The following is a 57,671-nucleotide window of genomic DNA, read 5'->3' as shown; positions in this document are numbered from 1 at the left end:
AGAAGGCTCTGGACCGTTTGGCCAAAGCACCGCCCCCCGCAGAGGCGGATGACCTGGCTGGCTATGGCGAGCTGATCAGTGCCGAGATTGCGGGCAATATCTGGAAGTGCCTTGTGCAACCCGGCGATAACGTCATCAAAGGCGATCCGTTAGTGATTGTTGAAGCCATGAAGATGGAATTTGAAGTCATGGCGACACACTCTGGCACAATAAGCGCTATGCACGTCACCACGGGCCGAGCGGTAACGCCAGGGGAGCCGCTGCTGAGTATTGAAGTTTAAGGCATTCACATTGCTGCTGGCGTGCCGCCGCATCATGCGGCGGCCTCTCTCAATAAGGCCTATTGCCATGGCGTTGCGTAAATCATCCATCGCTGACCGTGTCTACGATGCGTTGAAAGACGATATTTTCGAGTTTCGCCTTCTTCCCGGCGATAAATTTAGCGAAGGCGATATCGGTGACCGGCTGGAGGCAAGCCGAACCCCGGTGCGCCAAGCGCTTTTTCAGCTCCAGCGAGAGGGGTATGTCGATGTGTTCTTTCGCAGCGGCTGGCAGGTGAAGCCGCTGGACTTCCAGAAGATCGCTGAACTCTACGACCTACGCATTACTCTGGAACAGGCGGCCGTTCACAAGCTTTGTGCCCTGCCTGAAAAGCCGCTGGTGCTGCGAACTTTACGCGATATCTGGAATCCCGCCAGCCACGCTGATCGGGCGGTGGGCAGTACGGTTCGTGCACTGGATGAAAGTTTCCATGGCGATTTAGTGGTGGCCGCTGGCAATCAGGAGATGAGCCGTATTCATCGTGAAATTACCGAGCGCCTGCGCGTCATTCGACGCCTGGACTTCACCCGCGATGATCGGGTTGATGCCACCTATCGCGAACACGCCGCCATTCTGGTGGCTCTTGACGAAAACGATGCCCAGCTCGCCGCCAAACGCCTAGGGTCGCATATCCGAAGCAGCCATGGCGCCGTTCAGGAAATCACCATGGAGCGCCTTCGTGAAGCTGCCGAAGAGCAGCGCTAGCGCTTAAAAAAGCGCCCTGGGTTAACCCAGGGCGCTTATCAGCCACGCGTCCAATGTTGAGACAATACCGTCTACTCGGCAATAGCGCGCTTGCGACGCTTCTTCAACAGCGGTAAGCCAAGTGACAGTAATGCAATTACCAGCAGCGAGAGTGAAATTGGTTTATCAATAAACGTCATCCAGTCACCCCCCGAGATCTGTAGCGCACGGCGCATGGACTCTTCCATGATATTGCCCAGAATCAACGCCAGGATCAGCGGCGCCGCCGGGAAGCCAAACAGACGCATGCCCAAGCCCAACAGGCCAAAGCCCAACAGCAGCAACAGATCAAACACGCTAAAGCTCATGCCATACACGCCGATCATGCAGAAGATCAGAATCAGTGAGAGCAGCAGCGGCTTGGGAAGATCGAGGATTTTGGCAATCAGCGGGATCAGCGGCAGGTTCAAGACCAGCAGGAAGATGTTGCCGATATACATACTGGCTACCACACCCCAGAACACATCCGGGCGTTGCTCAAGCATCATCGGGCCTGGTGTAACACCCATCACCAGTAGCGCGCCCAGCAGTACCGCCGTGGTGCCCGAGCCCGGTACACCCAAGGTTAAAAGCGGTACAAACGAGCCGGTACACGCCGCATTGTTGGCCGCTTCCGGCGCCGCAACGCCTTTGATATTACCCTTACCGAAAGTGTCACCGTCTTTGGCAAGACGCTTTTCCATGCTGTAGCCCAAAAATGAGCCAATCGTCGCTCCTGCGCCCGGCAGTACACCAGTAAAGAACCCAAGCACAGAGCTACGGCTGACAGGGCCTGCGATCTCTTTCACTTCACTTCTAGTGAGTTTTAACGAACCAATGGCATTACGCGGGGCTTCTTTACCGCCACCGCCGCGCAGCAGCATGTAGAACACTTCGGCTAACGCAAAGATACCCAATGCCACGACCAGGAAGTCGATGCCATCCAGCAGCTGAATAGAGCCAAAGGTAAAGCGCTCGGTACCGGTTTGCAGGTCGATGCCCACAATCGAGATGATCACCCCGACCACAGCGGCAATGAGGCCTTTGACCAGCGACTTATCCGACAATGAGACCACGGCGGTTAAGCCCAGCACCATTAATGCAAAGTACTCAGCAGGGCCAAAGCTTACCGCTACCTTGGAGAGCAAGGGCGCGACCAGCATCAAGAAGATAACCGAGACAGTTCCGCCCACAAACGAGGAGTAGGCGGCGATGGCCAGCGCTTTACCCGCCATGCCTTTTTTGGCCATTGGGTAGCCATCAAAAGATGTGGCGACCGTACCTGCAACGCCTGGGGCATTGAGCAGGATAGAGGAGGTGGAGCCACCAAAAATAGCGCCATAATACACCCCTGCCATTAGGATCAAGCCGGATGAAGGCTCCATGGCAAAGGTGATAGGAATCATTAAAGCCAGCGCGCTGATCGGCCCAAGGCCGGGCAGCATGCCGATAATCGTACCGGCAAACACACCGGCAAATACGTAAGCGATATTGATAGGCTCAAGCGCGATGCCGAAGCCATACATTAAATTATTTAAGGCATCCATGGGATCTACTCTCTTAAAAACTAGCTTAAAAACCAGCTTAAAAACCAGCCCAGAAACGGCGCAGGAGGCATTAGCAAGTCGGCGTTAGAAAGGGATAACACCGGTCGGCAAGTAAACGTCCATCACCTGTGTCATCGTCAGATACAGCGCCAGCACCACCCCTAGCGATGTCACCAGATTGACCACATGACGACGATAGCCGTAGTAAGCCGTTAACCCCGTGCACAAAAGCGTTGAGGCCAGTACAAACCCCAATGGCACCAGAAGTAGCGCATACGCGGCAATGGCCAGTGACGTAACAATCACACGTCCCCATGGCGTCATCAGCAGCGGGCCTTGTTGCGCGTCGTGATCAATCTCATCGGCACCGGCAAGCGGTGAGGGTTTCTCGAAAAACAGAAACACAGAGAGAATCAGCAGCGAAAAGCCGAGTACTTTAGGGAACAGGTCAGAGTCGACCGGTCGCGGCAAGGGAAAGGTGGGGATTTGCCATGCCATGGCGATATACGCAGCCGCCACTAATGCCAACACCAGCGCTAACCACTGATTGGTATTTAATTTCGTCATTGGAGTTTCTCCGAGGAGCACGTACCTAATCGTCACGAACAGGCATTCCCGGCGGCACAAAGAGGCCACCGGGATAACACGCTATAGCACTATAGGTTATTTATTGACGCAGTAGACCCAGATCGCTTAACACGCCGCTGAACTGCTCTTGCTGCTCATCAAGGAAGACACCGAACTCTTCACTGTTCTGGTAGGCATCGATCCAACCCAACTGATCGCGGGCTTCTTGCCAGCCATCGGTTTCGAGCATTTCGGCAAACAGGTCCTGATAGTAGGTCACTGCTTCTTCCGGCATATCCGGGGTGCCCATTATGCCGCGCCAAATATCGAAGGTGTAATCCACACCCTGCTCTTGATAGGTCGGCACATCGGCCAGACCGCCACCCAGGCGCTCAGGTGAAGAGACACCTAGCGCACGGATCTGGCTGCCTTCACCCAGTTGCCCCACCGACTCACCCGCACCGGTAATTACCGCTTCGATATGACCGCCCATCAGGTTAGTCATGGCATCGCCGCCGCCGGAGAACGGAATGTAATTGACACTTGAAGCCTCAAGGCCCGCTGCGGATGCCAGACCCGCAATAGAGATATGGTCCATGGAGCCAGGCGCACTGCCGCCGCCTACACTTAAGCCAGGATTTTCCTTGAGTGCATCAAACAGGTCGTTGATCGTCTCGTACTCAGAGTCTGCCGACACCAGTACAATGGAGTAGTCAGTAATCAGGCGAGCAACCGGCGTGAAATCAGTGTGGTCATAGCGTGAGGCACCGGCCAGAGGCACCAGAATGATCGGCGGGCTGGTGGCAAACAGCTTGTGCGGATTGCCGCTATCACGAGCGATTTGCGCCCAAGCCACGGCACCGCCGCCGCCTGGTACGTTGATAGCAGCATAGTTCTCGTCAGCAAGCCCTTCTTGCTGAATAACGCGCGATACAGTGCGTACCAGCGTATCCCAGCCGCCACCCGGATTGGCGGGTGCCACGAACTCAACCGATTTGCTCGGTGTCCACTCTTGTGCCTGAACGGAGGTCGTCATGCCTGCCAGGGCAGCCATCGGTAGAGCGATCACGGCTAAGCGCTTCAAGGAAAGTACGGTCATTTGGCGTTCTCCACATATAAATGTTGTTGTGTGGTCCACTGTTATTATGTCGTGGTTACGCCGCGAACGTTAGAAGCGCTGGGCCTTTACGACAAGCTTGTGAACATAAAAAACAAAATGTTCTTTGTGGGCATTTTGTTCATTTTGTTCACAGGCACGTGAACCAGCCAACCTAAAGCGACTTAAGCCAGCTATGGGCTGCCTCAAGCAGCTGATAGCGCCGCTCTGGCCGACCCACATCACCGTAGCCAAGTTCGGCACTGACTCTTTGTTCAGCCACCAGAAACTCCAGGTAGCGTCGAGCGGTTGAGCGGCTAGCCCCCATAATGCGGGCAACCTGCATGGCAGTCAGCGGCGTCGCCTCAGCGGCCATGGCCTCCCCCACTCGGCGCAGCGTTAGCCGGTCGATGCCTTTGGGCAGCGCACTGGGCGTCGGGCGCGGCGCCTCGCCTGGCTGCAGTCTTTTAAACACGTGATCCAGCTCGTCCTGGTTCATCTCGTTACGCCCTGAAAGCACTTCGCGCTCACGACGAAAACGAGCCAGCATCTGCTCCATGCGGGCAGCTTCAATCGGTTTGATCAGATAATCAAATACGCCTCCACGCAGCGCCTCGCTGATGGTTTCTACCTCGCGGGCGGCGGTGACCATCACAATATCCACATGGGTGTAGTCACGCCTGATCGCCCATAGAAGCTCCAACCCTTCTACATCAGGCAGATAGGCGTCCAGCAATACCAGGTGGATAGCGGCAGCCTGTTCCGCCATTAACGCCTTGGCTTCGCTGCCGTTACGAGCAACGCCTGCGATATAAAAGCCTTCGTCCTGTTCAATAAACGCTTTATGAATATCGGCAATGCGAAAATCATCTTCGACAATCAGAATGCCGTATTGAGCTGCAGACATGCTCACTCCTCTTACGGTCGTCATTATTATGGTGAGTAGTGCGTATCAGGTTCAGCGCATAGCGAGCGGTCCAGCACCGCAATAAAGCAGGCTCCGCCCAGTTCGCTCTCCTCAAGCGTGATGGCTCCGCCATGCTGGCGACACAACCTTGCCACCAGCGCCAAGCCGATACCGCAGTGCTTGCCCGTTTTGGTGGAAAAGCCCTCCTCGAATATCGATTCAGCATGTTCGGGGAGCACGCCTGGGCCATTATCCTCTACTTCGAGCAGCAATTGTTCCCCCAGGTCGGTGAAAAACAGCCGCACGCTGGGCATGCTGCTATTGGGGCCATTAAGCGCGGCATGGCAAGCATTATCCAGTAGATTACCGACCACGCTCATCATGACTTCTTGCCCAGTGGGCGTTAGTGGGCAGGAGAGCGAGCTCTGCTCGTCGATCTCAAGCGTTACGCCCAGCTCGCGCGCCCGGGTAAGCTTACCCAGCAACGTACCACTGAGCACCGTGTCGGCAACATGGCGCATCAAAAAACTCATTTGAGCTTGAGCCCGCTCGGTTTCCTGATGAATCAGCGCCAGCGCTTCATCGATGCGTTCAAGCTGGAGGAGCCCTGAAATGGTATAGAGCTTATTGGAGAACTCATGCGCCTGGGCACGCAGCATATCCACATCGCGGCTTGCCTGGGTAAGCGCTTGGGAAAGATCAACAATTTCGCGGCGGCTACGGAACGTGGCCACGGCGCCTTCGATTTCACCATCATGCAGAATGGGCACCCGATTGACGATGGCCGGGTGATCGCCCAGCCACATCTGCTGGTCAAACTCCTGCTCACCGTGCTTCAGCACTTCCAGTAAACGAGTGTTAGGCACCACGTCCTGAATCGGCAGCCCCAGTATGACGTGCTCATCGGGCAGGTTAAGAAAGCGTTTGGCCTGCTGGTTGACCAGCGTGATGTGGCCATCCCGGTTGACGGCCAGAATCCCCTCGTGAATGGATTGCAGGATCGCTTCTTTTTCCATCGCTAAGCGGGCGATTTCATAAGGTTCCAGACCCAGAATGACCTTTTTAAGGTGCTGGGAAAGCCAGTATGCCCCGGCAAACCCCAGCACAATCATCAGCCCGACCAGTACCCAACCAAAGCTTGTATAACGGGCAACATCCATTTCGACCCGATCCATCATAAAGCCGACGGAAACGAGTCCGATAATATTGCCCTCTTCATCCCAAACGGGCGTTTTTCCGCGCATGGCGGTGCCTAACGTACCGGTCGCCTCGGACACGTAGGACTGCCCATAAATCAGCGCCTGGTCGTTATCGCCGCCCACCATCGCCTCGCCAAGGCGCTCAGGCACGGGGTGTGAATAGCGGATCGACTGCGCATTGCCCACGACCACATAGCGCGCTCCGGTTTCTATACGCACCCGCTCTGCCAGCGGCTGAATAATCATCGCCGGGTCAGGCGTGTCAAAGGCGCTAACGAGCTGTGGCATGCCTGCCACTGTTTTCGCCACCGCCAACGCCCTCTCGCCCATTTGATGACTGATGATATCGGCCTTACGATGATTGAGATATGCCCCCTGAGCCAGTAGCATGCCGGCCAGCAGTAACCCCACCAGCAACATCACTTGCAAACGAAAACTGCGTTTATACCAACGCCGCTTAGTACGCGTACGGCGCCAGCGCTGTAATTCAGCTAAGGTACGGGGGCGGGAATTAGTCATGGTGGAACTCAAAGTGCGCGACAGCGTCATTATGACATGCGCGGTAAGGGGGCGTTAATCGCCATCTTTTCTGTCATTAAGGGAAGCGTTGGGTGTTCAGTATATTTAACCACGTTATTTCGGCGAGCTATTGCCTGTTTGTCAGCGCTACTTTTTTCAGCCTTGTGCTTATCAGTCCTGCGGTCGCTAATCCTTTTTATGCACCTCCGCCGCCTACCGACGACGCGCCGATTTTTAGCGGCGACGCTGAACTTGGCTTTACGCACCTTTCTGGCAACACCAATAGCCAGACACTGATTGGCAAAACCCGCCTGACTTGGCTAACCGGCAATTTTATTCACTCGCTGCGCGGCGAGGTGCGGAACGTGAGTAAGGATGGCGAAACCAGCGCCGAGCAATATTTGCTCGCTGCCCGCGAGCGCTACGATTTTAAAGGCCCGCACTATGTATTTGGATTTGCCCGCTGGGAGAAAGATCGCTTTGCGGGCTACGACCAGCAACTTTCCGTGATTGGCGGGTATGGGCGCCAGCTGTTAGAAGGCTCGCGCCATTCACTCTCGCTTGAGGCAGGCCCAGGTTACCGTAATGACCGCCTGCGCGACGATGATAACGAACAGCTCGCGGTTGCCTATACCGCTCTGGTCTATCATTGGGGATTTTCGGACTACGCCGATATTGATCAAGAAATGTCGGTGGAATATACCGATAAAAACACGACAGGAAGGTCGCTAACGGCGCTCACCGCACGGCTCAACGCTCGTATGTCGTTACGCTTGTCGCATGAGGTTAAGCACAACTCTCAACCGCCGGATGATGCCAGCGAACGTACCGATAACACCACCAGTGCCTCGTTGCTGTACCACTGGTAGCAAAAGCGACGATAGGTGTGACTGGCCCGCCAATAGAAGCACCGTCGCTGTTTTTGCAGTGCTTCAATGGGGGCATTGGCCTGTTTTCCAGCCCTCATTTTAAGCCTCCCCTTTAATCGCGTTCGACTTTGGTCTAGTGGCACGATATACTAGCGCCAGTTTCCTGTCCTCGCGCCATTCAATGAATGGCGCTTTTTTTTTGCTGCGCTTTCCGCATTTGCGCTGTTTCCTCATGTTCCACCCAAGGTGTTCTTATTGATGAACCAACCAACCTCCGGTGCTGAAAGCCCTAAGCACCCATCGCTTGGCGATCCCATCGTACTCACGCTAAGCATCGGATTTATCGTGCTTTTTCTATCACTTTCCTTTTACGACCTGGACCTTGTCGCCGACTCGATCAGCCAGGGTTTTGCCTGGAGCGCGCTGACCTTCGGCACCTACTTCCAGTTTCTGATGCTGTTGACGTTCTTTATCGCCATCGGACTTGTGCTGACCCCAGCCGGCAACGCCAAGATCGGCAACCTGGATAAACCAGAGCTGAGTACCTTCAAGTGGCTTTCGATTATCCTGTGTACGCTACTGGGCGGTGGGGGCGTCTTTTTCGCCGCCGGTGAGCCGATCTATCACTTCGTGAACGTGCCGCCTACCTTCGACACCGACCCGGGCGTGGCCGCCGCCGTGCCCGGGGCACTGGCGCAGTCGTTCACCCACTGGGGCTTCGTCGGCTGGGCGATACTGGGGTCGCTCACCGCGATCGTACTGGCCCACGCCCACTACGTGAAAGGCCAGCCACTGCAACCGCGCACCCTGCTCTACCCGTTATTCGGCGAGCGCGTGATGCGTGGTCCGTTGGGTGGCGTGGTGGATACCTGCTGCGTACTGGCGGTAGTAGCGGGCACCGTCGGGCCGGTCGGTTTTCTGGCTACCCAGGTCAGCCATGGCCTCGAGGTGCTGTTTGGGCTGCCCAACACCTTCGTTACCCGGCTTTTGGTTCTGGCGACCCTGGGCATGGTGTACGTGCTTTCCGCGGTCAGCGGTGTGCACAAGGGCATGCAGCTCTTGAGCCGCTTCAATGTCATGCTGGCGCTGGGCATCGGCGCGGTCATCTTTTTGTTCGGGCCGACACTGTTTCTGTTCAACAGCTACTTTGCCGGCATGGGCACGTATCTGGACGACTTCTTCAAGATGGTCACCACCACCGCGGAAACCGCACCGGCGGATTGGATGCAGTGGTGGATCGTGTTCTTCTACGCTTGGTTCATCGCCTTTGCGCCCTTGATGGCGATCTTCGTGGCGCGTATCTCCCGCGGGCGCACCATTCGCGAGATGATTCTGGCCGTGGCGGTCATCGCCCCCATCGCCACCACGGTCTGGTTCACGCTGCTGGGCGGCTCGGGCATTTACTACCAGCTGACCGGCGTGATCGACCTGACCGATGCGCTGACGAACTTTCAGTTCGACATCGCCACGCTCGCCTTGGCCCAGGCATTGCCCGGCGGCACTTGGATGGCGCTGGCGATCCTGCTGCTGACGACCATCTTCGTGGCCACCACCGGCGACTCCATGAGTTACTCCATTGCCATGGTCGGTGCTGGCCACGACGAGCCCAGCCCCTTTCTACGCGCCTTCTGGGGCGTGATCATGACAATCATGGCTGCGGTGCTGCTGGCCATGCGTGAAGGACAGATCGCTGCGCTGCAGCAGTTCATCGTGATTACCGCCGTGCCGGTATCGCTGATTCTGCTGCCCTCTCTCTGGGATGGCCCCAAGGCAGCGTTTGCCATGGCGCGTGAGCAGGGAATTATTGACAGCTAGCGACTCTGGTAAATCTTTCTCATCTGAATGTGATGTGCATGGCCTTATTGTATGAGGCCATGCATTCCCACATTGAATACAAACAATGCTAATTTTAACTAGCATTTTACAGCGTTAAGCTACGCCGCTCCCCTAGTTATAAGTAACTTATGAAATTTAATTTCATGTAAATGGTGCTTTTGTAATTAGCTGACAAGCAATTCTCACTCTGACTATGAGAAAATGGAATGCATACGCAACTTAATTTCTTTTGTCTGCTGCCCCGTGTGTGTGAACAATAGCCAGTCTATTTTCCGCTCTCTTTTCCGCTTAGTCACTCTTCACTCATAAAGCGAAGACTTGATCGAGCTATGGGCGCATCTGAATTATTAAAAATAATTTTATTAGCAGGAGTTAATATGAAACCTTACCTGTCCAAGGTCTGCTGTGGCTTAAGTGCTGGTCTTTTACTAGCGGGATGTAGTAGTGACAGTAAGCCTAATATCGCTATTGGGCCTCCTGCCAGTACAACGCAAAGCGTTTCCCAACTGCTGTTTGATGCCTACGGTATAGGCAAGGACAAATACAGCACGTATCAAGAGGGCTTTGGCGCTGCACTTGATGGCGTACAAGATGGCAACATTGATATTTCGATCGGCATTCTTGGTTTGCCTTCAGGTAGTATTGAAAACCTGCAGGCTTCAAGCGGTGACGCTCGACTATTGGGTCTAAGTGACGAGGCGATCGACTACATAGAAGCCAATAGTGCCTATAAGCGTTTCACGATTCCCGCAGGTAGCTACGACTTTCAGGACCAGGATGTAGAAACCATCACGGCCTACGCTGTCTTGGTCGGCAATACCCAGACGATTGATGAAGAACTCGGCTATGAGCTGGCGCGTTTGATGCATCAACACGCTGAAGAGAATACACACGCTCAGTCAGCCTTCATGACCCTGGAAAATGCCTTGAACGGCTCTGAAGGCCTGCCGATTCACCCTGGTGCCAAGCGCTACTATGAGGAGCAAGGGCTGACGGTCGATAACCCCGTGGCAGAGCTTGGTGATATCGAACCGAAAAGTGAATTCGTTCTGGGCACCGGTAGCCAAGGCGGTACTTACTACCCACTGGGTGGCGAAATGGCGACTATCTGGAATCGTTACCTGGATGGCCAGAATTTTACCAACATCGAAACCGGTGCCTCCATCGAGAACCTGGTCAGCATCCGCGATAACAATATGGACCTGGGGATGACGGTTCACGCCCCAGCGCAAGACGCCGTTGCAGGCCGTGGTGAGTTCGACGGTGGTGCTATCGATAACGTCGCATTCATCGGGCATATCTACCCGGAAGTCATCCAGATTGTCACTCGTGACCGCTCCGAGATCGAAAGTCTGGGCGACCTGGCCAATTAATTTGTGATCCCTTCCCGCCGCTGGGTAAACCAGCGGCGTCATCCGCATGAGGCTTAAACGTGGATAAAAAAAAACTCCTGACGAAGCATCGCTATTAGAGAAATATGATCGCGAGTCGCAGATACGCTCGCCGCTCCAATTAGGCAAATGGGCGTGGCTCATTACCCTGATGGGCGTATCCCTCACCTGCTTCCATCTATACACCGCGTATTTCGGCACGCTTCCCTCGCAGCAGCAAGGCGCGGTTCACCTCGGCATGGCCCTTGGGATGATATTCATCCTATTTCCTGCCACACGTGGCACTGGCCCTCGCCATGGTGTTCCCTGGTACGACATCGTACTGGCCTTCGCGGCAACCTTTGCAGCCTATTATAAAATCATTTTTTATGAAGAGGTGCTGCGCGCCCGGATTACCGGCTACTCTACGTTTGATCTCACCATAGCCGTGCTCGGCGTACTGTTTGTTCTGGAGGCAACCCGCCGTACCGTTGGCATGCCCATTGTCATCATGGCTACGTTAGCGATTCTATACGCGCTGTTTGGCAACTTGATTCCGAGTCCTTTACTCTCGCATCCGGGTTTTGCCCTTGAGCAGATCTCGCCATATTTATGGTTTAGAGAAAGCGGGGTATTTGGCACACCGCTGCAAATATCGGCGCGCTTTATCTTCCTGTTTCTATTCTTCGGCGTGGTATTGATGCATACCGGCGTGGGCCGCTTCTTTAACGATCTGGCGTTTGCTGCCACCGGCCGTTTTACCGGCGGAGCAGGGAAAGCAGCCGTCATGGCAAGCTCACTACAAGGCATGATTTCCGGAAGCTCAATCGGTAATACCGTTGCCTCGGGCTCGTTCACTATCCCGATGATGAAGAATGCTCGCTTCAAGCCTGAAGTCGCAGGCGCCATTGAAGCCTCAGCCTCAACCGGCGGGCAAATCATGCCGCCGCTGATGGGGGCGGCTGCCTTCATCATGGTGGAGTATGTGGGGGTCTCTTACCGGGAGATCATGTTTGCCGCGTTGATTCCGGCCATTCTCTATTTCACCGGTATTTTTATTGGCGTCCACTTTGAAGCCAAGCGTCACCGCATTCTGGGACTTCCCAAGGATCAGTTGCCCAGCAAGCGCAAGCTGATGCTGGAAAAGGGCTACATGCTGCTGCCGCTGCTGGTTATCGTGACCACGATCAGCATCGGGTTTACGGCTCAGCGGGCGGCCTTGCTGGGTATCGCCTGTGCCTTTGCGGTGAGCCTGGTGCGTAAAGAGACGCGACCTACCTTGAAAGGCGTTCTCAATATCTTTGAACAGGGGGCTCGCGTGGCCTTGCCGGTCATTGCCGCCGTCGCGTGTGCAGGCATCATTGCAGGCGTCGTGGGCATGACCGGCATGGGGGCGAAATTTGCAGCCGGTATCATCAGTCTAGCAGACGGCGTGTTGATACTTGCCCTGCTGTTCACCATGGTCGCCTGCATTGTGCTGGGCATGGGCCTACCCACCACGGCCAACTATGTGGTGACGGCCACCATCGCGGCACCAGCGCTGATCAACGAGTTTGGCCTGCCCCCCATGGCAGTACACCTGTTCGTGTTTTATTTCGGCATCATCGCGGATATCACCCCGCCAGTGTGCTTGGCGGCCTTTGCCGGCGCAGGCATCGCTCAGGCTAATCCGATGAAGACCGGCTTTACCGCCGTTAAATTGGCCATAGGGGCCTTTATCATCCCCTACGCATTTATCTATAATCCTATGCTGGTATTGGTCGACCCGACACCGCTTGGGTTGATCAGTGCGTTGGCCTTCTCACTACTCGGCATCATGGGCGTCAGCAGCGCATTACTGGGTTACTTTATTCGCGACTCCCGCGTATGGGAGCGTCTAGTGCTCTTGGCCGCCGGGCTTGCCATGGTCGTCCCTGAACTAATGACCAGCGGCTTAGGACTGATTGCCATGGCAGCCATTGGCTGGTGGCAGTCACGTCGAAAGGATGCTTTCCAGGATGCTCAGCCACTCGCTTCATGAGTTATGATCACCTCAACATTACCCCGGTGCTTGGCTGCCGGGGTGATTCACAGGTTATCAGGAGCATCCCCCTTGGCCTCACGCAACCTTCCTTCAACCGCCGCCATGCAGTGTTTCGAGGCGGCGGCGCGCCATATGAGCTTTACCCGGGCGGCCGATGAGTTAAGCCTGACCCAGAGTGCGGTCAGCAAGCAGGTCGCCCACCTTGAATCTACGCTGCAGCATAAGCTGTTTCGCCGCGTAAGACGCACGCTTGTGCTGACACCAGAGGGCGCCATCTTCTTAAGCGACGTACGCAAGGTACTCGCCCAGATAGAGATGTCGACTCACGCCATCATGACTTATAGCGGCAATAGCGAAGTGCTTAAAGTGGCCACTTTGCCAAGCTTTGGCAGCCGTTGGCTAGCGGACAAGCTACCCCCCTTTTTAGCTGCAAACCCGGGCATTAGCCTGGAATTTCACGACAGGGTTGAAGACTTTGCCCTTGAACAACAAGATATCGATATTGCTCTGTTTTATGGTCACGGTAGTTGGCCTAATCTTGCTTGCCATAAACTGGTAGATGAGGAGATGGTCGCGGTTGCCGCTCCATCGCTTCTGGCTCAACACCCTATCCATACTGCGAGTGACTTGGCCCAGCTGCAACTACTTCACCTTTCTACCCGCCCGGATGCCTGGCACCACTGGTTTGCAGGACAACAGATCACCACTGATCGCAGCTACCACGGCACTCGTTTTGAAACCTTCCCCATGCTGGTACGCACCGCCATGGCAGGTGGGGGCGTTGCTTTAGTGCCACACTTTACCGTGGATGAAGAGTTGGCCGCCGAGCGCCTTGTACTCGCCTGGCCGCATCGGTTATACAGCGAGAGCGCGTATTATCTTGTTTACCCTGAGCACCTGGGTGAACTGGGTAAAGTACGCCGCTTCGTCGAGCACATTACGGCCAGTGCCGCTATTAATCCAAACGCTGGCAAATCCACTCGATAAAAACGCGTACTTTATAAAGTTCCGTCATATGTTCTGGATATGCCATGTAGTAAGCATCCTTGCTTTTTAACGAGAATTGCCAAGGAATAATCAGTTTGCCTTCGTCAAGCTCTTCTTGAGCTAGAAATTTCGGTACCAGCGCCACACCGCAGCCCGCACGCGCTGCGCGTAATGCCATATAAAACGTATCAAATCGCGGGCCGTGATAACTGTGTTCCGTATAGAGCGACTGCGCGTCGAACCATTCGTGCCACGCCTCGGGGCGAGTGGACACCTGTAATAACACCAAACCAGTTAGTGCCAAGGGGGTATCCACTCCCTTTTGCTTAATCGTCGAAGGTGCACAAACAGGAACCAGCTCCTCGTCCAATAGTTTAATGCACTCCGCCCTCGGCCATACCCCGTGGCCAAAAAAGAAAGCCACTTCAATACGCTCTTTTTGCATATCGAATGGCTCTGAGCGATTGGAAATATTGAGATTGATAGAGGGGTGCTGATGGCGAAACCCATTCAACCGTGGGATTAGCCAACGTGCTCCAAAGGTTGGCAAAGTTGCCACATTGAGCACGTCTGATTCCACCCCGTACGACTGCATATAGCGTGTCGACATCTCTACCTGAGCCAAAATTTTACGCGCCTCACCTAGGTACACAGCACCTTCCGGCGTCAGGTGAAGGCGCTTTCTCACTCGCCGAAACAGAGGGTGTAGCAAAGTAGTTTCAAGTTGCGCGACCTGCTTACTTACCGCGCTTTGCGTCAGGCTTAATTCATCTGCCGCACGAGTAAAGCTAAGGTGCCGTGCAGCTGCCTCAAAACAGTGCAAAGCCGTTAAAGACGGCAAATGATTACGGCGCATGCCAACCCCACTTAATGAAAAAAAAGAATGATATTTTTCTTAATCATCGTTTGAACGCTTGCTCAAAGCCTAGCAATACTGGCATCACATCCATGCGATTCAAAACATAATACGAGGTATAAGAATGATTCATTCTCTAATGGAAAAAATGGGCGTGGCAACTCATCAATATCAAGGCGGAGATCTTGTGGTGACCACGCCAGTCGATGGCAGTGAAATTGGACGCCTAAAAGTGGCCTCACAAAGCGAAGTGGATACAGCGATCGCCAACGCCGAAGAAGCCTTTCTTGCCTGGAGAAGTGTTCCTGCTCCCCGCCGCGGCGAGCTAGTTCGTTTATTCGGCGATCAACTACGCCAGCATAAAGAAGCACTGGGTGAACTAGTAACATGGGAGTGCGGCAAGATTTTGCAGGAAGGGCTTGGCGAAGTGCAGGAAATGATCGATATCTGCGACCTTGCCGTTGGTCAGTCACGACAACTGTTCGGTCTGACCATCGCTTCCGAGCGACCAGGCCACCATATGCGTGAAAGCTGGCATCCCCTAGGTCCGATTGGACTGATTACGGCCTTCAATTTTCCGGTAGCTCCTTGGGCATGGAATGCTGCACTCGCCCTGGTTTGTGGCAACAGTTTGCTTTGGAAGCCATCAGAAAAAACTCCCTTAACCGCACTAGCCTGTCAGGCACTACTGGATCGCGCTATTGAGCAGTTTGGTGACGATGCTCCCAAGCACCTAAGCCAAGTGATTATTGGCGAGCGAGAAGCTGGTGAGCAGTTGGTGGATGACCCTCGTATTGCTCTTATCAGTGCCACTGGCAGCACGCGCATGGGCCGTGAAGTAGGTCCCAAGGTGGCAGCACGTTTTGGCCGTAGCATTCTTGAGCTGGGCGGTAATAACGCCATGGTGCTCGCTCCAAGCGCGGACCTGGATATGGCAACCCGTGCAATTCTTTTTTCAGCAGTAGGCACTGCTGGCCAGCGGTGCACTACCCTGCGCCGTCTGGTTGTGCACGAATCCATTAAAGACGAAGTGCTAGCCCGTCTGAAGAAATCCTATAGCGCCATTTCCATTGGCAACCCGCTTAAAGGCAACCTAGTTGGGCCACTGATCGACCACCAAGCCTTTGATGCAATGCAGAGCGTGCTGACCAAAGCGCGAGAGCATGGCGCTGAAGTGTTTGGCGGTGACCGTGTGGAGATTGCCGGTAGCGATAACGGCTACTACGTTGCTCCGGCGATCGTTGAGATGGCCGAGCAAAATTCGCTGGTGAGACATGAAACTTTTGCCCCCATTCTGTATGTACTTACTTACAAAGAGTTAGACGAAGCAATTGCCACTAATAACGATGTTCCCCAGGGTTTGTCATCGTGCATTTTCACTACCGACGTACGCGAAGCTGAAACGTTCGTATCCGCGGTAGGCAGTGACTGCGGTATTGCCAACGTTAATATTGGCCCGAGCGGCGCTGAAATCGGTGGCGCCTTTGGCGGCGAGAAAGAAACCGGTGGCGGCCGCGAATCAGGGTCTGACGTTTGGAAAAGCTATATGCGTCGCCAGACAAACACCGTCAACTACTCTCGAGAACTGCCTTTAGCTCAAGGAATTAAATTCGACTAAACCTCTCGCTATTGAGGGCCCTCACGATAAAATAAAAAGAAGGTGATTTATGCGTGACGATGTCCAAATCGGCCCGACGCCGGGTTTAGTGATGGCAATATTACCGCTCCTTGCCACCACTGCTATTTTGATTTTGCAGTTTTTTGTTTTCTCAGACTTCACCCCCCACATCCCATTGGCTTTCGGCATTATGATTTGCGCGCTTTGTGGGCGCATTCGCGGCGTACCCTGGCAAAGAATGGAAAACTCGATGCTTGAGGTAGTCAAACTAGGTATACCTGCGATTTTTATTCTCATGGCAGTTGGCATGGTTATCGGCACTTGGATTCTTTCTGGCACGGTACCAACGCTGATGTACTATGGCTTCCAACTTGTCTCCCCATCGTATTTTCTCGTTGCTACCTGCTTGGTAAGTGCTTTGGTATCACTTGCTACAGGCACCTCCTGGGGAACTATCGGCACCCTTGGGCTCGCCCTAATGGGGATCGGAGAGGGCCTCGGCATTCCCATGTATTTGACCGGTGGGGCATTGGTATCCGGCGCGTTCTTTGGCGATAAAATGTCGCCTTTGTCAGAAACCACCAATTTAACGCCAGCTGTGTGTGAGACAGATTTATGGACGCACATACGCAGCATGATGGCGACTACCGTGCCGGCCATGTTGATAGCACTTATTTTGTATATCTGGCTGGGTGCCAGCTATGGCGGACAGTTCGAGCACAGCACCGATATAGCCACATTTCGTCAAGCTTTGGACGACACTTTTACCCTTTCCTGGGTAACCCTGATTCCACCGTGTGTCGTTATCGCCCTGGCACTTGCCAAGTTTCCACCCTTCCCCACTATTTTCACCGGGGCAGCGCTAGGCGGGCTGGTTGCGATTGGCGTTCAGGGAGAAACCCTGCACGCAGTATTTGATGCCATGCAAAATGGCTTTAGCAGTAACACTGGCAATACCGCGATTGATGCTCTGTTAAGCAGTGGTGGCGTACTCTCAATGACGTGGGTCGTTACTTTAACGTTCTTTGCCTTAGGTTTTGCTGGCATGCTGGAGGCCTATGGCACCGTAGATGCAATTATTAAACAGTTGATGCGCTTGATTAAAGGGCGCTTTAGCCTGATCGCAACAAGTTCGGGCACCACCCTTGCGGTCAGCACCATCATCGGGGATGTCTATACCACGCTAGTACTGCCAGGCCGCTTACTGAAAGGGCAATATCAAGCGATGGGTTATAAAACATCAACGCTTTCACGCGCGATCGAGGATAACGGCACACTTTCATCTCCCTTGATTCCCTGGAATATGGGCGGCGGTTTTGTGGCATCCACCATCGGTGTCCCCACCTTGGCATATGCGCCTTTCGCTTTTGCTTGCTGGTTATCTCCCTTGTTCGGCCTACTTTGGGGGTTAACCGGCCGTTTTATTCCCCACGAGGATGCCGCCGCCCCCTCCAAAACGACGCTCTCCTCTCAACCAACAGCGTAACAAACAAGGTCGGCCCTTGAGCCGGCCTGCGCTTTTTTCAGGAGATATTATAAAATGCAAACCGCCCTCTCCGAGCGCTGCCTTTGGCTGCAAACAAGCACAGAAGAGCCTTTCCAATACCCGTCACTCGGCCACCATGAAGAAGCGACTGTCTGCGTGGTGGGCGGAGGTATAACAGGCCTTTCCACAGCGCTTCATTTGGCAGAAAAAGGTATCAAAACGACGCTATTAGAGGCAGGGGATATCCCCAGCGGTGGGTCAGGGCGCAATGTTGGCTTAGTCAATGCAGGGCTTTGGATTCCACCCGACGATATCGTAGCCGCTCTGGGTGCAGAGAAAGGCGAGCGTGCGAATACCGTGCTGGGCGGTGCTCCCGCCAAAGTGTTCGAGACTATTGAACGTTACGGCATTCAGTGTGACCCGACACGAGAAGGCACACTTCATCTTGGCCATAATGCCAAAGGAGGCCAAGAGCTTGAACGTCGCCGGGATCAGCTACAAAACCGTGGCGCCCCCGTTACCTTATTAACCGGTGACGCCTGCGAGCAGATCACCGGGACAGCAAAAATTAAAGCGGCGCTGCTGGATAAGCGGGCAGGCACGCTAAACCCCTGCGCTTATACACGTGGGCTTGCCCGTGCCGCTCATAATCTGGGGGCTACGCTTTACTGCCAAAGCGGTGTTACGGGCATTGAGCGACAAGGAGACCGTTGGCGCGTATTGACTCACAACGGTAGCGTAACGGCCGATAAAGTCGTCATAGCCACAAATGCTTACACAGAAGATGCCTGGAACCAGGTTCGCAAACATTTTTTTATTGGTCACTACTACCAGCTTGCTTCAGAACCGCTAAGCGGTGATGCTGCCGATGCAATTCTTCCCGAGCGCCAAGGCGCCTGGGATACCCGTACCGTGCTAAGTAGCATACGCCGTGATAAGGAGGGCCGGCTGCTGCTTGGCAGTCTGGGTAAGGGCGAAGGTAAGCCACTTAGTTATCTTAGTTGCTGGGCGGATACCATTCAGAATCATTACTTCCCAGCGCTTGGCAAAGTACGTTGGGACTACACATGGACGGGTAAGATCGCGTTTACGCCTGACCATACGCTGCGCCTGTTTGAGCCAGCCCCCGGCATTCTAGCAGCGACAGGCTATAACGGGCGTGGTGTGACTACGGGTACCGTTGTGGGTGAAGGCTTTGCCCACTACATAGCCAGTGGCGACGATAGCCTGCTGCCCCTGCCAATTTCACAGCCCAAGCAAATCAAAGCGCGCCCGCTATGGCGCTGTGCTTATGAAAGTGGCTTTGCGCTATATCATGCGGGCCAGTGCTTAAGAGTACTGATCTAATCCAAGCTACATTAGCCGTATGCGCCCTTAAGGGCGCATACTGTTAGCATGGCGCCTCATACGGATGCAGTGGAGCTCATTTGGGCCAACACATGCTGTTTAGAAGCCTGTTCCCGTTCGGCATAAAGCGCCAGTTCATCGGTCACTTGAGCACCTAGCGCCTCTTCAAAAGCATCCCGATTGGCGTTACCCGCATAGGCTGCGTTCTCGCCTCCGCCTAAGTTTGACTGGAAGATACCTGCCGCACTAACCGGCAAGAAATCTTCATAGGTAATCGGTTGCGCTTCCACCAGCCCTTGAGCGATCAAGGCGTCGATATCAGCATTGACACCGCCTGAAGCGGCTTTACCGGCCTCTGTCAGGTGGTAGTGAAAGTAAGCCAGGTCTTCTCGGCGCATTGCTTCATCGCTATCAGGCATGGCGGCAAATACCTTGTCCATAACCGCCTGGTGGGCGTTATTATCAAGCCCCGCGGCTTGTTTACGCCCTTCATTAAGCAGCTGATCGTAAAGCGCGCGCCCTTTCGGCGTGAGCGCCATGCCGCGCTGCTCGATTTCGCCAAAGCGGGCAGTATGCGTACCTTGGGCATCGCCTGCAAAGCGAATCGATTCTTCTAATGCCTTAAAGCTTGTCTGGCGGAGTAAAATGGGCGCTTCACGGCGCGGCGGGCCTTCGATGACTGCCTTCGGGTTCATGCCAACGCTTGGCATACGGCGCTGAACTTCGTCGATATCCAACGTGCGCGGCGTTAAATGGTTGATATGCGGCCCGCGAAAACACACCACATCGGCAATCAGACGGTGTTCATCGCTCAACGCCTGGTAGGTGTCCAGGTCGACCGTGGCATCCTGGTGCCAGCGGAAGGTTTCCAAGGCCTCCTTGACGAACTGATCCGCCTCTTCAGAGGTTAATCCGCCCTGGGTTTCAAAACGCTCAATAAGCTCACGAGCGGCGGGCGTGAAAATATCCCGCTTGGCCAGAATTTCTTCGGCACGCTGGCGCAGCGTCTCGCTCTCGATGAGTTCCAGACGCAGCAGCGAGGTAAAAACGCGAAACGGGTTGCAGGCCAGCGCGTCATCCTCAACCGGACGAAACGCTGTGGAGTGAACCGGCACCCCAGCTTCAGAAAGGTCGTAATAGCCCACCGGGTACATTCCCATCACGGCAAACAAGCGGCGCAGCATGGATAGCTCTTTGGCTGAGCCCACGCGAATCGCCCCGTGGCGTTCTACGCTCAGGCGCGCAAGCTCGCCCTGGGCTTCCAGGCGGCGGCGTAGCGCTGGCTGCTGGCTAAGCGTCTCCTGATTCACCTGCTCAACCAACTTTAGCAACGTGCCGTATTGGGGGACTTCCGTTTGGTACATCGCCGACATGGCGCTGGAGAAACGGTCTCGAATAGCATTGGTGGCTAAAAACACGGACTGGGTCATTTCACAGCTCTCTATGCATGTTGTTACGGTGAAAAGGAATACTCGATTTCAGCTGCACTAATAGTGCTTGAAGGGGGTGTTGTAAGCTTATATGCGAAAAACGCTTCACCTGGCTGCGGCACGAATACCCCGTGGCCAGTAGCCTGTCGGCGTTTTCCTCTGCCTCGACCTGGGGTTGCCAGGATTGGGCATAAATCGTTTTGGACGTTTCGGCATTGCGCGTTTCATGGCCGTAGGTGCCGGACATTCCACAGCAGCCGGTATTGACCAGCTCCAATGGCAGGCCAAATGCGGCAAATACCTGCTGCCACGCCTTCGGGCTTCCGGGGGCGTTGGTTTTTTCGGTGCAGTGCGAAAGCAGCTTAAAGCCGGGGGCATTGGGCGTTAGCTGTCGGGGTGCCAGGGTGGGCAGCCGAATAGCCAGCCACTCCTGCAGCATCAATACCTCGGGCACGGCGTCGGGTCCCAGCGCTTTTACGTACTCCTGGCGGTAGGTCAGGGTCATCGCCGGGTCGATCCCCACCATGGGCACCTCAAACTCGCTTAAGGCGCGCAAGCGTTTCGCCTGCTTTTCGGCCGTACGCTCAAACGCACCCAAAAAGCCCTGGACGTGTAGTGGCTTGCCGTTGGCGCTATAGGGCATCACCAACACGCGCAGGTTGAGCCGTGAGAGCAGTTCGACCACGTCCATGACCAGTTTGGCTTCAAAATGGGTGGTGAACGCATCCTGAACCACAATCACGCTATTGGCGCGCTGCTGGTCGGTGAGCAGAGCAAGCGAGGTAGGCGTGGCTTCCGCCACGCCCCAGGCACGCAGCTGCTTTTTCACGCTGGCGCGGGAGAGCAATGGCGTGTCGCTCATGCCCACGCTACGGCGCATCAGCGTTTCCACCCAGCGCTGGCCCATCACGGCGTTATACAGCGGTGCTGCCCGGGCAAGCGTGGGCAGCATGAATTCTGTGCTGCCTATTACGTAGTCGCGCAGGGGGCGTAAATAGCGTCCGTGATACACCTCCAAGAACTGCGAACGGAACTGCGGCACGTTGACCTTGATGGGGCACTGCCCCGCGCAGGACTTGCACGCCAGGCAGCCGGCCATGGCGTCGTAGACCTGATGAGAGTAGTCGTGATGCTGCTGGCGGCTGAACGTATTCGCCAGGCGTTTCGGGAAGTGTTTAATAAAGCCCCATCGGCCTTCTGCTTTTTTCTTGCGCGACTCCTCGACCACGTCGATGCCCACCTGGGACTGCAGGCGCAGCCATTCACGCATCAGGCTGGCGCGCCCCTTGGGCGAGTGAATACGGTTGCGGGTCGCCTTCCACGACGGGCACATGGGGTCGTCCACGTCGTAGTTGTAGCAGGCGCCGTTACCGTTGCAGTACACCGCCGCGTCATAGGCCTGCCAGGCGCGCTCATCAATGGTGCGGTCCAGCTGGCCGCGCATCGGCACGGCGTCGATGCTTAGCAGGTTTGGGTCGCTGTCTTTGGCGATCAGCGCGCCGTTCTCTGCCGGTGAAGCGATCTTGCCAGGGTTAAGCTGGTTAAACGGGTCAAACGCGGCCTTGACCCGCTGCAGGCTGGGGTAGAGCTCGCCAAAAAATTTGGGTGCATACTCGGAGCGTACCCCTTTGCCGTGCTCACCCCACAACAATCCGCCGTATTTTTGGGTCAGGGCGGCGACTTCATCGGAGATGTCCCGAATCAGTGCTTCCTGGGCCGGGTCTTTCATGTCCAGCGCGGGGCGCACATGCAGCACGCCCGCATCAACATGCCCAAACATGCCGTAAGCGAGCCCACGCGCGTCCAGCGCGGCGCGGAACTCGCTAATAAAATCGGCCAGATGTTCTGGTGGTACGGCGGTATCTTCAACAAACGGCAGTGGGCGCTTCTCACCCTGCACATTGCCCAAAAGGCCCACCGAGCGTTTGCGCATGCCGTAAACCGCGCTGATCTGCTCACGGCCTTCGGCCAGGGTATAGCCTAATCGTGTGACCGTGGCATCCTGGTCCAAGTGACGCGTAAAGGCCTCTACCTGCTCGGCCAGTGCTGCAGGGTCGTCGTCGCTAAACTCGACCAGGTTGATACCCCGAATCGGTGTGTCGCTCTCGGGGAAGAACTCGGCCACGCTGTCCCACACAAAATCGGCCATGGCGAGCGTGAGCACCGTATCGTCGATGGTTTCGATCGACACAGGCCTGGCGCTGGCCATCAGTGTCTTGGCATCGCGCAGTGCATCCATAAAGCGGGTATAGCGCACGTTAACCAGGGTGGCGTGTTGGGGAATGGGCAGTACGTTCAACACGGCTTCGTTCAGAAACCCCAGCGAGCCTTCCGAGCCACACAGCAAGCTGTTGAGATCAAGCGCATGCTGGTCGTTGCGCAGGTGGGCCAGGTCGTAACCGGTCAGGCAGCGGTTAAGCGGCGGAAAGGTGGCCTTAATCAGTTCGCGCTGCTGATCAATAATACTGGCCGCTGTGCGGTGCACCTGTCCGACAATACCGTCCTGCTGGCAGGCCTGCTGTTCCTCATCGGCACTGAGTGCTCGGCTATGCAGATGCTGGCCACCCAGCAGTACCGTGTCGAGTTCCAGCACGTGGTCACGGGTTTTTCCGTAAGCACAGCTACCCTGACCGCTGGCATCGGTCGAGATCATGCCGCCGATGGTCGCTCGATTGGAGGTCGAAAGCTCCGGGGCAAAAAACAGCCCGTAGGGCTTTAAGGCGGCATTCAACTGATCCTTCACGACTCCCACTTGAACGCGTACCCGACGGTTCTCGACATCAATGTCCAGCACCTGATTCATGTGCCTGGAGATATCCACCACGATGCCATCGGTAAGCGACTGACCGTTGGTACCGGTGCCGCCGCCTCGCGGCGTTAACACCACCTCGCGGTAAGGCGCTTCAGCGGCCAGTTTGGCCAGGCATTCCAGGTCTTCTGCATGGCGGGGAAACACCGCCGCCTGGGGCAGGCGCTGATAGATCGAGTTGTCGGTTGCCAGCACCGTGCGGTGGGCATAGTCAGGGGCAATCTCACCATCGAAGCCGCGTGTTTTAAGGGCTTTCAGAAAGCACTGGTATACCGCGCTAACACCTTCACCGGCTTCCATGGCGATCATGCGCTTAGCGTCTCCAACGCCTGTTCAATCAGGCTTAGACCTTCTTTTAATATTTCTGGCTCGATGGTGAGCGGGGGTAATAAACGTAGAATATTGCGTTTGCGTCCGCTGGGCATCAGCAGAACGCCAGCGTTACGTCCGGCGGTCAATAGTGCCGTCAGATGCTCAGCGCCTGTGGCATTTTGAGTATCGTTAAAAACAATACCCCGCATCGAACCAACGCCCGTCATGGCTCCCAGCATAGGAAAGCGGCCGCTTGACTGCCACGCCTGGTAAGCTTCAACTATCAGTGCTTCCTGCTGCTCTCCCCAGCAGGCAAGCGCCTCTTCCTGCATGATGTCCATGACGGCCAGTGCGGCTGCACATGCCACTGCATTGCCTGAGTATGTGCCACCCAGCGCACCTTTGGGTAACGCATCCATTAGCTCTGCCCGCCCCGCTAACGCCGCTAGCGGCAACCCAGAGGCGATGCTTTTGCCCATCAACAGAAGATCTGGCTCAACGCCCAAGTGTGAAAAGCCGAAACGCTTACCACTGCGCCCGAATCCTGATTGAATTTCGTCAAATATCAGTATGATGTTGTGTTGATTACAGATTTCACGCATTGCCGTGGCGAACTGAGGGCACAATAGGCGAAAACCACCTTCTCCCTGGATGGGCTCAACGATCATGCAAGCCACTTCATCGGCGGGTATTTCAACTTCAAATAGCCGCTCCAGCGCGGCAAGCGCCTGCTCATCGGTCACACCGCTATCACGGCTCGGGAAAGGTAGGTGATAGACAGGCCCCGGTAAGGCGCCAAGGCCTGACTTGTACGGTTTAACCTTGCCATTCAAGTTCAAGGCGGCCAGCGTTCGGCCATGAAAAGCATCGTCGAAGGCAATAACTGCTTGTCGACCGGTGACACCTCGAGCAACTTTGAGAGCGTTTTCGGTTGCTTCTGCACCGCTATTGGTGAGCATGCAGGAGAGCGGATAGGAGACCGGTACAAACTGGTTTAATGCGTCTACTACCGATAGATAACCCCGATGTGGCACTGCATTAAATGCAGAATGCATTAACGTTTCTACCTGGCTTTGAACGGCTTCCACTACTGCCGGATGGCTATGACCAAGGTTAAGCACGCCGATGCCGCCGATAAAATCGATATAGCGCTGGCCTGATTCATCCCAAACCTCCGCATTACGCCCGCGGGCTATACAAATAGGGTGTAAAACGCCTAACGCAGCACTTACATGAGGAAGATCCATTGCCATTGCTTTTCTGCCATTCAGGGTGAATGACGCTATCAAAGCAAATTACCAGACAAGACCACAAACGAAAAAAAACGCTTAACGCATGCCAAATTGGAATGCATAAGCAGAGAAGCACGCACTCTAAACCGTCATATCGAAAGGCAGGTCAAAAAAAGGAATGGATAACAGTTATGAAATAGCAGAGCAACGCTACAGGATCTCCAGCAAACGCAGGATCATCTGCGGCTGCTGGTTGGCTTGGGCAAGAATCGCCATGCCCGCCTGCTGGAGAATTTGTGCGCGGATCAAGTTGGAAACTTCCCGGGCGTAATCCGCATCCTGAATGCGCGACTGGGCCGCTGATAGGTTAACGATATTGTTGTTGAGCCCGTCGATGACGCTTTCAAAGCGGTTTTGCATCGCACCAAAGTAGCTACGCTGGCGATCCACCCGCTTAATGGCGTCGTCCATCACCTCCATCGGGCTGGACGTACCATCCGAAAGCACGCTGAAGTCACTAAGCCCCAAGGCATTACGGCCCATGCCTTCCATGCGAATGCTGATGGTATTGCCTGAGTTGGCCCCCACCTGGATAGTGAGATCGCGCTTCTTAAACAGATCAATGCCGTTGAAGCTACTCTGCCCGGCGACACGGTCAATTTCGTCCAGGAGTCCGTCGATCTCGCCCTGAATGGAAACGAGATCATCATTGCTATTAGTACCGTTAGCGGCCTGCACGCTCAGCTCACGAATGCGCTGCAAATTATCATTGATCTGATTCAGCGCGCCTTCGGCCGTTTGCACCAGCGAAATTCCGTCATTGGTATTACGAATGGCCTGATTCATGCCGCGGATTTGCGCGTTCATACGATTGGCAATCGCTTGCCCGGCCGGATCATCCTTGGCGCTATTAATACGCAAGCCCGACGATAGCCGCTGCATAGAGGTCTGAATCGCTTGCTGACTACTGCGCAAATTGCTCTGCACCCGTAGCGAGGTCACATTGGTATTTAGGCTGAACAATTCAGGCCCTCATTAAGTGCAAGGCGCAATACGCAGGTCTGACTTGCCAATTAACAACGTCAGTGACGTATTTATCGGCCTGAACGGGTAAAGCATTAATTATTTTTACCGCTCATGCTTTATCGTTAATGAGCGCCCACTAGCAGCCAACACTTCATCGATAGGGAGCCTGACGTAATCATACTCCAGGTACCCCTGGTCCATTAACTCGCCATTCCACGCCACAATATCCAGATCCATGGTGCGTGGGCCTGATTTATTCAGACCTCGTACGCGACCCAAGCGGTTCTCGACCGCTTTTAAATACAGCCGAAACGCTTCATAGGTAAGCGGCGTGCGCACCAATAGCGCGGCATTGAGAAAATCGGCCTGCGGTAAAAAGCCAACAGGGGAGGTACGGATTGGCTGAGAGTGCGTGACCAGGTCGCATTCGCTGTTTAAAAGAGACAATGCTCGCGTGACATTCATCTCAGGATCAATATTCGAGCCTATCGAGATGAGGCATTCATGAAGCCGTGTATCTTGCCCTGCTCGTAACGCCGTTGTTGACATAACGATCACTCAACTAGAGAGAAGCCGAAATATTATTAAGCACTGTAATGATCATACCTCAGACTAGCGCTATGCTCTAAGTGTGCAAGCAATCAGACAACTAATAACAAACGCAAGATAAACGAAGCACACCATATAATGATTAAAGACAGGGATAACCATGACGACTAAAGCAGCATTAGTGACCGGGGGTGCTACCCGTTTGGGACGGCATTTTTCAGAAGCATTAGCAGAAGCGGGATACGATATTGCACTCCACGTTAATAGCTCACGAGATGAAGCTGAAGAGGTAGCATGCACTATCCGCAACAAAGGGCGCGAGTGCGAAATACTGCCCTGTGATTTTTTGCACGATCCGCTGGATACACTGATTGAAGCCGCCATACGGCGCTTTCCGCATTTAGATGTGCTGGTTAATAGCGCCTCCACTTACCAAGCCGCACCCATTGCTCAAACGGACATGGCACTCCTGGAGACGCAGTTTCGCGTCAACCTATTTACCCCGCTGTTGTTAATTCAACATTTTGCTAACGCGGTGTCTAACGGCTGTGTGGTGAATATCATTGACAATAAAGTGGCCTATCATCAATACCCTTATGCGGCGTATTTGTTGTCTAAAAAGGGGCTGAAAGAGATGACCCAAATGGCCGCACTCGAATTCGCACCGCGTATCCGGGTCAATGGTATTTCTCCCGGCGTAGTACTGCCCACTTCCCAGCGTAGCCACGACTATATTGCATGGCGTCTGGAAGGCATCCCCCTTAACCGGCAGGGAACGCCCGCCCACTTAACAAAGGCGCTGTACTACCTGCTGGAAAACGATTTTGTTACCGGCCAAGTGTTATGTGTCGATGGAGGTGAGTCGATCTACCTGGAAGGCAGGCATTCGGAGAACTATCTAGAGTAACAACCAAATTAACAGCCGTTCCAAGAACATTTCTAACAACGTAGAACGCAGTGGGGCCGCCCAAAGGCGGCCCCAAAACGCAAAGTAGGTGTGCTAACGCCTAAGCATTAGACATCGTCACCCGTGGGTAGATTTTGCTCAGTCGTCTCACTAGACTTATCTTTCCGGCGAGGTGAAAAACGGTCATCTACCTCACTTTCACCTGCCTTTGGCTGCCCAGCAGGGCTACCATCGATAGTGAAGTCCTGCTGCATAATGCGCAGGTTGGCAGGCGGCGCTGAACCGGACTTGTCCTGACCGAAGTACATCGTGGTATGCGGGAACGGTATCTCAATGCCCGCCTGATCAAAGCGCAGCTTGACCAGACGATTATACGCCCGACCAACACCCCACTGATCGCCCGGCGTGGTTTTGATAACCACACGAATATTGACGGCGCTGTCGCCCAGGCTTATAACACCGGCGACCGTCAGATCAGCAAGGATCTTATAGCCATACTCTTCGCTGGCTTTCAGATCATTAAAGGCAAGCTGGAGCTGCTCAATCGCATCATCAATGCTCTCACGATAAGCAATGCCGTACTCACCGACATGGTTACCGTAGTCGCGCATGTAGTTAGAAACGGTGTCAACGCTTGAGAAGGGAATGATGTGATAGGTGCCCGAAAGATCCCGAATGCCTACCGAACGAATGCTTAATCGTTCTGCAGTCCCGGTGATGCCACCCAGCGTTACCACATCGCCTGTATTCATGGCATTCTCGATCTGAATGAAGACCCCGGTAATAACATCCTGTACCAGCCTCTGCGCACCGAAACCAATAGCTAAACCCAGTACCCCGGCACCGGCAATCAGCGGGCCGATGTTAATGCCGATTTCGGACAGTAGGATCATCCCGGTAATCGTGAGCATGGCGATAGCCAGCGCGTTGCGGAACAGGCTCAATAGCGTTTTAGCTCGAGGAGAGGGCTCACCACCGCCGGTTTCCGGATTGAGCTTATGCTCAATCAGGCTCGCAAGTCCTAACCACACGCCCAGCGCAACAATCAGAATCAAGACAATGCTGACCAGTCGCCCTACCAGCATCGTTCCGCGTTCAGAAGCGTACCAATTGGCTAGATTGAACGCACCCCAGGCATCCAGCACCACCATGATAACGACGACCAGGATGATGGTGCGTAGCACACGCAGCGCGTTGGGAACGTAGCTGTTAAGACGCGGCTCAAGCAGCGGCAACTTACGACGCAAATCGTCCGACAGGCGAATGCGATGCCCAATCGTTTGGGTCAGGAAGGTCGATACCAGAAGCCCTATAACCACCGCAGCCAATGTTTTCAGTGTTGCAAAAAGCACGAAAGGCAGTGCATCGCCAGGGCGCGTCAGTATCAAAACGAAGACCATTAAGAAGTAGATCAGCGCAAAAAAGTGCCAGGTACGTGCAAAGAGCTGAAGCGATACACGGCTTGCCACCATCGACGTATTGGCCGCCGCATCATTCAAGTGCCCTCGGATGCGAATACGGTTCTTGAGCACCACACTGACCGCATAAACAAAGGCCACAATCATAATTAATGTGCCAACCGCTTGGCCTACGCTGGCAGCCAGGTAGAAATTGATCAGCGGCACGGCAACCATTAGTCCGTAACCGACCATGCCGATAAGACGTGCTATCCAACGGTTCCAGTAGGAGGCTTCACCGGTTGAAATTGGCAACAATCGCAGGCCTTCGTAGTGTGAGGAAAACAGCATCCGCATCACTGCTTTCATCAACTCAATGACCAGAAAGGCATTGAGAAACAGCGAAGCCCTCGTGGAAAGCTCGCCCGTTTCACCAATCGCGAACGTGGCCACCAGGTTACCGCCCACGTACGCAAGCCCTACCAATATAAAGTCAATAAGTGCCGCAATAATGACGCAGCAAATCAAGCGCAGCACTGGCGTCATTCCGGCGCCATTGAGCGACCATTTGCTCACCCGCGTAAAGGCAGACCTGGCCATCCGACGTAGTGCGAAGAAAATCACGAAGGTCGCAACGATCACGAGGCCCAGATTAATCGCGGCCTGGACGAAAGCTGACGAATCAAAAGCACTCGCGCCTTGCCCGGTAAACAGGTTACCCATGATGGAAAAAGCTTGCTCAATCTGCAGGCCAATATTACTGACAACATCGCTTGTCAGCTCCGCCAACTGGCGCGGCAATGAGACATCCTCTGGAGCCAAATCGCTTCCTTGAGCGGCGGCTTCAGGGGATAACTCAGCCTCTAAACCGGCGGGCAACGCGGATGCCTGTTGACGTAATACATCAATTAGCTCTTGGCGCGACTGCTCATTTTCGAGGAGATCAGCAAGTGCTTCGTAAGAAGCGGGCACTTCCGCTGGAGGCGATGCACGATCACTTTCGACCGTCGTCGTTTGGGCTAATACCGGCGTGGCAAAAAACACAAGCAGTGTCATTAGCCAAATACCTAGCCAGGGAAATATACGTATTGACGTCACGCCTGTACCTCCGTTAGAGAAATGCTTTCTTAAATTTAATTGCTAGCCTGCTTTATGCAACTACAAATGCACGCACCAAGCAGGCTGATAACGTATAAAGCGTACAGCGTAACATGGGAACATAATAAGGTCTGGCCGTTAACTTGACGCAACTAACCCGTGATCGCGTGACGCTCAATTCTGACAAAGCGGTAACAGCCACTGATTTGCAAGGCCCAGCACCACGCCATAGCGTACGCCCTTGGCAACCACAATCCACAAAAAAGCACGCCACCAGGGAAGCCGAAACAATCCGGCCAGTACCGTCAGTGGGTCGCCCACCACCGGCAGCCAGGAAAGCAGTAGGCTGGCCTCGCCAAGCTTGTGATACCAGCGCTCGGCCTGGGCAAGGCGTTTGGGCGATGCAGGGAACCACCGGCGATCCTGAAACTGACGTGCATAGCGGCCCATCGCCACATTGACCAGACTGCCCAGCGTATTACCCGCCGTTGCTACCGCCCAGAGTAAAATAGCCGGCTCCCCCAAACACCAAAGTCTGGCAAGCCAAACTTCAGAGCCGCCAGGCAGCAGGGTCGCACTAACAAACGCAACAAGGAAAAGACTCAGCATGCAACGGGTGGCCGAACGTTACTGCGGCACCTGGCCCCCAAGTTGAGCGGTAATTTCATCGGCGACCTGGCGCACCAGCTTACCCAGCGCCAGCAGGCGTGCTTCAGGGATACGCGCCATGGGGCCTGAAACAGAAATAGCCGCCAGCGGCGTGGCGTGCTCGTCGAAGATACAGGCCGCGACGCAATGCAGGCCAATGGCGTGCTCCTCGCGGTCACAGGCAAAGCCTTGATCACACACTTGGTGCATTTCGGCGGTCAGTGCGTCTGGACTGCACAGCGTATTGTCGGTAACGCGGGTGAGTTCACGGTTATCCAAAAAGCGAGCGCGTTCGTCAGTGGGCATCCATGCCAACAGCGCTTTACCCACGCCAGAGGCATGCAGCGGGGCGCGTGAGCCCAAGCGGGTAATCATGCGCATCATTTGAGGCGATTCGTGCTGGGCCAGAAATACCGCCGTATCCCCATCGCGGATCCCTAAATTGGCAGTCTCGCCGGTTTCAGCGGTTAAGCGGCGTAGAAAGGGGCGGCTTGATGCCACCACATCGCGAGCTTCTAAAAAGCTGTTACCGATACGGAAGGTTTTGACGTCAATACGCCATAAGCCCTGCTCGTTCTCCTGGCTAACAAACCCCTGGCTTTGCAGAGCCTGGAGCAAGCGGTGGGTGGTAGAAGGTGCTAACTCGGCTTTTTCAGCCACGTCTGACAGCGCAAGCCCTAGTGGGCTTGCCGCTAAAAACTCCAGTAACGTTAAGCCGCGTACCAGCGACTGGCTATGCCCGCCACTCGCTTTAGCGGCATTTGCCGGACGCCCGACCGTCCTACGCTTGGCTTCACTCACCCTGCTCTCTCCTAAAGGCGTAAAGAGTAACAGGATAACGTGCCGCAAAGGCCGCTGTCGCGTTTACGGAAACGAATTCCACTAATGGAGGAAGCTAGCGAATGGCAGAACATCGCTATAGATAGAAAACGGCCACAGGCGTGGCCGCCGACATTACGCCACTCCTTGGCGCCGCTATCAGGCCTTCTCGCGATGGTTATAACCCAGCGGATGGGGCTGGCCACGCTCTTTGGCAAGATCAATTTGGCGCTGACGCTCACGGGCGGCGGCGCGAGTTTTCTCGGGCAGCGAGTTGATGCAGTGTGGGCAGCTAATCCCAGGCTCGTAGGCTGATGACTGCATGTCGTCTTCGGAAATCGGCATACGACAGGCGTGGCACTGTTCGAACAGGCCTTCACTCAGGTCGTGACGCACGGTAACGCGGTTATCGAACACAAAGCACTCGCCACGCCATAACGACTGCTCTTCCGGGACTTTCTCCAGATAGTTCAAAACGCCGCCCTTGAGGTGGTAGACCTCGTCAAACCCCTCTTTGAGCATAAAGCTGGAGGCTTTTTCACAGCGAATACCGCCGGTGCAGAACATGGCGACTTTTTTATGCTTCTCTGGGTCGTAATGCTCACGCACGTAGTCGGGAAACTCACGGAACGTGGTGGTTTTTGGGTCAACCGCGCCTTCGAAGCTGCCAATCGCCACTTCGTAATCATTGCGAGTGTCGATCACCAGCACTTCGGGGTCTGAAATCACCTCGTTCCAGTTTTCAGGCTCAACATAGGTACCAACGGTGTTGTTAGGATCAATGCCTGGTACGCCCAGCGTCACGATCTCTTTTTTGAGCTTAACCTTGGTGCGATAGAACGGGGTTTCGTCGCAGTAAGACTCTTTATGGTCGATATCGGTCAAGCGCGGGTCAGCGGTCAGCCAGCCAAGCAGTGCATCAATACCTTCGCGAGTCCCCGCGACGGTGCCATTGATGCCCTCTTTAGCGAGCAGCAGCGTGCCTTTAACATCATGATCGACCATGGCTTGGCGCAGCGGCTCACGCAGCGCTTCAAAGTCATTTAACGTAACGAATTTATACAATGCTGCCACGACAATACGCGGCATATCGCCAGCTTCAGAAACAGGTGCAGACATAACAAGCTCCAGTAGTCACCCTCGTAAAGGGCGGACCGGGTTAATAAACGCGCATAGTCTAGCGCAAACGGCGCAGCGCTTGAATCCTGCCAGATTGACGCAGGTCACTCGCGGTTTAAAAATTCGTCGATTTAATCGACGTTATCGTGCAGAAACCTTCACCCCACGCCGTGCGGTTTCAGGCGTATATTGAGCGCATTCCTTCAACAGCTACTCCTTCAACACAACTGGGAGCACACCATGAAAATTCGTCGTGCGGATGAGCGGGGCTATGCAGACCACGGCTGGCTGCGTTCGTACCATACGTTCTCGTTTGCCAATTACCATGACCCCAAGCATATGGGCTTTCGCGCCCTACGGGTGATCAACGAAGACCGCGTCGCCGGTGGTCATGGCTTTGGTGCCCACCCGCACCGGGACATGGAGATTATTTCCTACGTGCTGGAAGGCGAAATGGAGCACAAGGACAACATGGGCAATGGCGAGGTCATGCGCCCGGGCGATGTACAGCGCATGTCAGCGGGCACCGGCGTTGTGCACAGCGAGTTTAATCACTCCAAAGAGAACGGACTGCACTTCCTGCAGATCTGGATTGAGCCCAAAGCGCTTGGCATTAAGCCCAGCTACGAGCAGAAAGCATTTCCAGCCGCAGGCCGCCAAAACCAGTGGCGCCTGGTAGCATCACAGCAGGGCCGTGAAGGCTCAGTGAGCCTGAACCAGGACGTTAATCTTTATGCAGGCTCATTTGATGCAGGCGACAGCGTCAAGACACCGGCTACGCGCTATGCCTGGCTGCACGTGGTAAAGGGCGCGGTCGAGGTCAATGGTGAACAGCTCAGTACCGGCGATGCCGCTGCGTTTGAGCCTGGCGACGCGATCAGCGTGACCGGCCAGGATACAAGCGAAGTACTGCTGTTTGATCTTGCTTAGCCCTTTTACTCAGTGCTACCCGCCTTAACAACCCAAACGGCCCCCTTTCGGGAGCCGTTTTTTTACGCCATCAGCCCAGTGTTTTGCGTTGTCACCAAGCCTCGCAGCTGCCAATCAATCCTAGCTATTGTGCGCTGAGTAAAGTGCACGGATTTTCAGCGTGTGCTCTACCTGCCTCAATGCTTCCAGCGCTTGCGGACCGTAAGCTTTGTCGACATCAATGACCACATAGCCGACCTTATCGTTGGTCTGCAGGTACTGGCCCGAGATGTTAATGCCGTTTTCGGACAGCACGCGGTTAATTTCCGACAGTACGCCCGGCACGTTGTCATGAATATGCAGCAAGCGGTGCTTATCGGGGTGGGCAGGCAGCGCCACTTCGGGGAAGTTGACCGAGGTGATCGTGGTGCCGTTATCCGAGTAGGTCGTCAGCTTTTCGGCCACTTCAATACCGATATTTTCCTGGGCTTCGAGCGTAGAGCCACCCACATGCGGGGTCAGGATCACATTTTCCAAACCACGTAACGGGCTTTCAAACTCTTCATCGTTGCCCTTGGGCTCCACCGGGAACACATCCACCGCAGCGCCATTGAGATGGCCTGCTTTGATGGCATCCGCCAAGGGTTCAATTTCCACGACACTGCCGCGTGAGGCATTGATGAAGATGGCACCTGGTTTCATCGCAGCAATCTCTTTCGCGCCAATCATCCAGCGGGTAGAGGGCAAGTCCGGTACGTGCAAGCTCACCACATCCGAGCGGTTTAACAGCTCTTCAAGGCTGGTGACCTGGCTTGCATTACCCATGCCGAGTTTGGTGATGATATCGTAGTAGATAACGTTAAAGCCCAGCGACTCGGCCAGCACAGAAAGCTGCGCGCCGATGCTGCCGTAGCCAACAATACCCAGCGTTTTACCGCGTGCTTCGTGCGAGTTTTTGGCTGATTTCAGCCAGCCGCCCTGATGAGCACGGGCATTTTTTTCAGGGATGCCACGCAACAGCATGATCGCTTCTGCCAATACCAGCTCAGCGACCGAACGGGTGTTGGAGTAAGGCGCGTTGAACACGGCAATACCACGCTTTAGCGCCGCATTCAGGTCCACCTGGTTGGTTCCGATACAGAAGCAGCCAACGCCGACCAGCTTCTCTGCCGCTGCAAATACGCGCTCATTAAGCTGGGTACGCGAGCGAATACCGATGAAATGTACATCACGGATCTTTTCGATCAACGATGCTTCATCTAGCGATGTCGGCAGATGCTCGATATTTTCATATCCGGCATTTTGAAAATTGTCCACCGCACTTTGGTGGACGCCCTCGAGTAGCAGGATCTTGATCTTGCTCTTTTCCAGGGACGTTTTAGCCATGGCTGAATCAACCTCTATGGTCGGCGGCGTGCGCCGTGTATCGGTTCACGAAAAGGCCGTATAGTAGCATACCGCACGCCCATCAGGCCGATACGAACTGATGAAATGTGTGCGTTATCAAGATGAAAACAGTGCAAGTCATACGCACAAAGCGGCCTGGGGCAGACGCCACCCCCTGCCCTCGGTGTATACTGTGCGTTTGTCATGGCAGGCAACGCGCAGCCTTTTTGATGGGGCGCCAGAAAACAGTAGGCATTGACCAATGAGCGATACCACACCTTCACCGCAGGATTTTGCGGCCACGGTTGACCAGCTGGAAACCATCGTAGAACGCCTGGAGTCAGGCGAGCTGTCATTGGAAGATGCGCTGGGCGCCTTTGAGCAGGGCGTACGGTTGACGCGCGATGCCCAGCAACGCTTGGACAGCGCCGAGCTAAAAGTCCGCGCGCTGAGCGAAGATAGCGAAGGCCGTTTAAACGTCACGCCGTTTGCTGATAGTGAATCGCCCAAGGATGCCACTGACGAGGGTAAGGAGACGCCCCCATGGTAGCGACCAATGCCCCCTCATTGACCGCCTTACGTCAAGCCAGCAATGCCCGGGTAGATGCCACGCTAAACGCGCTTTTTAACGATCACGCCGTGGTCCCGCGGCTTGATAACGCCATGCGCCACGGTCTTTTAGTCGGCGGTAAGCGCTTGCGCCCGCTGCTTGTCTATCTTGCTGGGCAGGCGCTGGGAGCACGCGAAGAAGACCTCGACGCCCCGGCCGCCGCCATTGAACTCATCCACGCCTACTCATTGATTCATGACGACTTGCCCGCCATGGATGACGATGATCTGCGCCGTGGCCAGCCGACCGTGCATATCGCCTATGATGAAGCGACCGCGATTCTGGCAGGCGACGCGCTACAAACCCTGGCCTTTGACGTGCTGGCACGCACCGCTCACCCGCGGCTTGGCAGCCTGATCACGACGCTTACCACGGCGTCTGGCCGTGAGGGCATGGTGGCAGGCCAAGCACTGGACTTGGCGGCTATCGGCGGCCACCCTGACGTGGACGCCCTGGCGCACATGCACGCTCATAAAACCGGTGCGCTGATTGTGGCGGCGGTGCGTATGGGCGGACTGGTTGCCGTTGACGAGAGCGACCCGCGTATAAACGCCCTGACTCGCTACGCGCGCGCCATTGGTCTAGCCTTCCAGATTCATGATGATGTCCTTGATGTGACGGGTGACACCATGACACTCGGCAAAACATCCGGCGCTGACGCTGCACGCGCCAAGCCGACGTATCCCAGCCTGTTGGGGCTGGAAGGCGCGCAACAAAAAGCGCGCACCCTGATTGACGAGGCCATTGCCGCTCTCGCCCCATTAGGCGAGCAAGCCGCCCCCTTGGCCGAATTAGCCCACTATATGATCGAGCGCGACCACTAGATGCCCATGAAGCTGTTCGACGAGATTCCCCGCGAGCGTCCGGCAACGCCGCTGCTCGACTCTTTTGATCATCCCGCTGCGCTGCGGGCCATGAATACCCAGCAGCTTGCCCAACTGGCTGACGAGCTGCGTGCCTACCTGCTTTATAGCGTGGGCGTTTCCGGCGGCCACTTTGGCGCAGGCTTGGGGGTAGTAGAGCTGAGCGTGGCCCTGCACCACGCCTTTCATACGCCCAAGGATCGCCTGGTGTGGGACGTAGGCCATCAGGCCTATCCACACAAGATTCTCACCGGCCGCCGTGAAGCGATGCTCAGCATTCGCCAGCACGGCGGCCTGGCGGCATTTCCGCGCCGCGCTGAATCCGAATACGACACCTTTGGCGTGGGCCACTCGAGCACCTCGATTTCCGCAGCGCTCGGCATGGCGCTGGCTGCCCAGGCCAAAGGCGATAATCGCCGCGTCTGTGCGATTATTGGTGATGGCGCGCTCACGGCGGGCATGGCTTTTGAAGCGCTGGCCCATGCCGGCCACGTCAACGCTAATATGCTGGTCGTGCTCAACGACAATGAGATGTCGATCTCGGAAAACGTCGGTGGCCTGGCGACGTACCTCGCCCGGATGATGTCGAGCAAACCCTATCTAAAAATGCGCGAAGAGGGCAAAAAAGTACTTTCTCATCTGCCAGGCGCATTGGAAATTGCCAAGCGCACCGAAGAGCACATGAAAGGCATGGTCAGCCCCGCCACGCTGTTCGAGGAAATGGGTTTTCACTACATCGGCCCGATTGACGGGCACGACCTTGAGGCACTGACCGAGACGCTGCGTAACCTGCGCGAGCTGGACGGCCCGCAGTTTCTGCATATCAAAACCTGCAAAGGCAAAGGCTTTTTACCCGCCGAGGCGGACCAGATTGGCTACCACGCCATCACCAAACTTGAGAAAGCCAGCGTGGCGCCCGCCCCACCCTTCAAAGCGCCATCCGCCCCCAAGAGAAAGTACTGCAACGTATTCGGCGACTGGCTGTGCGATATGGCCGCAAGCGATTCACGCCTGATAGGGATTACTCCCGCCATGCGCGAAGGCTCCGACCTGATTCGTTTCTCCAAAGAGTACCCAGCGCGCTACTTTGATGTAGCCATTGCCGAACAGCACGCCGTGACGCTCGCGGCGGGCATGGCCTGCGAAGGCATGAAGCCGGTGGTGGCCATCTACTCAACATTTTTGCAGCGCGGCTATGACCAGCTCATTCATGACGTAGCGGTGCAGGAGCTGGACGTCACCTTTGCCATCGACCGGGCAGGGCTTGTGGGTGAAGACGGCCCCACTCACCACGGCAGCATGGATTTGTCCTTTTTACGCTGCGTACCCGGCATGGTCATCCTGGCACCTGCCGATGAAGCCGAGTGTCGCGCCATGTTGAGTGCGGCCTATCATCATCCCGGCCCTGCGGCAGTGCGTTACCCGCGCGGCACTGGCCCCGGCGTGGAAATCCCTGAGCACCTGGAATCGCTTCCGATTGGCAAGGCGGAGGTACGCCGTCAGTCACAAAGCGATGGCGTGCGCATTGCGCTACTCGCGTTTGGTAGCCTGAACACCGCAGCCGCTGAAGTTGCCGAAAAGCTCAACACCACGCATATCAACATGCGCTCTATCAAGCCGCTGGACCGCGACACGGTCCTCCACGCGGCCGACGAGCATGAGCTTCTCATAACGCTTGAAGAGAACGTCGTTGCGGGTGGCGCGGGAAGCGCTGTTAACGAACTACTCAACGCTGAAGGTGTGCAGGTAGAAGTGCTCAATCTCGGCTTGCCCGACGCATTTGTAGAGCACGGCACGCCGGATGAATTGCTGCGGGACTGTGGTCTGGACGCGGAGGGCATCGAAGCCGCCATTCGCCAGCGACTGCCTTCACTTTCAAGTTAAAAGCAACATCGTGACTGATCGACAAGCCCCTCAATAGCGAGATAAGCGCCGCCCTATTACGGGCGGCCATCGCAAAGCAAGTGCCAGACAATGGGCGCCAGGTCACCGGGAAAGAGATGCTGGTTTAAAAGCCGAGTTCATCCAGCAAATCATCTACCTGGTCTTGCCCTGACACGGCATCCATCTTGCCTTCACTTACCTGCGGGCCATTGCGCAGTTTGGCATGCTCATCGCGATTATCATCAATGTTCACCCCATCGGTGACGTTAGGAACATTGTCGACCAACACTTGAACAAGCTGCTCTTCAATTAGCTGGATGACCTCCATCATCTTCTTGATCACCTGACCGGTGAGATCCTGGAAGTCCTGGGCCATCATGATTTCAAGCAGCTCTTTTTGCGTGGACCCGGTGGCGGTCGGGAGCGAATCACTCAAATAGAGCTGCGTGTCCTTGATAAGCGATGGGTCGCTTTCTACAACGGCTAGTGCCGCCGCTGCCTGCCAGCGCGTATTAAGCGCGGCGCCCTCCTCCTCAAGCTTGTCTTGCACGGGTTGCGCACGTTCAACGGCATTCAGTGCCCGCTCAGCCGCCTGTTCCGTCATTGAGGCCACATAGTTGAGCCGGTCATTGGCATCGGGTATGGCCTGCGCTGCCTGGCTGATCTGCTGATCCAGGCCCAGCTCCTTCATGCTATCCCGCAGCAGGCGGGTCAAGTGGCCTATACGATGCACCATCTCATCATTACTGTCTTTTTTACCCAGCACCGACGGCATGGTCGTGTCGTGGGCGTTGTTAACAGTGCTCATGACAATCCTCTTGTGGAAAAAACTTGTTGAATGTCGCTGTTGATGATCTGGTCACCATCAATATACGTATCCGCTATGGTTTTCAGACAGACAAGCGTTAAAGCCCGTTAACTATCTTCGGCGTACCCTCCTAAAACTTGAGCGTTTGCTTTATTTGAAAGCCCTTGTCTGGCGCTTTTAGACCTATTCAACGGATGGGATCACTCACGCAGCGCTAGCACGCGCCACCCAGCTTGGGAAAGAAGTAGTGCGAGGTGATCCCATGGCTGCCGTTATGCAGCATCTCAAGCGGCTTTTACCCCGTTCTCGAAGATCTCAAACCAGGAGTTATATATCAGGGTCGCCCTATGTGCAGCCGGGGCAATCGAACCCATCGGGCTGATTGAGTTTAAACAGTGAACGGGCACGGGCGTTGGCCGCCTGCCGGGTTGTGATACTCAAAAACCCTGAGATCGTGTACCGTAGAGTTTTTTGGGGCACCCTGGTGGAACGAGGGCATTGCGCTTCTCCAAACAAAAGGGCAGAAAGCCTGGCAACAAAAGTTAGCACGCTTTCTTTTACCGCCTTACGCAGCGAAAAACGCCGTTTGGTCAAGCGACAATAGCTTAAAATGCCGCCCTCAGCTGCAAACCTACGACTTCTGACGCTTAGAGAGAGCCATGTTACTACTGATTATATTTTTTGCCCTGGTGGGTTATGCCATCGGCGGCGCCACTGGCCTATTAATTGGCGGTGTACTGGGCTGGTGGCTAGCACGACGCCTCGCCAAGCGGTTAAGAGAGGCGCGCATGCGCCTTCAGGAAGGCTTTTTAGAGTCGATTTTTTCCGTTATGGGCTGCCTTTGCCAGGCCGATGGCAAAGTGACCGAAGGCGAGCTTAGCGTTGCCGAAAAGCTGTTTGACCAGATGCATTTGCAGGGGGCGCAGCGGGCCAAGGCACGCGCTGCCTTTGAGCGAGGCCGTGCGGATAACTTTGATCTGGACGCTGAGCTTGCCAATGTCGGGCGTCTAACCCGCCATCAACCGGTTATGCGCCAAGTGTTTTTACAGGTTCAGCTATCGGCTATCGCCGCTGACGGTGTCTTGCATCCTGAAGAGCATGAAATGATCGTGCGGGTAGCGCGTGGCATTGGCTGTAGTGAAGCAGAGGTACAGCAGATTGAAGCCATGCTGCATGGTGCAGCCGCCAACTCCCAAGGAGCCAGTGAAGAGGCACTTAAGGACGCCTACCGCGTGCTGGGTGTGAGTGAAGAGGCAAGCGATGCCGAGATCAAGAAAGCCTACCGTCGCTTAATGAGCCAAAACCATCCGGATAAGCTGGCCGGTAAAGGCTTGCCTGAAAGCATGCGTGAAGTGGCTCAGGCGCGCACCAGTGAAATCGGCAATGCCTACGAACGCATTCGCAAGGCGCGCGATAACCAAGCGTAAGCTGCTTATAAGATGAAGGTCAGTCCAAGAGCACGCGGCCCCGCAAAGGCCGCGTCCATCATCCTGCCAATATCGACATCCTGACACCAGCCCGCTAAATTGAAAGCGTCTTCTTTTCGCCAGCCTCGGCTGGCACCTTGTCAGGAGCGCGCCATGATCACGCTATACACCTACCCCCGCTCACGCTCGCTACGTGCCGCCTGGACGCTTGAAGAGCTGGGCCTTGAATACCAGTGCCAGCATGTTGCGTTGGAGAAAGGGGGAGGCCAAACCTCGGCGTATCTGGCACGTCATCCGGATGGCAAAGTACCGGTGCTGGAGGATGGCGAACTTACCCTGTTTGAATCGTCGGCCATTTGCCGCTACCTGGCCGAGCACTACGGTAACGGCAAACTACTGCCGACTAACGCCGCCGAGCGTGCCCAGGTCGACCAGTGGTTAAGCTTTATTGTGACCGAAGTCGAACAGCCGCTCTGGACCCAAGCCAAGCACACCTTTGCGCTACCTGAAGACAAACGCGTACCGGCCGTGATTCCTACCGCAGAGTGGGAGTTTCAGCGCGCATTGGGCGCTCTTGAACGCCGCTTTCAGGGCCAGGAAACGCTGCTTGGAGGCGATTTCACCTTGGCCGACCTGTTTCTCACCCATACGCTTTCCTGGGCCATTGGCATGCAGCATCGCCTGCCCGAGCCATTCTTGATCTACCACAAACGCCATACGCAGCGCCCGGGCCTGGCAAAAGCCGGTGAGCGCGAACAAGCTGCCGCTCAGTAAGCCAGCACCGCGTTTTACACCGTATGAGGCAGTACCGCTGCTACTACTGCAAAGTAGTGGCAGATGCTTCCTCCCACCACAAAGAGGTGCCAAATAGCGTGATTGTAGGGAATCGCACGCACGGCATAGAAGATGACGCCCACCGTATACGTGATGCCGCCCGCGGCCAGCAAGGCGATGCCGGTTACCGAGAGCTTCGCCGCCATTTCTTCTGATGCCAGCAGGATCATCCACCCCATCAGCAAATAAATAACCACGCGGAAAATCGACAGCCGCTGCGGCCACAGCAGCTTGCAGGTAATGCCTATCAGCGCCAGCGACCACACGGCGGCAAACAGTGCCCAGCCCGTTGGGCCGCGCATATTCACCAGTAAGAAAGGCGTATAGGTGCCTGCAATCAGCAAGTAAATCGCGCAGTGATCCAACAGCTGAAAGCGCTGCTTCCACAGCCGATGCGGGATGCCGTGATAAAGCGTAGAGGCGGTATATAGCAATACCAGCGTCATGCCGTACAAGCCAAGGCTTGTCAGTTTCCATGGGTCTACCTGAGCGGCAATACTCGCCATGACCAGCAGCACCACTGCCCCAACGACGCTTAACAATGCGCCCACCCCGTGGCTAATACTGTGTAAGCGCTCTTCTAACGCACTGAACTCTTCAGACTTGACGCTGGCTGTGTGGCTCATATCCCCTCCACCGAGTGTTAACGGTCATGAGTAGCAGCGAACGACGCGGCTAACCTGGATAATAGAGTTCTGGATAATAGAGCCATCACCATAGCGCTGAAACATGACAAAACCCAAACACGGAAGGTACAGCGCTTGGGTTTTGTTTGGATGTTGATGAGCACCGTGAATAGGCAGTTAAATAAGTAGGTTAAATGGGAGGATAGGGCAGCGCGTTTTCTATTCCACGGGGCGCTTCAAATCCTGCGGTGGCTGCAATCCGGCGTGATACCCGCCTGTAGGCGTGCCGCTTGGTTAAAGCTTGAGCCCAGCAGATATCCACGGCGGTCATCATACCGGGGATAAAGTGATCGTAAAGATGAAGGTCGGAGCCGCAGATGGCGCAGCTGCTTACATTGATAATCGCGTCGCGGGGGTGTTCTATTTCGGGATCAGGAACTGTGTCATAGCGCACGTCGTTTTTGCCGTGCCAGCAAAGTGCTTTCATGATTGCTCCTCCTTACTCTTTTGCAGATAATTAGCATCCTGCTATGTATCAGTGTCGGCCTTTATCAACATAGCTCAGACGCTAGGCAAAAAAGTTTAAGAAAAAGCAATTTTTCGAGGTTTTAGCGGCAATAAAGCGTTATTTCAGCCCTTTCTTTCAATATCGACATCGCTTGCCTGGGTAAAATCACCCAGCGCCATCATATGACCAAGCTTGCCTGCCTTGGTGGCAAGGTACTGTTCATTGTGTGGATTTAAACCAGTGGTGATGGGCAGCCGTTCGACCACATTAACGCCATCCCGGGTCAGCGCATCGACTTTACGCGGATTGTTGGTCATCAGCTTAAGCGCGGTGACGCCCAGGTGGTTGAGCATCGGTACGCACAGGTCATAGCGGCGCATATCGGCGCCAAACCCGAGCTGTTCGTTGGCTTCTACCGTATCCGCGCCTTGGTCTTGCAGGTGATAGGCGCGAATCTTGTTGAGCAGCCCGATGCCGCGGCCTTCCTGGCGCAGGTAAAGCAGTACGCCGCGACCCTCTTCGGCGATACGCTTAAGCGCTTCCTGCAGTTGATAGCCACAGTCGCAACGCATGGAGAATAGCGCATCGCCGGTCAGGCACTCGGAGTGAACGCGCCCCAGTACCGGCGCATCCCCCGTGAGGTCGCCCAGCGTCAGGGCGATATGATCCTTACCGGTCGCGTTGTCTTCGAAACCGTGCATGGTGAACGTGGCCCAGGGAGTAGGCAGTTGGGAAGCAGCAATGAAGCGAATGGTCACAGGTTACCTCGCAGATTAACCAAACCAGTTAACCACAACAGTATGAGCAAAGTGGGCGGGTAGTTTATCAGGAAGCGAGCCATGCCTCACGGCTGTTACTCGCTAAAATTAAAGCAGAGAAGAGCAAGCGTGGCTCACCCTGTTCAGGCATATACATTTACCGCGCGTGGATTAAGATAGTACTACTCCACAGACAAGCCGTTTACCCGCAGCGTGATAACCGCTGAGACACCAGAATTTTCACCATCTGACGGAACATTATGCTGCTACTTATACTTATCACAGCGCCTTTTATCGCCAGCATAATGGCCGCATTAATGCCCGCCAATGCCCGCAACCGGGAGGCGTGGCTGGCGGGCGGCGTAACGCTTTTAGGGCTGCTGATTACCGGTTTTCTTTATACCCAGGTAGGCGCCGGGGAGGTTGTACGGAGTGAATTTGGCTGGCTACCCAGTGTCGGCCTAAACGTCGTATTGCGTATGGATGGCCTGGCCTGGTTATTTGCCATGCTGATCCAGGGTATCGGTTTGCTGGTGATTATCTATGCCCGCTACTACATGTCGCCTGCTGATCCCGTACCTCGCTTTTTTTCGTTTCTGCTCGCGTTTATGGGTTCAATGCTGGGGGTGGTGCTATCGGGCAACCTCATACAGCTGGTGCTGTTCTGGGAGTTAACCAGCATTACCTCGTTTTTGTTGATTGGCTATTGGCACCATCGCGCCGACGCCCGCCGCGGCGCACGCATGGCGTTCACCGTGACAGCAACCGGGGGGCTTTGTCTGCTGGTCGGGGTCTTGATGCTTGGCCATATGGTAGGCAGCTACTCGCTTGATGTCGTGTTGGCCTCGGGTGATCTCATCCGTAACCACGCGCTTTATCGGCCCATGCTGCTATTGGTCGCGTTAGGGGCGCTGACCAAAAGCGCGCAGTTCCCTTTTCACTTTTGGTTGCCGCATGCCATGGCAGCGCCAACACCGGTATCGGCGTTTTTGCACTCCGCCACCATGGTCAAGGCGGGCCTTTTTTTACTCATGCGGCTTTGGCCATCGCTGTCAGGAACGCCTGAGTGGAGCTGGATTATCATGGGGGCTGGCGTGTGCACCATGTTGATTGGTGCCTTCACCGCTATTTTCCAACACGATTTAAAAGGCCTGCTGGCCTACTCAACCATCAGCCACCTGGGGTTGATTACCGTACTGCTGGGCATTGGCACCCCCTTGGCGCTGGTGGCCGCGATTTTCCATACCGTTAACCATGCCACGTTTAAAGCCTCGCTTTTCATGGCCGCAGGCATTATTGACCATGAGACGGGCACCCGAGATATGCGCCACCTGCGCGGCCTTTATAAAGCGCTACCCTATACGTCGACGCTGGCAATCGTCGCCAGTGCGGCGATGGCCGGCGTCCCGTTTCTTAACGGGTTTATTTCCAAGGAGATGTTCTTTGCCGAAGCGCTAAGCGTTGGCTCCGCACAAAACTGGGGGATGTCCATTGCGGCCGTGTTGATGGGGGTCTTTGGCGTTACGTATTCGCTTCGCTTTACCTACGTCTTCTTCGGCAAGCTGCCTGATGACTTGCCTCGCCAACCGCATGAGCCACCGCGCTGGATGCGCTTTCCTGTCGAGTTTTTGGTGCTTTGCTGCCTGGTCGTGGGCATTATTCCAGGCCTGAGTATCGGTCCCTTCCTGCACGCTGCCGTTACCTCTGTATTAGGCGAGGCAACGCCCTACTACAGCCTCGCCGTTTGGCACGGTTTCAACCTGCCCTTGGCAATGAGTTTCGTCGCGTTAATCGGCGGTGTGGCGTTGTATATTTGGCTGCGTGTCCGCTATGGGCTAATTCAAGCCACCCATGTGCCGTTGCTGGGGCGCTTTAACGGCAAGCAAGCCTACGAAAACACCATGCTGCGGATCTCATCCATCGCCTCGTTGCTGGAAAAAATACTCAGCACACGGCGCTTGCAGCCTCAGCTCTTGCTTATGGTGGTGATGCTTCTGGCGGCGCCCATTTTGCTGATACGCCCCATCTCGCTGCTTGCTCTGCCTGCCAATGGGGAATTCTCCTGGCTCTTTGCCGGGCTATGGCTGATGGGGGCGATTTGCGCCGTCGCGGCGGCCTGGCAGGCAAAATACCATCGCCTGGCAGCACTTAGCCTAGTGGGCGGTGTGGGCATTATTACCAGCCTGTCGTTTTTGTGGCTATCGGCGCCCGACCTGGCGCTTACGCAACTAATGGTGGAAACCATTACCACGGTGCTTATCCTGCTGGGACTACGCTGGCTTCCCCCGCGTATCACGCCGCGAGAATTGAACATTACCACCACCAAACGCGCACTATTTCGCCGCTCACGCGATATCGTTATTGCGGTGTGTGCGGGGTTGGCAATGGCCTTGATCAGCTATACGGCACTGCTACGCACACCTTCAGAAGGCGGTATTTCTGACTTTTTCCTTACCCATGCCTTAAGTGAAGGCGGGGGAAGTAACGTGGTCAATGTGCTGCTGGTCGACTTCCGTAATTTCGATACGCTGGGCGAAATTGCGGTGTTGGCCATTGTCGCCTTGACCGTTTACGCACTGCTGCGGCGCTTTCGTCCCGCCCCTGAAAGCCTGCCCATTCCCGCTCAGCAGACCAACAGCGTTGACCCGGCGGCAGGGCAAACACCTGTCCAGCAAGTGGCAACAGGCTATCTCAGGATCCCCAGCGTTTATTTACGCTTGCTGCTGCCCGTGATGGGCGTCATCGCGGCCTACTTCTTTATTCGGGGCCATAACCTGCCCGGCGGCGGTTTCGTTGCCGGTTTGATCTTTGCGGTTGCGATTATTGTTCAATACATGCTGGCCGGTACGCAGTGGGTTGAAACGCATCTACGCCTACGCCCTCACCGCTGGATTGCATTTGGCCTACTGACGGCCTGCGCAACGGGCCTGGGCGCGTGGCTGCTGGGTTATCCTTTCCTGACCACCCACACCGCACACTTCACGCTTCCTGTGCTTGGCGAGGTACACCTGCCGAGTGCGTTCCTGTTTGATTTAGGTGTCTTTGGTGTGGTCGTTGGTTCCTCGATACTGATGCTTGTGGCGCTGGCACACCAATCTGTACGCAGCCACCGCTTACCCGCTACCACGGCGCCAACGCCCCTCAACCCTCAACAGGAGACCCGCTAATGGAAGCTGTTATGGCCATGGCAATGGGCATCATGTTTGGCTCCGGGGTGTGGCTGCTGCTGCGTCCACGTACCTTTCAGGTCATTACGGGCTTATTGCTTATTTCGTATGCCGTTAATCTATTTATCTTCATCATGGGGCGTCTCTCCATCAACCAGCCCCCCTTAACGCTTGCCGAGGGCACTATTGACCCCGCTTTGTATGCCGACCCGATGCCCCAAGCGCTGGTCTTAACGGCTATCGTGATCGGCTTTGCCACCACAGCCCTTTATCTGGTGGTGATGATTGGCGCTCGCGGGCTTACCGGCACCGACCACGTTGATGGCAAGGAGCCCCATTGATGAGTCTTCCCTGGCTGCACCATTTAATGTTGGCACCTGTTTTACTGCCCTTGATATTCGGGGCAGGGCTGATCCTGGTGAATGAACGTCATCACCAAAAAAAGTTTTTTATTAACCTGGCCAGCACGCTGGCGATGCTGGCGACCTCTGTCGCACTGCTTTTGCTGGCAGACAATGAATACTGGCCCGATGGCATTGGCCTTTACCTCTCTGCTAACTGGACAGCCCCCTTTGGCATTGTCTTGTTGGTTGACCGGCTAACGGCGGTGATGCTGCTGCTTGCGTCAATATTGGCGAGCGCTTCTCTGATCTTTGCCATGATCCGCTGGAGCCGCATTGGTGTGCACTTTCACTCGTTATTCCAGTTTTTGTTAATGGGCATTAACGGGGCCTTTCTTACCAATGACCTGTTCAATCTGTTTGTGTTCTTCGAGGTCATGTTGGCAGCCTCGTATGGCTTGATACTGCACGGCTATAACAGCGTGCGTATAAGAGCAGGCATGCAGTACATTGTGGTGAATTTGTTAGCGTCGTTTTTCTTCCTGATTGGCGTGGCCCTGATTTACGCGACGACCGGCACGCTAAACATGACCGACCTGGCGATGCGCTTGAGCATGCTATCGCCGGAAGACCTCATGTTGTTAAAAATTGGCGTGGTTATTCTAGCGTTAGCCTTTCTCACCAAAAGCGCCATGTGGCCACTGGGGTTCTGGCTACCCACGACGTACTCGGCGGCCTCGCCGCCGGTGGCTGCCATGATGGTGCTGATGACCAAAGTTGGCGTGTACGTGCTGATTCGGCTGTGGTTACTGCTGTTCTCGGAAGGCCCTGCCGCCGGTTTCGGCTTTGACCTGCTGCTCTGGGGAGGCCTTGTTACACTTGCTTTCGGCACCATCGGGATTCTTGCAAGCCAGGAACCTGGCCGCATGGCAGGCTATGCGGCGGTCATCTCATCAGGCACATTGCTGGCCGCCGTCGGTTACGGCCAACCGGCGCTTATCAACGTGGCGCTGTTTTACTTGATCAGCTCGACACTGGCAGTTGCCGCGTTTTTGCTGCTGATAGAGTTAATTGAGCGTATCCGCACACCGGGAGCCGCGATGCTGGCATTAACCATGGAGGCTTTCGCAGTGGAGGATAAGCCGGAGGAGCCCGTCGGCAAGGCGATTCCTGGCGCGCTGGCCTTTTTGGGGCTGGCCTTCGCCTGCTGCGCCCTGATTATTACCGGGCTGCCGCCGCTGTCAGGGTTTATCGCCAAATTCAGTCTTTTTCATAGGCTGTTGAATCCTACCGACCTGCTGATTGAGCGGGGAATCGTCACTTGGGTCGTTATTGCGCTGGTCGTACTTTCCGGGTTGGCAGGCATTATTTCGTTAATGCGTTTTGGGGTACGGACCTTCTGGGCCGTCCAGAACCCGGTCGCGCCTCATCTGCAGCGCTCCGAAGTCATGCCTGTCATCACCCTGCTACTGGCCTGCCTGCTGCTCACCGTTCAAGCAGGCCCGACGATGGCGTATCTGGAGCGCAGTACAGAAGCGCTCAACCAGCCTGAGGTCTATTTGAACCGTCTAGGATCAACCGCTGCGGTGGGCGGTACGTTCGGGGAGTCGGACCAATGACACTGCGCTGGCTTCCCTCTCCTGCCTTATCGGGCGCCTTGTTAATCATGTGGCTACTGCTGAATCAAAGCACTGTGCCTGCACAGGTGTTGCTGGGCAGTGTCCTGGCCATTGCCGCACCGCTGCTCGCCAGACCACTGCGCCCACTCGCCCCAGCACCACTGCGTAAACCGCTGGTGTTGGCACGCCTGCTGTTTATGTCGATGATCGAAATCATACGCTCCTGCTTTAACGTCAGCCGCATCATCTTGTTCAATGCCAAGGGTGTAAAATCACAGTTCGTCCGAGTGCCACTGGATCTTAAAGACCCGTACGGCCTGGCGTTGCTTTCGTGCCTGATCAACTCAACCCCCGGCACCGTGTGGGTAGAACAGCTGCCAGACTCCAATGATTTGGCGCTGCATGTGTTTGACCTTCACGATGAGCAGTGGTGGATCGACACGATTAAAACGCGCTACGAACAGCCATTAATCGAGATCTTTGAACATGAATAAAAGGCGTTCTGTATGACTACGCTGCTCTCTCTGGCAATTAATATCACGCTACTTAGCGTCTTGTTAGCCATGCTGCTGTGTACGGTGCGCTTATTGCGTGGGCCAACCGCACAAGACCGTGTACTGGCACTCGATACACTATGGATGTGCGCCATGCTGTTTGCCCTGGCGCTGGGCATCCGGTTTGGCAGCGTGATCTATTTTGAGGCCGCGATGCTGATTGCCCTGACGGGCTTTGTATCAACCATCGCGCTTACCAAATTTCTTATGCGTGGCGAGGTAATTGAATGAACCCACAGCTGGAGTCACTGCCGCTATGGGCCAGCCTGCCCATTACCCTGCTATTGCTACTTGGAAGCGCGATTGTACTGATCGGTGCATTGGGCCTTGTTAGGCTGCCACACTTCTTCCAGCGCATTCACGGCCCCGCCATCACGATCACCCTAGGCACCGGCTCTATTCTGATTGCCTCCATGATCTACTTCTCGGCGCTACAGTCACGACTGGTCATTCATGAGCTATTGATCACTGCCTTTGTGATGCTCACTGCGCCTGTGGTGGCCATGCTGTTGATGCGCACCGCTGTTTATCGTGACCTGCGTGCTCGTGACCGCCGCCCAACCGTTAGCGCGAACGAGAACAAGAGCAAGACAACGACCGAGGTTTATCCCTTTTCCGCAAAGGAAGAGCCGTAGCTTCTTGCCACACCGGCCTCTGCGTAGCGGATAGGTTTGGGCACGTTTTACACGTCGGCATGCCGCTTAGTGGGGCGTTCTCAAGTACACTCTCACCTCTGCCTTAAGCTTTAGAGACCCGAGCCAAGCGCCTTTTCAATCATGTTTCAAGTAAAGTATCAGCACTGGTTTGTATACCCTTTAAAATACACTACAGGTAAATTCCCCAAGGGCACGTGTTTATGACTTCCACACCGTTGCAAAATGATCGTTTTCTCCGCGCCCTGGCGCGCCAGCCCGTTGACCGCACGCCGGTATGGATGATGCGTCAGGCAGGCCGCTATCTGCCTGAGTATCGTGAGCGCCGCGCCGATGCGGGCAGTTTTATGGACCTGTGTCGCAACCAGGACCTGGCCTGCGAAGTAACACTTCAGCCGCTGGAGCGTTACCCGCTGGATGCGGCGATTCTGTTTTCAGATATTTTGACGATCCCCGATGCCATGGGTCTGGGGCTCTATTTTGAAACCGGTGAAGGCCCCAAGTTTCGCAAGACCGTGCGCACCCCGGAAGAAGTAGCGGCGCTAAGCGTGCCCAACGCCGAGCGCGACCTGGACTACGTCATGCGTGCGGTATCGACCATTCGCCGCGAGCTGAACGGGCGTATGCCGCTGATCGGCTTCTCGGGAAGCCCCTGGACGCTGGCAACCTACATGGTGGAGGGCGGTTCCAGCAAAGACTTCCGTCATCTGAAAACCATGCTTTACGATACGCCAGACACCATGCATCAACTGCTGGATACCTTGGCGCAGTCGGTGACCGATTACCTGAACGCGCAGATCCGCGCAGGCGCCCAGGCGGTGCAGATCTTCGATACCTGGGGCGGAGCGCTTTCCACCCCCGCGTACCTGGAGTTCTCGCTACGCTATATGGAGCAAATTGTTTCCGGGCTGATCCGCGAGCACGACGGACGCCGCGTACCGGTAATTCTATTCACCAAAAACGGCGGCCAGTGGCTTGAAGACATCGCCTGCGCTGGTGCTGATGCACTGGGTATCGACTGGTCGACCGAGCTCTCCAGCGCCCGCGCCCGTGTGGGCCACAAGGTTGCGCTTCAGGGCAACCTCGACCCCAACGTGCTGTTTGCACGCCCGTCGGCGATTCGTGCCGAAGTCGCCCGCGTGCTGGAAAGCTACGGCCACGGTCCGGGGCATGTTTTCAACCTGGGCCACGGCATCAGCCAGTTTACCAACCCGGATAACGTCACCGCCTTTATGGAAGCGCTGCACGAGTTAAGCCCGCAGTATCACCAAGGCATTCCTACCCACTCCGACACCCCTTCCTCAGGAGCCAATTGATGAGCGAATTACGCGACGACCAGTGGTTTACCGAAGTGTTTGATAGCCACGGCAGCGCCTTCTCGCTGAAGATCTCTGAAAAGCTGTTGGATGTGCAGAGTGAGTACCAGCACTTGGAAGTATACGCTACCGAGACCTACGGCAACCTGATGGTGCTGGACGGCTGCGTGATGCTCACCGACCGCGACAACTTCCTGTATCACGAAATGATCGCCCACCCGGCACTGTTTACTCATCCGGCGCCCAAGCGCGTGGTGATTATCGGCGGCGGCGACTGCGGCACACTGAAAGAAGTGCTGCGTCACCCGGGCGTTGAAAAAGTCACCCAGATCGATATCGATGAAGAAGTCACCAAGGCCTCCGAGCGTTTCTTCCCGGCACTGGTGGAAGCCAACGACGACCCACGCGCCGAGCTGCTGTTCGCCGACGGTGTGAAGTGGGTAGATGACGCTGCCGATGAAAGCATCGACGTGCTGATTATCGACTCTACCGACCCGGTCGGCCCCGCCGAAGGGTTGTTCAAGACTGACTTCCTTAAGCGCTGCCACCGCATTCTGAAAGCCGATGGCGTGATGGTGCAGCAGAGCGAATCACCGCTTTATCACAGTGGCTCGATTATTCGTGAGCTGCGTCATGACATGCGCGAAGCGGGCTTTGCCAGTGTCGCCACGCTGCCCTTCCCCCAGCCGGTTTATCCTTCCGGCTGGTGGAGCGTGACGCTTGCCGGTAAAGGCACCAACGTGGAAACCTTCCGCGAAGAGGCTGCCGCTAGTCACGAAATGCCGCTACAGTACTACACAGTGGATGCCCACCGGGGCGCCCTGGCGTTGCCACCGTTCATGCGTAAAGCGTTCAGCTGACGTTTATTTGAATAGCACGCCAGCAAGCGATGAGGCCGGGCACTGCTCGGCCTTTTTTGTGTCACCACGTTAAGGAACCAACAATGAAAACCCTTAAATGGATAAGCATTGGCGCGTGCGCCCTGGTCCCGACGGTTGCCTTGGGCACCACATTAGAAACCGTTCAATCCCGCGATAGCGTACGCTGCGGGGTGAACGCCGCCCAGCCCGGCTTCTCCTCACTGAACGATAACGATACATATCGCGGCCTGGATACCGATGTCTGCCGCGCGATTGCCGCGGCGGCATTAGGCGATGCCAGCAAGGTTGATTTCGTACCGCTCGATTCGGTGGAGCGTTTTACCGCCCTGCAGTCCGGCGAAGTGGATCTGCTCTCGCGCACGACGACCTGGACCTCTAGCCGCGATACCACCCAAGGTATGCACTTTACCGGGGTGAGCTATTACGATGGCCAAGCATTCATGGTCGCAAGCGACCTGGGCGTGCAAAGTGCCGAAAACCTGGACGGCGCGGCGGTGTGCACGCAGTCAGGCACGACCAGCGAGCTGAACCTTTCAGACTATTTCCGTGTTAACGACATGCACTATGACGCAGTGGTGTTTGATTCTCCCGAACAGTCGATTGCCGGTTTTGAAGCCGGGCGCTGCGACGTCCTAAGCTCCGATGCCTCACAGCTGTATGCCCAACGCATGCAGCTTGCCAACCCCGACATGGCGGTAGTGCTGCCCGAGATTATTTCCAAGGAACCGCTTGGGCCCGCCGTACGCCAGGGCGATGACCAGTGGTTCAATATCGTAAAATGGTCGCTGTTTGCCATGCTCAATGCTGAAGAACTGGGTGTCTCAAGCACCAATATTGATGAACACGCGGATTCCGATAATCCAGATATTGCCCGCCTGCTGGGCCAGGACGGCAATTTTGGTGAAGGCATGGGACTCGATGACGACTGGGCTTACCAAATCGTCAAACAGGTGGGTAACTACGCCGAAATGTATGATCACAACGTGGGCGTGGACTCTAACTTCAATATTACCCGTGGTTTAAATGCTCTGTGGCGCGATGGCGGCATTCAGTATGCCCCGCCTATCCGCTAGGGCTTACCGGTCAGCACTCTGCCATCAACCATCGGTTGTCGCACCAAAACAGCGCAGGCGGCAACCGTTTCTATTTTTTTGCACCTAAACTTTCGTAGAAGCAGAATCATTTTGCGTTGAAAAGCGCTGAATTTGGCGTTGTACCCACATTGGCATCTTCCTTGCTAGCTTTATATGTCATGCCTTCGCATGCATAACAATATTAATCGAGGAAGGGAATTACCATGTTGAACAAGAAACACTGGGTATTACTGGCCTCTGCAGGCGCCATCACACTGACAGGCGCCACTAACGCTAACGCAGCAACACTTGAAGAAACCATTGAACGTGGAGCCGTGCAGTGTGGCGTCAGCGACGGTTTGCCAGGCTTTTCGGCACCCGATGGTGATGGCAACTGGCAAGGGCTGGATGTCGATGTTTGCCGTGCGGTCGCCGCTGCCGTATTGGGTGATGCGGATGCCGTCAACTACATCTCTCTCAATGCCGTTGAGCGTTTCACTGCGCTGCAGTCTGGCGAAGTCGATTTGCTTTCTCGTAACACGACCTGGACCACCACGCGCGATACCACGCTGGGTCTGAACTTCGCAGGCGTCAACTTCTACGACGGTATCGGCTTCATGGTTAGCCGTGACCTGGGCATCAGCGGTGCTGATGAGCTGGATGGTGCGGCGATCTGTATCCAAACGGGCACCACCACCGAACTTAACGTGGCCGATTACTTCCGCGCCAACGATATGGAATTTGATCCTATCGTGTTTGATACCTCAGAGCAGACCGTGGGCGGCTTCCAGGCTGGCCGCTGCGACGTTCTAACCTCGGACACTTCTCAGCTGGCGGCGCTGCGCATTCAGTTAGATGACCCGGATGGCGCCGTCATTCTGCCCGATATCATTTCCAAGGAGCCGCTGGGCCCGGTGGTTCGCCAGGGCGATGACACTTGGTTCAACATCGTGAAATGGTCACTGTTTGCCATGCTCAATGCTGAAGAGTACGGCGTGACCAGTGAAAACGTAGAGGAAATGACCAGCTCCGAAAACCCCGACATCGCCCGCCTGCTTGGCCAGGACGGTAACTACGGTGAAGGCATGGGGCTTGACGCTGACTGGGCTTACAACATTATTAGCCAGGTCGGTAACTATGCCGAAAGCTTTGAGCGCAACGTTGGCATGGACTCACCGCTTGAGATTGAACGCGGTGCCAACGCGCTATGGAACCAGGGTGGTTTCCAGTACGCTCCGCCGATTCGCTAAGCATCTCGCTTGACCCGGCCCGTCGCGCTTAGCAGATGAGTGCCGACGGGCCATTTGATTGACCTTCCGTGTAGCGGAGACGCCACCCATGTCCGTAAGACCCAACACTCGCCCCGCTGGCCACAAGCCACCGTTTTGGCGAGACCGTGCCAAACGCGCACTTGTTTTTCAGCTGCTTTTAACGGCAGCCGTTGTCGTATTTTTGCTGTATATCGTCGGCAATACTCAGGACAACCTATCCGCCCGGGGTATCACCACCGGTTTTGGCTTTTTAAATAACACCGCAGGCTTTGGTATCGTACAAAGCCTGATCGACTACTCCTCTCAGGATACCTACGGCCGCACCTTTTTGGTGGGCTTGCTCAATACGCTATTGGTCGGCGCCTTGGGTGTGGTGGCCGCGACGCTGATTGGCTTTATTGTCGGCATTGCTCGCCTGTCGCCCAACTGGCTACTGGCACGCCTGGCCACCGCCTATATCGAAACTTTCCGCAATATCCCGTTACTGCTACAGATTTTTTTCTGGTACTTCGCCGTGCTGCGCACGCTACCCAGTGCAAGGGACAGCCTCTCGTTTGGCGAGGTTGTTTTTCTTAACGTGCGCGGTCTGTATCTGCCTGAGCCGCTTTTTGAGTCAGGCTTTGGGATGATCCCAGCGACCTTTATCGTCGCGATTATCGCCAGTATTGCACTGTGTGTGTGGAACAAGCGCCGCCAAGAGGCAACCGGTAAACGGATCCCTGCCGGGTGGATATCGCTGGTACTGATTCTGGGTCTGCCACTGCTGATTACGGTCGCCACCGGCGTACCGATCACCTGGGATGTTCCGGAGCTGCGCGGCTTTAACTTCCGCGGTGGCTTTACCGTGATTCCGGAATTTCTGGCGCTGTGGCTGGCGCTTTCCATCTATACCGCTGCGTTCATTGCTGAAATTGTCCGCTCGGGCATCCAGGCCATTTCCCACGGCCAGACCGAAGCCGCCCAGGCACTGAGCCTGCCGCGCAACCTGGTGTTGCGCCTGGTGGTCATTCCGCAGGCGCTGCGGGTCATTATCCCGCCACTCACCAGCCAGTACCTGAACCTGATCAAGAACTCCTCGCTTGCCACGGCCATCGGCTATCCCGACCTGGTCTCCGTGTTTGCGGGCACCACGCTGAATCAAACGGGGCAGGCCATTGAGGTGATCGCCATGACCATGGCGGTGTACCTGACGATCAGCCTGCTGGTTTCCATGTTCATGAACTGGTTCAACGCCCGCGTAGCGTTGGTTGAGCGCTAGGCGCCGGTGAGGATAGCTTTATGATTCATAACCAAACAATGATTGACCAGCGGCCTGCCCCCAGCAATACCCTGGGGCCCGTAGCCTGGCTGCGCACCAACCTGTTCAGCAGCCCACTCAATACGCTGTTTACGCTGGTGGGGCTGTACGTTCTGTACCTGCTTTTGGTGCCGACCATTCAGTGGGCGTTCATCAACGCCGACTGGGTAGGCACCACCCGGGATGACTGCTCGCGAGAGGGCGCCTGTTGGGTGTTCGTTAATGCGCGCTTTACGCAGTTCATCTATGGACTTTACCCGCGAGAGGAAATCTGGCGCGCCAATATTGTGTTTGGCGGCTTTTTTACCCTGATCGCCTGGCTTGCCATTCCGCGCTTGCCGCTCAAGCGCTGGGTCGCCGTGTTTGCCTTGGTGGGCTTTCCTATCGCGGCCTACGTGCTGCTTCACGGTGGCTACTTTGACCTGCCACGCGTACCTACCCACCGCTGGGGCGGTTTGATGCTGACCCTGCTGCTGGCGTCGGTAGGCATGATAGGGGCGCTGCCGATTGGCATTGTGCTGGCTCTGGGGCGGCGCTCTAACATGCCCATCGTGAAGAGCTTCTGCGTCATCTTCATCGAGTTCTGGCGCGGTGTGCCGTTGATTACCGTGCTGTTCATGGCCTCGGTGATGCTGCCGCTGTTTCTGCCCTCTGGTATTAGCGTTGATCGCCTGGTGCGGGCGCTGATTGGCCTAACGCTGTTTCAAAGTGCCTACATGGCCGAGGTCATTCGTGGCGGTCTTCAGGCGATCCCCAAGGGCCAGGAGGAGGCCGCCGCGGCACTGGGCATGACCTACTGGAAGCGCATGGGCCTGATCGTTCTGCCCCAGGCGCTGAAGATGATGATTCCAGGCATCGTGAATACGTTTATCTCGCTATTTAAAGACACCACGCTGGTCATGATTATTGGGCTGTTTGACCTGCTGGGGATCGTGCAGGCGGCGCTTTCCGACTCCAACTGGCTGGGCTTTTCGCTGGAAGGCTACGTGTTTGCCGCGTTTGTGTTCTGGATTTTCTGTTTCAGCATGTCGCGCTATAGCCAGTATCTGGAACGCAAGTTGAACACCGGCCACAAGCGCTAACGCCGCTTTTTCAAGAATTTGAGCAGGATTTAATCATGACACAAGCAGCCACCCACCTCTCTGGCAACAGCATGTCTAACAGTACGTCGGACCTGATGGTCGAAATGCGCGGCGTTAACAAATGGTACGGCGACTTTCACGTACTGCGCGATATTGATTTCGAAGTAAAACGCGGCGAGCGGATCGTTATCTGTGGCCCGTCCGGTTCGGGTAAATCAACACTGATTCGCTGCATTAATCACCTGGAAGAGCACCAACAGGGCGATATCGTGGTTGGCGGAGTGCCGCTGACCCAAGATGTAAAACGTATTGAGCAGATACGCCGCAGCGTGGGTATGGTGTTTCAGCACTTCAACCTGTTCCCCCACCTGACAGTGCTGGAGAACTGCTGCATTGCGCCCATGTGGGTGCAGAAGAAGCCACGCTGGGAAGCCGAAGAGCAGGCCATGCGTTATCTCGAACGCGTGCGTATCGCCGAGCAGGCGAAAAAGTACCCCGGCCAGCTATCCGGCGGCCAGCAGCAACGCGTGGCGATTGCCCGCTCGCTGTGCATGCACCCGGATGTGATGCTATTTGATGAGCCTACCTCAGCACTCGACCCGGAGATGATCAAAGAGGTACTGGACGTCATGGTCGAACTTGCCGAGGAAGGCATGACCATGCTCTGCGTGACCCACGAGATGGGCTTTGCCAAAACCGTCGCCGACCGAGTGATTTTCATGGACCAAGGGCAGATCATCGAAGAAAATGCGCCGGAGCCGTTCTTCAATAACCCGCAGTCCGAGCGCACCCAGCTGTTCCTGAGCCAGATTCTGGGGCACTAAGGTATACGGGGGAGGCGCGATCTAAGGCGCGCCCACTTGGGTAATGCTGGCCGGTAACAGAGCAGGCTGCTCACGGTGTTGGGTGAGTGGCCTGTCTTGCAAGGCGGTCAGCAGTATTTGCAGCGGGTCGCCGTGACTAACGACCAGGATGGTTTCTCCCTCGCACTGCTGCTCCCGCTCCTCTATTACTGTCATCATGCGCGCAGCCACCGCGCTCACCGCCTCTACCTGGTGCGTAGTATGGTCGGCATTCTGGGCATCCAGCGCCCACACATCCGGATAACGCTCGTCCGAGCCGCCCTCCAACTCACCGAAGGAGCGCTCTCTAAGGCGCTTGTCGGGCGTCATCGTAAGCTTAAAGGC

At 55.5% G+C, this 57,671-nt stretch carries 51 protein-coding genes (2 of these 51 cut by a window edge); 30 read left to right on the top strand and 21 right to left on the bottom strand.

From position 1 onward, the window contains the following. Together uca and FKN99_RS05385 are read left to right on the top strand one after the other, a co-directional pair. On the top strand, positions 1-281 hold the final stretch of the coding sequence (gene uca, locus FKN99_RS05390) for an urea carboxylase (RefSeq protein ID WP_172116951.1). Its footprint begins 3,352 nt before the window's first position; only the last 281 of its 3,633 coding nucleotides appear in the window; its start codon lies off the left edge, out of view; the stop codon is at positions 279-281. A gap of 67 nt (positions 282-348) precedes the next feature. Beyond that, the gene (locus tag FKN99_RS05385; protein WP_172116950.1) at positions 349-1,026 is read left to right on the top strand and encodes a GntR family transcriptional regulator; all 678 of its coding nucleotides are present in this window, start codon (positions 349-351) and stop codon (positions 1,024-1,026) included. A gap of 71 nt (positions 1,027-1,097) precedes the next feature. Here the strand turns inward: FKN99_RS05385 and FKN99_RS05380 are convergent, their stop codons facing one another. The 5 genes from FKN99_RS05380 to FKN99_RS05360 all read right to left on the bottom strand — a co-directional run bounded on the left by FKN99_RS05380 (position 1,098) and on the right by FKN99_RS05360 (position 6,879). Beyond that, the gene (locus FKN99_RS05380) at positions 1,098-2,591 is read right to left on the bottom strand and encodes a tripartite tricarboxylate transporter permease (protein ID WP_172116949.1); all 1,494 of its coding nucleotides are present in this window, start codon (positions 2,589-2,591) and stop codon (positions 1,098-1,100) included. 84 nt (positions 2,592-2,675) lie between these two features. Continuing rightward, the gene (locus FKN99_RS05375; RefSeq protein WP_087110671.1) at positions 2,676-3,158 is read right to left on the bottom strand and encodes a tripartite tricarboxylate transporter TctB family protein; all 483 of its coding nucleotides are present in this window, start codon (positions 3,156-3,158) and stop codon (positions 2,676-2,678) included. Between the two features lie 100 nt (positions 3,159-3,258). Beyond that, a complete protein-coding gene (locus FKN99_RS05370; RefSeq protein WP_172116948.1) occupies positions 3,259-4,257 on the bottom strand; it encodes a Bug family tripartite tricarboxylate transporter substrate binding protein in 999 nt (332 codons plus the stop codon). A gap of 172 nt (positions 4,258-4,429) precedes the next feature. After that, complete coding sequence (locus tag FKN99_RS05365; RefSeq protein ID WP_172116947.1) at positions 4,430-5,161, bottom strand: response regulator; 732 nt, start codon at positions 5,159-5,161, stop codon at positions 4,430-4,432. A 26-nt stretch (positions 5,162-5,187) separates the two neighbouring features. After that, complete coding sequence (locus tag FKN99_RS05360) at positions 5,188-6,879, bottom strand: ATP-binding protein (RefSeq protein ID WP_172116946.1); 1,692 nt, start codon at positions 6,877-6,879, stop codon at positions 5,188-5,190. A 134-nt stretch (positions 6,880-7,013) separates the two neighbouring features. On the opposite strand from FKN99_RS05360, the gene FKN99_RS05355 reads away from it, so the two are divergent. The 5 genes from FKN99_RS05355 (at position 7,014) to FKN99_RS05335 (ending at position 13,964) form a co-directional block, all read left to right on the top strand. Continuing rightward, positions 7,014-7,748: a DUF481 domain-containing protein gene (locus FKN99_RS05355; protein ID WP_216657993.1), complete on the top strand. Its 735-nt coding sequence runs from the start codon at positions 7,014-7,016 to the stop codon at positions 7,746-7,748. 258 nt (positions 7,749-8,006) lie between these two features. Next, a complete protein-coding gene (locus FKN99_RS05350) occupies positions 8,007-9,563 on the top strand; it encodes a BCCT family transporter (protein ID WP_172116945.1) in 1,557 nt (518 codons plus the stop codon). 398 nt (positions 9,564-9,961) lie between these two features. Further along, positions 9,962-10,957 carry a TAXI family TRAP transporter solute-binding subunit gene (locus FKN99_RS05345; RefSeq protein ID WP_172116944.1) on the top strand — a complete coding sequence of 332 codons (996 nt, stop codon included), beginning with the start codon at positions 9,962-9,964 and terminating at the stop codon, positions 10,955-10,957. Between the two features lie 121 nt (positions 10,958-11,078). Then, positions 11,079-12,974: a TRAP transporter permease gene (locus FKN99_RS05340; RefSeq protein ID WP_172117033.1), complete on the top strand. Its 1,896-nt coding sequence runs from the start codon at positions 11,079-11,081 to the stop codon at positions 12,972-12,974. Between the two features lie 72 nt (positions 12,975-13,046). After that, complete coding sequence (locus tag FKN99_RS05335) at positions 13,047-13,964, top strand: LysR substrate-binding domain-containing protein (protein ID WP_172116943.1); 918 nt, start codon at positions 13,047-13,049, stop codon at positions 13,962-13,964. Here FKN99_RS05335 and gcvA read toward each other — a convergent pair. Further along, positions 13,933-14,820 (bottom strand): transcriptional regulator GcvA, encoded by an 888-nt coding sequence (gene gcvA / locus FKN99_RS05330; protein WP_172116942.1) that lies wholly within the window; start codon positions 14,818-14,820, stop codon positions 13,933-13,935. The genes FKN99_RS05335 and gcvA overlap by 32 nt on opposite strands. Before the next feature lie 124 nt (positions 14,821-14,944). On the opposite strand from gcvA, the gene amaB reads away from it, so the two are divergent. The 3 genes from amaB to amaA are packed head-to-tail and all read left to right on the top strand — an operon-like array spanning position 14,945 to position 19,271. Beyond that, complete coding sequence (gene amaB / locus FKN99_RS05325) at positions 14,945-16,438, top strand: L-piperidine-6-carboxylate dehydrogenase (RefSeq protein WP_172116941.1); 1,494 nt, start codon at positions 14,945-14,947, stop codon at positions 16,436-16,438. 49 nt (positions 16,439-16,487) lie between these two features. Continuing rightward, the gene (gene nhaC, locus FKN99_RS05320; RefSeq protein WP_172116940.1) at positions 16,488-17,924 is read left to right on the top strand and encodes a Na+/H+ antiporter NhaC; all 1,437 of its coding nucleotides are present in this window, start codon (positions 16,488-16,490) and stop codon (positions 17,922-17,924) included. Between the two features lie 54 nt (positions 17,925-17,978). Then, on the top strand, positions 17,979-19,271 hold the full coding sequence (gene amaA, locus FKN99_RS05315; protein ID WP_172116939.1) for an L-pipecolate oxidase: 1,293 nt from the start codon (positions 17,979-17,981) through the stop codon (positions 19,269-19,271). A 56-nt stretch (positions 19,272-19,327) separates the two neighbouring features. Here amaA and hglS read toward each other — a convergent pair whose 3' ends face one another. The 5 genes from hglS to folK all read right to left on the bottom strand — a co-directional run bounded on the left by hglS (position 19,328) and on the right by folK (position 26,629). After that, positions 19,328-20,701 carry a 2-oxoadipate dioxygenase/decarboxylase HglS gene (gene hglS, locus FKN99_RS05310; RefSeq protein ID WP_172116938.1) on the bottom strand — a complete coding sequence of 458 codons (1,374 nt, stop codon included), beginning with the start codon at positions 20,699-20,701 and terminating at the stop codon, positions 19,328-19,330. A gap of 1 nt (position 20,702) precedes the next feature. Beyond that, the gene (gene ydiJ / locus FKN99_RS05305) at positions 20,703-23,819 is read right to left on the bottom strand and encodes a D-2-hydroxyglutarate dehydrogenase YdiJ (protein WP_172116937.1); all 3,117 of its coding nucleotides are present in this window, start codon (positions 23,817-23,819) and stop codon (positions 20,703-20,705) included. Beyond that, a complete protein-coding gene (locus tag FKN99_RS05300) occupies positions 23,816-25,069 on the bottom strand; it encodes a 2-aminoadipate transaminase (protein ID WP_172116936.1) in 1,254 nt (417 codons plus the stop codon). Before FKN99_RS05300 ends, ydiJ begins: the two co-directional genes overlap by 4 nt. A gap of 195 nt (positions 25,070-25,264) precedes the next feature. Further along, the gene (locus FKN99_RS05295; RefSeq protein WP_172116935.1) at positions 25,265-26,077 is read right to left on the bottom strand and encodes a flagellin N-terminal helical domain-containing protein; all 813 of its coding nucleotides are present in this window, start codon (positions 26,075-26,077) and stop codon (positions 25,265-25,267) included. A gap of 105 nt (positions 26,078-26,182) precedes the next feature. Then, entirely contained in the window at positions 26,183-26,629 is a 447-nt protein-coding gene (folK, locus tag FKN99_RS05290; RefSeq protein WP_172116934.1) for a 2-amino-4-hydroxy-6-hydroxymethyldihydropteridine diphosphokinase, read from the bottom strand. A 160-nt stretch (positions 26,630-26,789) separates the two neighbouring features. Here folK and FKN99_RS05285 point away from each other — a divergent pair, with 160 nt between their 5' ends. Next, complete coding sequence (locus FKN99_RS05285) at positions 26,790-27,536, top strand: SDR family oxidoreductase (RefSeq protein WP_172116933.1); 747 nt, start codon at positions 26,790-26,792, stop codon at positions 27,534-27,536. Positions 27,537-27,643: 107 nt separating this feature from the next. Here the strand turns inward: FKN99_RS05285 and ybiO are convergent, their stop codons facing one another. The 4 genes from ybiO to trhO form a co-directional block, all read right to left on the bottom strand. Next, on the bottom strand, positions 27,644-29,989 hold the full coding sequence (ybiO, locus tag FKN99_RS05280; RefSeq protein WP_216657992.1) for a mechanosensitive channel protein: 2,346 nt from the start codon (positions 29,987-29,989) through the stop codon (positions 27,644-27,646). A gap of 216 nt (positions 29,990-30,205) precedes the next feature. Continuing rightward, positions 30,206-30,640 carry a YqaA family protein gene (locus FKN99_RS05275; protein ID WP_172116931.1) on the bottom strand — a complete coding sequence of 145 codons (435 nt, stop codon included), beginning with the start codon at positions 30,638-30,640 and terminating at the stop codon, positions 30,206-30,208. Positions 30,641-30,658: 18 nt separating this feature from the next. Next, a complete protein-coding gene (locus tag FKN99_RS05270) occupies positions 30,659-31,480 on the bottom strand; it encodes an IclR family transcriptional regulator (RefSeq protein WP_172116930.1) in 822 nt (273 codons plus the stop codon). 177 nt (positions 31,481-31,657) lie between these two features. Next, entirely contained in the window at positions 31,658-32,617 is a 960-nt protein-coding gene (gene trhO, locus FKN99_RS05265) for an oxygen-dependent tRNA uridine(34) hydroxylase TrhO (RefSeq protein WP_172116929.1), read from the bottom strand. 240 nt (positions 32,618-32,857) lie between these two features. On the opposite strand from trhO, the gene FKN99_RS05260 reads away from it, so the two are divergent. Next, positions 32,858-33,547 carry a pirin family protein gene (locus FKN99_RS05260; RefSeq protein ID WP_172116928.1) on the top strand — a complete coding sequence of 230 codons (690 nt, stop codon included), beginning with the start codon at positions 32,858-32,860 and terminating at the stop codon, positions 33,545-33,547. 120 nt (positions 33,548-33,667) lie between these two features. Here the strand turns inward: FKN99_RS05260 and serA are convergent, their stop codons facing one another. Continuing rightward, a complete protein-coding gene (gene serA, locus FKN99_RS05255; protein WP_172116927.1) occupies positions 33,668-34,912 on the bottom strand; it encodes a phosphoglycerate dehydrogenase in 1,245 nt (414 codons plus the stop codon). A 262-nt stretch (positions 34,913-35,174) separates the two neighbouring features. On the opposite strand from serA, the gene FKN99_RS05250 reads away from it, so the two are divergent. Genes FKN99_RS05250 through dxs form a run of 3 tightly spaced genes read left to right on the top strand, consistent with a single transcriptional unit; the run spans position 35,175 to position 38,269 of the window. Continuing rightward, on the top strand, positions 35,175-35,462 hold the full coding sequence (locus FKN99_RS05250) for an exodeoxyribonuclease VII small subunit (protein WP_172116926.1): 288 nt from the start codon (positions 35,175-35,177) through the stop codon (positions 35,460-35,462). After that, positions 35,456-36,346, top strand: a complete 891-nt coding sequence (gene ispA / locus FKN99_RS05245; protein ID WP_172116925.1) for a (2E,6E)-farnesyl diphosphate synthase — start codon at positions 35,456-35,458, stop codon at positions 36,344-36,346. Before FKN99_RS05250 ends, ispA begins: the two co-directional genes overlap by 7 nt. Continuing rightward, positions 36,347-38,269: a 1-deoxy-D-xylulose-5-phosphate synthase gene (gene dxs / locus FKN99_RS05240; protein WP_172116924.1), complete on the top strand. Its 1,923-nt coding sequence runs from the start codon at positions 36,347-36,349 to the stop codon at positions 38,267-38,269. It abuts the gene before it with no gap. Positions 38,270-38,393: 124 nt separating this feature from the next. On the opposite strand, the gene cheZ is transcribed toward dxs, so the two are convergent. Further along, positions 38,394-39,077 (bottom strand): protein phosphatase CheZ, encoded by a 684-nt coding sequence (gene cheZ / locus FKN99_RS05235; protein ID WP_172116923.1) that lies wholly within the window; start codon positions 39,075-39,077, stop codon positions 38,394-38,396. Positions 39,078-39,736: 659 nt separating this feature from the next. On the opposite strand from cheZ, the gene djlA reads away from it, so the two are divergent. Together djlA and FKN99_RS05225 are read left to right on the top strand one after the other, a co-directional pair. Then, a complete protein-coding gene (gene djlA, locus FKN99_RS05230; protein ID WP_172116922.1) occupies positions 39,737-40,504 on the top strand; it encodes a co-chaperone DjlA in 768 nt (255 codons plus the stop codon). Positions 40,505-40,657: 153 nt separating this feature from the next. Then, entirely contained in the window at positions 40,658-41,278 is a 621-nt protein-coding gene (locus tag FKN99_RS05225) for a glutathione S-transferase family protein (protein WP_172116921.1), read from the top strand. Positions 41,279-41,292: 14 nt separating this feature from the next. Here FKN99_RS05225 and trhA read toward each other — a convergent pair whose 3' ends face one another. From trhA to ribA, 3 genes are all read right to left on the bottom strand, one after another. Then, positions 41,293-41,964, bottom strand: coding sequence for a PAQR family membrane homeostasis protein TrhA (gene trhA, locus FKN99_RS05220; protein WP_172116920.1), 672 nt, complete (start codon positions 41,962-41,964; stop codon positions 41,293-41,295). A gap of 190 nt (positions 41,965-42,154) precedes the next feature. Further along, positions 42,155-42,451 (bottom strand): hypothetical protein, encoded by a 297-nt coding sequence (locus tag FKN99_RS18090; protein ID WP_253926968.1) that lies wholly within the window; start codon positions 42,449-42,451, stop codon positions 42,155-42,157. Between the two features lie 143 nt (positions 42,452-42,594). Further along, positions 42,595-43,230 carry a GTP cyclohydrolase II gene (gene ribA, locus FKN99_RS05210; protein WP_172116919.1) on the bottom strand — a complete coding sequence of 212 codons (636 nt, stop codon included), beginning with the start codon at positions 43,228-43,230 and terminating at the stop codon, positions 42,595-42,597. Positions 43,231-43,490: 260 nt separating this feature from the next. On the opposite strand from ribA, the gene FKN99_RS05205 reads away from it, so the two are divergent. The 13 genes from FKN99_RS05205 to FKN99_RS05145 all read left to right on the top strand — a co-directional run bounded on the left by FKN99_RS05205 (position 43,491) and on the right by FKN99_RS05145 (position 57,308). Then, the gene (locus FKN99_RS05205) at positions 43,491-46,397 is read left to right on the top strand and encodes a monovalent cation/H+ antiporter subunit A (RefSeq protein ID WP_172116918.1); all 2,907 of its coding nucleotides are present in this window, start codon (positions 43,491-43,493) and stop codon (positions 46,395-46,397) included. After that, positions 46,397-46,738, top strand: a complete 342-nt coding sequence (locus tag FKN99_RS05200; RefSeq protein ID WP_172116917.1) for a Na+/H+ antiporter subunit C — start codon at positions 46,397-46,399, stop codon at positions 46,736-46,738. Before FKN99_RS05205 ends, FKN99_RS05200 begins: the two co-directional genes overlap by 1 nt. Next, entirely contained in the window at positions 46,738-48,357 is a 1,620-nt protein-coding gene (locus FKN99_RS05195) for a monovalent cation/H+ antiporter subunit D (RefSeq protein ID WP_172116916.1), read from the top strand. Before FKN99_RS05200 ends, FKN99_RS05195 begins: the two co-directional genes overlap by 1 nt. Next, positions 48,354-48,851 carry a Na+/H+ antiporter subunit E gene (locus FKN99_RS05190; protein WP_172116915.1) on the top strand — a complete coding sequence of 166 codons (498 nt, stop codon included), beginning with the start codon at positions 48,354-48,356 and terminating at the stop codon, positions 48,849-48,851. The genes FKN99_RS05195 and FKN99_RS05190 overlap by 4 nt, the downstream gene beginning before the upstream one ends. A gap of 12 nt (positions 48,852-48,863) precedes the next feature. Further along, complete coding sequence (locus FKN99_RS05185) at positions 48,864-49,142, top strand: K+/H+ antiporter subunit F (protein WP_087110601.1); 279 nt, start codon at positions 48,864-48,866, stop codon at positions 49,140-49,142. After that, a complete protein-coding gene (mnhG, locus tag FKN99_RS05180) occupies positions 49,139-49,546 on the top strand; it encodes a monovalent cation/H(+) antiporter subunit G (RefSeq protein WP_172116914.1) in 408 nt (135 codons plus the stop codon). The genes FKN99_RS05185 and mnhG overlap by 4 nt, the downstream gene beginning before the upstream one ends. A gap of 221 nt (positions 49,547-49,767) precedes the next feature. Further along, positions 49,768-50,880 (top strand): uroporphyrinogen decarboxylase, encoded by a 1,113-nt coding sequence (gene hemE, locus FKN99_RS05175; protein WP_172116913.1) that lies wholly within the window; start codon positions 49,768-49,770, stop codon positions 50,878-50,880. Then, positions 50,880-51,740, top strand: coding sequence for a polyamine aminopropyltransferase (gene speE / locus FKN99_RS05170; RefSeq protein ID WP_172116912.1), 861 nt, complete (start codon positions 50,880-50,882; stop codon positions 51,738-51,740). The genes hemE and speE overlap by 1 nt, the downstream gene beginning before the upstream one ends. Before the next feature lie 83 nt (positions 51,741-51,823). Continuing rightward, positions 51,824-52,834 carry an amino acid ABC transporter substrate-binding protein gene (locus FKN99_RS05165; RefSeq protein WP_172116911.1) on the top strand — a complete coding sequence of 337 codons (1,011 nt, stop codon included), beginning with the start codon at positions 51,824-51,826 and terminating at the stop codon, positions 52,832-52,834. Positions 52,835-53,058: 224 nt separating this feature from the next. After that, entirely contained in the window at positions 53,059-54,084 is a 1,026-nt protein-coding gene (locus FKN99_RS05160; RefSeq protein WP_172116910.1) for an amino acid ABC transporter substrate-binding protein, read from the top strand. A gap of 88 nt (positions 54,085-54,172) precedes the next feature. Next, positions 54,173-55,363 carry an amino acid ABC transporter permease gene (locus FKN99_RS05155; protein ID WP_172116909.1) on the top strand — a complete coding sequence of 397 codons (1,191 nt, stop codon included), beginning with the start codon at positions 54,173-54,175 and terminating at the stop codon, positions 55,361-55,363. Between the two features lie 20 nt (positions 55,364-55,383). Continuing rightward, positions 55,384-56,484, top strand: a complete 1,101-nt coding sequence (locus FKN99_RS05150; RefSeq protein ID WP_087110580.1) for an amino acid ABC transporter permease — start codon at positions 55,384-55,386, stop codon at positions 56,482-56,484. A gap of 95 nt (positions 56,485-56,579) precedes the next feature. Continuing rightward, the gene (locus tag FKN99_RS05145) at positions 56,580-57,308 is read left to right on the top strand and encodes an amino acid ABC transporter ATP-binding protein (RefSeq protein ID WP_172117032.1); all 729 of its coding nucleotides are present in this window, start codon (positions 56,580-56,582) and stop codon (positions 57,306-57,308) included. Positions 57,309-57,329: 21 nt separating this feature from the next. Here the strand turns inward: FKN99_RS05145 and FKN99_RS05140 are convergent, their stop codons facing one another. Further along, positions 57,330-57,671, bottom strand: the 3' portion of a protein-coding gene (locus tag FKN99_RS05140) for a histidine phosphatase family protein (RefSeq protein ID WP_172116908.1). Its footprint extends 255 nt past the window's final position; only the last 342 of its 597 coding nucleotides appear in the window; its start codon lies off the right edge, out of view — the gene reads right to left on this strand; its stop codon occupies positions 57,330-57,332.

Source organism: Halomonas hibernica (genome assembly GCF_013183775.1).
Classification (GTDB): domain Bacteria; phylum Pseudomonadota; class Gammaproteobacteria; order Pseudomonadales; family Halomonadaceae; genus Vreelandella; species Vreelandella citrativorans.
The sequence above is the reverse complement of the archived record's forward strand: the minus strand, read 5'-3'. Positions and strand labels throughout refer to the sequence as shown.

What these genes read in the sequence shown, in the direction of transcription:
- FKN99_RS05385 (WP_172116950.1), top strand. Translation starts at nt 349, where the DNA reads ATGGCGTTGCGTAAATCATCCATCGCTGACCGTGTCTACGATGCGTTG.
- FKN99_RS05380 (WP_172116949.1), bottom strand. Translation starts at nt 2,591, where the DNA reads ATGGATGCCTTAAATAATTTAATGTATGGCTTCGGCATCGCGCTTGAG.
- FKN99_RS05375 (WP_087110671.1), bottom strand. Translation starts at nt 3,158, where the DNA reads ATGACGAAATTAAATACCAATCAGTGGTTAGCGCTGGTGTTGGCATTA.
- FKN99_RS05370 (WP_172116948.1), bottom strand. Translation starts at nt 4,257, where the DNA reads ATGACCGTACTTTCCTTGAAGCGCTTAGCCGTGATCGCTCTACCGATG.
- FKN99_RS05365 (WP_172116947.1), bottom strand. Translation starts at nt 5,161, where the DNA reads ATGTCTGCAGCTCAATACGGCATTCTGATTGTCGAAGATGATTTTCGC.
- FKN99_RS05360 (WP_172116946.1), bottom strand. Translation starts at nt 6,879, where the DNA reads ATGACTAATTCCCGCCCCCGTACCTTAGCTGAATTACAGCGCTGGCGC.
- FKN99_RS05350 (WP_172116945.1), top strand. Translation starts at nt 8,007, where the DNA reads ATGAACCAACCAACCTCCGGTGCTGAAAGCCCTAAGCACCCATCGCTT.
- FKN99_RS05345 (WP_172116944.1), top strand. Translation starts at nt 9,962, where the DNA reads ATGAAACCTTACCTGTCCAAGGTCTGCTGTGGCTTAAGTGCTGGTCTT.
- gcvA (WP_172116942.1), bottom strand. Translation starts at nt 14,820, where the DNA reads ATGCGCCGTAATCATTTGCCGTCTTTAACGGCTTTGCACTGTTTTGAG.
- amaB (WP_172116941.1), top strand. Translation starts at nt 14,945, where the DNA reads ATGATTCATTCTCTAATGGAAAAAATGGGCGTGGCAACTCATCAATAT.
- nhaC (WP_172116940.1), top strand. Translation starts at nt 16,488, where the DNA reads ATGCGTGACGATGTCCAAATCGGCCCGACGCCGGGTTTAGTGATGGCA.
- amaA (WP_172116939.1), top strand. Translation starts at nt 17,979, where the DNA reads ATGCAAACCGCCCTCTCCGAGCGCTGCCTTTGGCTGCAAACAAGCACA.
- hglS (WP_172116938.1), bottom strand. Translation starts at nt 20,701, where the DNA reads ATGACCCAGTCCGTGTTTTTAGCCACCAATGCTATTCGAGACCGTTTC.
- ydiJ (WP_172116937.1), bottom strand. Translation starts at nt 23,819, where the DNA reads ATGATCGCCATGGAAGCCGGTGAAGGTGTTAGCGCGGTATACCAGTGC.
- FKN99_RS05300 (WP_172116936.1), bottom strand. Translation starts at nt 25,069, where the DNA reads ATGGATCTTCCTCATGTAAGTGCTGCGTTAGGCGTTTTACACCCTATT.
- folK (WP_172116934.1), bottom strand. Translation starts at nt 26,629, where the DNA reads ATGTCAACAACGGCGTTACGAGCAGGGCAAGATACACGGCTTCATGAA.
- FKN99_RS05285 (WP_172116933.1), top strand. Translation starts at nt 26,790, where the DNA reads ATGACGACTAAAGCAGCATTAGTGACCGGGGGTGCTACCCGTTTGGGA.
- ybiO (WP_216657992.1), bottom strand. Translation starts at nt 29,989, where the DNA reads ATGACACTGCTTGTGTTTTTTGCCACGCCGGTATTAGCCCAAACGACG.
- FKN99_RS05275 (WP_172116931.1), bottom strand. Translation starts at nt 30,640, where the DNA reads ATGCTGAGTCTTTTCCTTGTTGCGTTTGTTAGTGCGACCCTGCTGCCT.
- trhO (WP_172116929.1), bottom strand. Translation starts at nt 32,617, where the DNA reads ATGTCTGCACCTGTTTCTGAAGCTGGCGATATGCCGCGTATTGTCGTG.
- FKN99_RS05260 (WP_172116928.1), top strand. Translation starts at nt 32,858, where the DNA reads ATGAAAATTCGTCGTGCGGATGAGCGGGGCTATGCAGACCACGGCTGG.
- serA (WP_172116927.1), bottom strand. Translation starts at nt 34,912, where the DNA reads ATGGCTAAAACGTCCCTGGAAAAGAGCAAGATCAAGATCCTGCTACTC.
- FKN99_RS05250 (WP_172116926.1), top strand. Translation starts at nt 35,175, where the DNA reads ATGAGCGATACCACACCTTCACCGCAGGATTTTGCGGCCACGGTTGAC.
- ispA (WP_172116925.1), top strand. Translation starts at nt 35,456, where the DNA reads ATGGTAGCGACCAATGCCCCCTCATTGACCGCCTTACGTCAAGCCAGC.
- dxs (WP_172116924.1), top strand. Translation starts at nt 36,347, where the DNA reads ATGCCCATGAAGCTGTTCGACGAGATTCCCCGCGAGCGTCCGGCAACG.
- cheZ (WP_172116923.1), bottom strand. Translation starts at nt 39,077, where the DNA reads ATGAGCACTGTTAACAACGCCCACGACACGACCATGCCGTCGGTGCTG.
- djlA (WP_172116922.1), top strand. Translation starts at nt 39,737, where the DNA reads ATGTTACTACTGATTATATTTTTTGCCCTGGTGGGTTATGCCATCGGC.
- FKN99_RS05225 (WP_172116921.1), top strand. Translation starts at nt 40,658, where the DNA reads ATGATCACGCTATACACCTACCCCCGCTCACGCTCGCTACGTGCCGCC.
- trhA (WP_172116920.1), bottom strand. Translation starts at nt 41,964, where the DNA reads ATGAGCCACACAGCCAGCGTCAAGTCTGAAGAGTTCAGTGCGTTAGAA.
- FKN99_RS18090 (WP_253926968.1), bottom strand. Translation starts at nt 42,451, where the DNA reads ATGAAAGCACTTTGCTGGCACGGCAAAAACGACGTGCGCTATGACACA.
- FKN99_RS05205 (WP_172116918.1), top strand. Translation starts at nt 43,491, where the DNA reads ATGCTGCTACTTATACTTATCACAGCGCCTTTTATCGCCAGCATAATG.
- FKN99_RS05200 (WP_172116917.1), top strand. Translation starts at nt 46,397, where the DNA reads ATGGAAGCTGTTATGGCCATGGCAATGGGCATCATGTTTGGCTCCGGG.
- FKN99_RS05195 (WP_172116916.1), top strand. Translation starts at nt 46,738, where the DNA reads ATGAGTCTTCCCTGGCTGCACCATTTAATGTTGGCACCTGTTTTACTG.
- FKN99_RS05190 (WP_172116915.1), top strand. Translation starts at nt 48,354, where the DNA reads ATGACACTGCGCTGGCTTCCCTCTCCTGCCTTATCGGGCGCCTTGTTA.
- FKN99_RS05185 (WP_087110601.1), top strand. Translation starts at nt 48,864, where the DNA reads ATGACTACGCTGCTCTCTCTGGCAATTAATATCACGCTACTTAGCGTC.
- mnhG (WP_172116914.1), top strand. Translation starts at nt 49,139, where the DNA reads ATGAACCCACAGCTGGAGTCACTGCCGCTATGGGCCAGCCTGCCCATT.
- hemE (WP_172116913.1), top strand. Translation starts at nt 49,768, where the DNA reads ATGACTTCCACACCGTTGCAAAATGATCGTTTTCTCCGCGCCCTGGCG.
- speE (WP_172116912.1), top strand. Translation starts at nt 50,880, where the DNA reads ATGAGCGAATTACGCGACGACCAGTGGTTTACCGAAGTGTTTGATAGC.
- FKN99_RS05165 (WP_172116911.1), top strand. Translation starts at nt 51,824, where the DNA reads ATGAAAACCCTTAAATGGATAAGCATTGGCGCGTGCGCCCTGGTCCCG.
- FKN99_RS05160 (WP_172116910.1), top strand. Translation starts at nt 53,059, where the DNA reads ATGTTGAACAAGAAACACTGGGTATTACTGGCCTCTGCAGGCGCCATC.
- FKN99_RS05155 (WP_172116909.1), top strand. Translation starts at nt 54,173, where the DNA reads ATGTCCGTAAGACCCAACACTCGCCCCGCTGGCCACAAGCCACCGTTT.
- FKN99_RS05150 (WP_087110580.1), top strand. Translation starts at nt 55,384, where the DNA reads ATGATTCATAACCAAACAATGATTGACCAGCGGCCTGCCCCCAGCAAT.
- FKN99_RS05145 (WP_172117032.1), top strand. Translation starts at nt 56,580, where the DNA reads ATGGTCGAAATGCGCGGCGTTAACAAATGGTACGGCGACTTTCACGTA.